The organism is Citrobacter sp. C1 (assembly GCF_014596895.2).
Taxonomy (GTDB): domain Bacteria; phylum Pseudomonadota; class Gammaproteobacteria; order Enterobacterales; family Enterobacteriaceae; genus Citrobacter; species Citrobacter gillenii.
In genome coordinates, this window is record NZ_CP115038.1 from 1 (window position 1) to 55,797 (window position 55,797).

Annotated in this window: 50 protein-coding genes and 7 pseudogenes; 22 read left to right on the plus strand and 35 right to left on the minus strand. The window is 51.9% G+C overall.

The features are described from left to right. The 3 genes from repA to IB214_RS25415 all read left to right on the plus strand — a co-directional run bounded on the left by repA (position 1) and on the right by IB214_RS25415 (position 2,010). Complete coding sequence (repA, locus tag IB214_RS25405) at positions 1-918, plus strand: plasmid replication initiator RepA (RefSeq protein ID WP_064645521.1); 918 nt, start codon at positions 1-3, stop codon at positions 916-918. Positions 919-1,490: 572 nt separating this feature from the next. Then, positions 1,491-1,733 (plus strand): type II toxin-antitoxin system ParD family antitoxin, encoded by a 243-nt coding sequence (locus IB214_RS25410; RefSeq protein ID WP_000124732.1) that lies wholly within the window; start codon positions 1,491-1,493, stop codon positions 1,731-1,733. Then, positions 1,726-2,010, plus strand: coding sequence for a type II toxin-antitoxin system RelE/ParE family toxin (locus IB214_RS25415; RefSeq protein ID WP_000277490.1), 285 nt, complete (start codon positions 1,726-1,728; stop codon positions 2,008-2,010). The genes IB214_RS25410 and IB214_RS25415 overlap by 8 nt, the downstream gene beginning before the upstream one ends. 137 nt (positions 2,011-2,147) lie before the next feature. Here IB214_RS25415 and IB214_RS25420 read toward each other — a convergent pair. Continuing rightward, positions 2,148-2,240 (minus strand): annotated as a pseudogene (locus tag IB214_RS25420) (plasmid partition protein ParG); the annotation flags it as partial. A gap of 464 nt (positions 2,241-2,704) precedes the next feature. On the opposite strand from IB214_RS25420, the pseudogene IB214_RS25425 reads away from it, so the two are divergent. Continuing rightward, positions 2,705-2,836 (plus strand): annotated as a pseudogene (locus tag IB214_RS25425) (IS6 family transposase); the annotation flags it as partial. A gap of 259 nt (positions 2,837-3,095) precedes the next feature. Beyond that, positions 3,096-3,341, plus strand: a pseudogene (locus tag IB214_RS25430) (IS1 family transposase); the annotation flags it as partial. Here the strand turns inward: IB214_RS25430 and IB214_RS25435 are convergent. From IB214_RS25435 to IB214_RS25445, 3 genes are all read right to left on the minus strand, one after another. Next, entirely contained in the window at positions 3,335-3,583 is a 249-nt protein-coding gene (locus IB214_RS25435) for a plasmid partition protein ParG (protein ID WP_117343829.1), read from the minus strand. The pseudogene IB214_RS25430 and the gene IB214_RS25435 sit on opposite strands and share 7 nt — an antisense overlap. A 38-nt stretch (positions 3,584-3,621) precedes the next feature. Next, positions 3,622-4,242 carry a ParA family partition ATPase gene (gene parA / locus IB214_RS25440; protein ID WP_044715110.1) on the minus strand — a complete coding sequence of 207 codons (621 nt, stop codon included), beginning with the start codon at positions 4,240-4,242 and terminating at the stop codon, positions 3,622-3,624. A 154-nt stretch (positions 4,243-4,396) separates the two neighbouring features. Beyond that, entirely contained in the window at positions 4,397-5,386 is a 990-nt protein-coding gene (locus IB214_RS25445; RefSeq protein WP_044715113.1) for a recombinase family protein, read from the minus strand. Between the two features lie 163 nt (positions 5,387-5,549). Between IB214_RS25445 and IB214_RS25450 the strand changes: the two genes are divergently transcribed. From IB214_RS25450 to IB214_RS25480, 7 genes and pseudogenes are all read left to right on the plus strand, one after another. After that, positions 5,550-7,226 carry a DDE-type integrase/transposase/recombinase gene (locus IB214_RS25450; RefSeq protein WP_117343830.1) on the plus strand — a complete coding sequence of 559 codons (1,677 nt, stop codon included), beginning with the start codon at positions 5,550-5,552 and terminating at the stop codon, positions 7,224-7,226. Between the two features lie 2 nt (positions 7,227-7,228). Further along, positions 7,229-8,137: a TniB family NTP-binding protein gene (locus IB214_RS25455; RefSeq protein WP_117343831.1), complete on the plus strand. Its 909-nt coding sequence runs from the start codon at positions 7,229-7,231 to the stop codon at positions 8,135-8,137. Further along, on the plus strand, positions 8,134-9,351 hold the full coding sequence (locus IB214_RS25460) for a TniQ family protein (protein WP_117343832.1): 1,218 nt from the start codon (positions 8,134-8,136) through the stop codon (positions 9,349-9,351). Before IB214_RS25455 ends, IB214_RS25460 begins: the two co-directional genes overlap by 4 nt. A 61-nt stretch (positions 9,352-9,412) precedes the next feature. Then, positions 9,413-10,036 (plus strand): recombinase family protein, encoded by a 624-nt coding sequence (locus IB214_RS25465; protein WP_117343833.1) that lies wholly within the window; start codon positions 9,413-9,415, stop codon positions 10,034-10,036. 424 nt (positions 10,037-10,460) lie between these two features. Further along, a complete protein-coding gene (locus IB214_RS25470; RefSeq protein WP_117343834.1) occupies positions 10,461-11,297 on the plus strand; it encodes an SDR family NAD(P)-dependent oxidoreductase in 837 nt (278 codons plus the stop codon). Between the two features lie 162 nt (positions 11,298-11,459). Continuing rightward, positions 11,460-12,362 (plus strand): alpha/beta hydrolase, encoded by a 903-nt coding sequence (locus tag IB214_RS25475; protein WP_117343858.1) that lies wholly within the window; start codon positions 11,460-11,462, stop codon positions 12,360-12,362. 200 nt (positions 12,363-12,562) lie between these two features. Then, positions 12,563-13,122, plus strand: a pseudogene (locus tag IB214_RS25480) (aldo/keto reductase); the annotation flags it as partial. Between the two features lie 99 nt (positions 13,123-13,221). Here IB214_RS25480 and IB214_RS25485 read toward each other — a convergent pair. Further along, on the minus strand, positions 13,222-14,133 hold the full coding sequence (locus IB214_RS25485) for an AraC family transcriptional regulator (RefSeq protein ID WP_117343835.1): 912 nt from the start codon (positions 14,131-14,133) through the stop codon (positions 13,222-13,224). A 202-nt stretch (positions 14,134-14,335) separates the two neighbouring features. On the opposite strand from IB214_RS25485, the gene IB214_RS25490 reads away from it, so the two are divergent. From IB214_RS25490 to IB214_RS25500, 3 genes are all read left to right on the plus strand, one after another. After that, positions 14,336-14,929 carry an NAD(P)H-dependent oxidoreductase gene (locus tag IB214_RS25490; protein WP_117343836.1) on the plus strand — a complete coding sequence of 198 codons (594 nt, stop codon included), beginning with the start codon at positions 14,336-14,338 and terminating at the stop codon, positions 14,927-14,929. Positions 14,930-15,242: 313 nt separating this feature from the next. Then, positions 15,243-16,106 (plus strand): alpha/beta hydrolase, encoded by an 864-nt coding sequence (locus IB214_RS25495; protein WP_208642070.1) that lies wholly within the window; start codon positions 15,243-15,245, stop codon positions 16,104-16,106. Positions 16,107-16,324: 218 nt separating this feature from the next. After that, a complete protein-coding gene (locus IB214_RS25500; RefSeq protein ID WP_117343837.1) occupies positions 16,325-17,500 on the plus strand; it encodes a Gfo/Idh/MocA family oxidoreductase in 1,176 nt (391 codons plus the stop codon). Between the two features lie 61 nt (positions 17,501-17,561). Here the strand turns inward: IB214_RS25500 and IB214_RS25505 are convergent. Further along, positions 17,562-18,233: pseudogene (locus IB214_RS25505) on the minus strand (IS5 family transposase); the annotation flags it as partial. 154 nt (positions 18,234-18,387) lie between these two features. Between IB214_RS25505 and IB214_RS25510 the strand changes: the two are divergent. After that, positions 18,388-19,344 (plus strand): IS5 family transposase, encoded by a 957-nt coding sequence (locus IB214_RS25510; protein WP_117343839.1) that lies wholly within the window; start codon positions 18,388-18,390, stop codon positions 19,342-19,344. Positions 19,345-19,612: 268 nt separating this feature from the next. Here IB214_RS25510 and IB214_RS25515 read toward each other — a convergent pair whose 3' ends face one another. Continuing rightward, positions 19,613-20,506, minus strand: a complete 894-nt coding sequence (locus tag IB214_RS25515) for a LysR family transcriptional regulator (protein WP_117343840.1) — start codon at positions 20,504-20,506, stop codon at positions 19,613-19,615. Between the two features lie 211 nt (positions 20,507-20,717). Here IB214_RS25515 and IB214_RS25520 point away from each other — a divergent pair, with 211 nt between their 5' ends. The 4 genes and pseudogenes from IB214_RS25520 (at position 20,718) to IB214_RS25535 (ending at position 24,706) form a co-directional block, all read left to right on the plus strand. Beyond that, complete coding sequence (locus IB214_RS25520; protein WP_348939740.1) at positions 20,718-21,812, plus strand: aldo/keto reductase; 1,095 nt, start codon at positions 20,718-20,720, stop codon at positions 21,810-21,812. A 51-nt stretch (positions 21,813-21,863) separates the two neighbouring features. Then, positions 21,864-22,244 (plus strand): annotated as a pseudogene (locus tag IB214_RS25525) (hypothetical protein); the annotation flags it as partial. Positions 22,245-22,357: 113 nt separating this feature from the next. Next, positions 22,358-23,320 (plus strand): zinc-binding dehydrogenase, encoded by a 963-nt coding sequence (locus tag IB214_RS25530; RefSeq protein WP_117343860.1) that lies wholly within the window; start codon positions 22,358-22,360, stop codon positions 23,318-23,320. Positions 23,321-23,560: 240 nt separating this feature from the next. After that, complete coding sequence (locus IB214_RS25535) at positions 23,561-24,706, plus strand: NADH-dependent flavin oxidoreductase (RefSeq protein WP_117343842.1); 1,146 nt, start codon at positions 23,561-23,563, stop codon at positions 24,704-24,706. 402 nt (positions 24,707-25,108) lie between these two features. Here IB214_RS25535 and IB214_RS25540 read toward each other — a convergent pair whose 3' ends face one another. From IB214_RS25540 to IB214_RS25560, 5 genes are all read right to left on the minus strand, one after another. After that, positions 25,109-28,228 carry a type I restriction endonuclease subunit R gene (locus IB214_RS25540; protein WP_117343843.1) on the minus strand — a complete coding sequence of 1,040 codons (3,120 nt, stop codon included), beginning with the start codon at positions 28,226-28,228 and terminating at the stop codon, positions 25,109-25,111. A 125-nt stretch (positions 28,229-28,353) separates the two neighbouring features. After that, positions 28,354-29,619: a restriction endonuclease subunit S gene (locus IB214_RS25545; protein ID WP_117343844.1), complete on the minus strand. Its 1,266-nt coding sequence runs from the start codon at positions 29,617-29,619 to the stop codon at positions 28,354-28,356. Beyond that, on the minus strand, positions 29,616-31,172 hold the full coding sequence (locus IB214_RS25550) for a type I restriction-modification system subunit M (RefSeq protein ID WP_050110596.1): 1,557 nt from the start codon (positions 31,170-31,172) through the stop codon (positions 29,616-29,618). Before IB214_RS25550 ends, IB214_RS25545 begins: the two co-directional genes overlap by 4 nt. A 211-nt stretch (positions 31,173-31,383) precedes the next feature. Further along, positions 31,384-31,695: an addiction module antidote protein gene (locus tag IB214_RS25555; protein WP_050110594.1), complete on the minus strand. Its 312-nt coding sequence runs from the start codon at positions 31,693-31,695 to the stop codon at positions 31,384-31,386. Between the two features lie 4 nt (positions 31,696-31,699). Then, a complete protein-coding gene (locus IB214_RS25560; protein ID WP_050110592.1) occupies positions 31,700-32,017 on the minus strand; it encodes a type II toxin-antitoxin system RelE/ParE family toxin in 318 nt (105 codons plus the stop codon). Between the two features lie 573 nt (positions 32,018-32,590). Here IB214_RS25560 and IB214_RS25565 point away from each other — a divergent pair. After that, on the plus strand, positions 32,591-33,553 hold the full coding sequence (locus IB214_RS25565; RefSeq protein WP_117343845.1) for a zincin-like metallopeptidase domain-containing protein: 963 nt from the start codon (positions 32,591-32,593) through the stop codon (positions 33,551-33,553). A gap of 283 nt (positions 33,554-33,836) precedes the next feature. On the opposite strand, the pseudogene IB214_RS25570 reads toward IB214_RS25565, so the two are convergent. From IB214_RS25570 to IB214_RS25680, 23 genes and pseudogenes are all read right to left on the minus strand, one after another. Next, a pseudogene (locus IB214_RS25570) lies at positions 33,837-34,004 on the minus strand (IS1595 family transposase); the annotation flags it as partial. A gap of 37 nt (positions 34,005-34,041) precedes the next feature. Continuing rightward, positions 34,042-35,271 carry a sensor domain-containing diguanylate cyclase gene (locus IB214_RS25575; protein WP_117343846.1) on the minus strand — a complete coding sequence of 410 codons (1,230 nt, stop codon included), beginning with the start codon at positions 35,269-35,271 and terminating at the stop codon, positions 34,042-34,044. 243 nt (positions 35,272-35,514) lie between these two features. Beyond that, a complete protein-coding gene (locus IB214_RS25580; protein WP_043851557.1) occupies positions 35,515-36,465 on the minus strand; it encodes an IS1595-like element ISKpn3 family transposase in 951 nt (316 codons plus the stop codon). Positions 36,466-36,525: 60 nt separating this feature from the next. Next, a complete protein-coding gene (locus IB214_RS25585; RefSeq protein WP_117343847.1) occupies positions 36,526-36,966 on the minus strand; it encodes a phospholipase D family protein in 441 nt (146 codons plus the stop codon). Then, positions 36,959-37,705, minus strand: a complete 747-nt coding sequence (mobC, locus tag IB214_RS25590; RefSeq protein WP_070134284.1) for a MobC family replication-relaxation protein — start codon at positions 37,703-37,705, stop codon at positions 36,959-36,961. The genes IB214_RS25585 and mobC overlap by 8 nt, the downstream gene beginning before the upstream one ends. Before the next feature lie 9 nt (positions 37,706-37,714). Beyond that, positions 37,715-39,550 (minus strand): TraM recognition domain-containing protein, encoded by a 1,836-nt coding sequence (locus tag IB214_RS25595; protein ID WP_117343848.1) that lies wholly within the window; start codon positions 39,548-39,550, stop codon positions 37,715-37,717. A gap of 727 nt (positions 39,551-40,277) precedes the next feature. Next, on the minus strand, positions 40,278-40,532 hold the full coding sequence (locus IB214_RS25600; protein WP_135953085.1) for a hypothetical protein: 255 nt from the start codon (positions 40,530-40,532) through the stop codon (positions 40,278-40,280). After that, entirely contained in the window at positions 40,501-40,944 is a 444-nt protein-coding gene (locus IB214_RS25605; RefSeq protein ID WP_117343850.1) for an H-NS family nucleoid-associated regulatory protein, read from the minus strand. The genes IB214_RS25600 and IB214_RS25605 overlap by 32 nt, the downstream gene beginning before the upstream one ends. 61 nt (positions 40,945-41,005) lie before the next feature. Further along, complete coding sequence (locus tag IB214_RS25610; RefSeq protein ID WP_117343851.1) at positions 41,006-43,228, minus strand: type IA DNA topoisomerase; 2,223 nt, start codon at positions 43,226-43,228, stop codon at positions 41,006-41,008. Positions 43,229-43,230: 2 nt separating this feature from the next. Further along, complete coding sequence (locus IB214_RS25615; RefSeq protein ID WP_117343852.1) at positions 43,231-43,536, minus strand: conjugal transfer protein; 306 nt, start codon at positions 43,534-43,536, stop codon at positions 43,231-43,233. 103 nt (positions 43,537-43,639) lie between these two features. After that, positions 43,640-44,044, minus strand: coding sequence for a cag pathogenicity island Cag12 family protein (locus tag IB214_RS25620; protein ID WP_117343853.1), 405 nt, complete (start codon positions 44,042-44,044; stop codon positions 43,640-43,642). Further along, positions 44,031-45,059 carry a P-type DNA transfer ATPase VirB11 gene (virB11, locus tag IB214_RS25625; RefSeq protein WP_117343854.1) on the minus strand — a complete coding sequence of 343 codons (1,029 nt, stop codon included), beginning with the start codon at positions 45,057-45,059 and terminating at the stop codon, positions 44,031-44,033. The genes IB214_RS25620 and virB11 overlap by 14 nt, the downstream gene beginning before the upstream one ends. A 10-nt stretch (positions 45,060-45,069) precedes the next feature. Next, positions 45,070-46,350, minus strand: coding sequence for a VirB10/TraB/TrbI family type IV secretion system protein (gene virB10, locus IB214_RS25630; protein WP_040118347.1), 1,281 nt, complete (start codon positions 46,348-46,350; stop codon positions 45,070-45,072). Beyond that, positions 46,347-47,243, minus strand: a complete 897-nt coding sequence (gene virB9, locus IB214_RS25635) for a P-type conjugative transfer protein VirB9 (RefSeq protein ID WP_117343855.1) — start codon at positions 47,241-47,243, stop codon at positions 46,347-46,349. The genes virB10 and virB9 overlap by 4 nt, the downstream gene beginning before the upstream one ends. Then, entirely contained in the window at positions 47,243-47,926 is a 684-nt protein-coding gene (locus IB214_RS25640) for a type IV secretion system protein (protein WP_117343856.1), read from the minus strand. The genes virB9 and IB214_RS25640 overlap by 1 nt, the downstream gene beginning before the upstream one ends. Before the next feature lie 199 nt (positions 47,927-48,125). Further along, positions 48,126-49,127 carry a type IV secretion system protein gene (locus tag IB214_RS25645; protein ID WP_040118344.1) on the minus strand — a complete coding sequence of 334 codons (1,002 nt, stop codon included), beginning with the start codon at positions 49,125-49,127 and terminating at the stop codon, positions 48,126-48,128. Continuing rightward, entirely contained in the window at positions 49,124-49,414 is a 291-nt protein-coding gene (locus IB214_RS25650; RefSeq protein ID WP_117343857.1) for an EexN family lipoprotein, read from the minus strand. Before IB214_RS25650 ends, IB214_RS25645 begins: the two co-directional genes overlap by 4 nt. A 14-nt stretch (positions 49,415-49,428) precedes the next feature. Next, entirely contained in the window at positions 49,429-50,151 is a 723-nt protein-coding gene (locus tag IB214_RS25655) for a type IV secretion system protein (protein WP_050296633.1), read from the minus strand. A gap of 11 nt (positions 50,152-50,162) precedes the next feature. Next, positions 50,163-52,910, minus strand: coding sequence for a VirB3 family type IV secretion system protein (locus tag IB214_RS25660; protein ID WP_032490875.1), 2,748 nt, complete (start codon positions 52,908-52,910; stop codon positions 50,163-50,165). Between the two features lie 9 nt (positions 52,911-52,919). Further along, positions 52,920-53,213 (minus strand): TrbC/VirB2 family protein, encoded by a 294-nt coding sequence (locus IB214_RS25665; RefSeq protein WP_032490874.1) that lies wholly within the window; start codon positions 53,211-53,213, stop codon positions 52,920-52,922. Between the two features lie 9 nt (positions 53,214-53,222). Further along, positions 53,223-53,891 carry a lytic transglycosylase domain-containing protein gene (locus IB214_RS25670; protein WP_032490873.1) on the minus strand — a complete coding sequence of 223 codons (669 nt, stop codon included), beginning with the start codon at positions 53,889-53,891 and terminating at the stop codon, positions 53,223-53,225. Between the two features lie 20 nt (positions 53,892-53,911). After that, complete coding sequence (locus tag IB214_RS25675; protein ID WP_008815931.1) at positions 53,912-54,136, minus strand: hypothetical protein; 225 nt, start codon at positions 54,134-54,136, stop codon at positions 53,912-53,914. Between the two features lie 78 nt (positions 54,137-54,214). After that, positions 54,215-54,670: a transcription termination/antitermination NusG family protein gene (locus IB214_RS25680; protein WP_016361119.1), complete on the minus strand. Its 456-nt coding sequence runs from the start codon at positions 54,668-54,670 to the stop codon at positions 54,215-54,217. Positions 54,671-54,928: 258 nt separating this feature from the next. Here IB214_RS25680 and IB214_RS25685 point away from each other — a divergent pair, with 258 nt between their 5' ends. After that, positions 54,929-55,291: a helix-turn-helix transcriptional regulator gene (locus tag IB214_RS25685; RefSeq protein WP_008815933.1), complete on the plus strand. Its 363-nt coding sequence runs from the start codon at positions 54,929-54,931 to the stop codon at positions 55,289-55,291. Positions 55,292-55,797: the final 506 nt, after the last annotated feature.

Genomic DNA, 55,797 nt, shown 5'->3' on the forward strand with positions numbered 1-55,797 from the left:
GTGAATAACCAGATAAATTCTACCCAACAAAACCCAGACAAGCGTCATCGTGGCGAACATTCTACAGCCTGTAAATGTCCGTTACCGCTCTACGTGCGTCCGGCGCATTATAAACCTCTCAGTAAACAGCATGGTCGAGCCTTACGTAACCTTATGAGCCAGGACAAAACCTCTGGTGCCTGGGTTATTCGTCGTCGTGTTTCTGCCGATCCAATCTTCACTTTTTTGCGACCTGTCGCGGACAGAAAAAGAGCTTTCCGTGAAGTACGCCGGCGTTTGCTCGATGCATTGTTTGTGCTTTTCGTCAACAAAGCCGATCTTGCTACCGGTATTGTCACTATCAACATCACTAAGCTGGCTGAAGAACTCAGTCCACGGAATGAAGATGGCCAGATCATCCCTGAAACTGCCGTGACGGTATCCAGGGTGTCGCGTCTGATAGACGAATTGGCGAGGTTTGGCATAGTCCTTGCGCCTGAAACTGAGTGGGATTATGTGAACGGGTGCCGTTTTCCTAAGCATATAATCATTACAGAAGAAGGCTGGCGTCTTACCGGTGTGGATATGGACAAGCTACGAGCCGAGCAAGAAGAACGCCTACGCGCTATTGAGGACGGCATTCTACAACCCGGTGAGGCTATGACAGTAAAAGAAGCCCGTAAGCGCTGGTATGAACGTTGCCGCCATCAGACGATACTCAGCCGCCGTACACGCGCTATTGAGGGCAAACAACGGCGTAAGCTGGCCGAATTACCGTTCGATGAGCGAAAGCGTCAGGTGGCCGAGCGTATTTTCCGTGATATGAAGGGTGATATACACCATCTAACCCCTCAGCAGTTTGAAAAAATGGTCTGGACTCAGCTTTACCAGCTTGAACTGGTAAATATGGAGCAGCCAGGCACAGCCCCGCCTCACTAACCCGCCCTCTTTTTACTAATCCGATTCCCTGCGGAGGATGTTCGTTGTCCATCTGCTAAAACAGCTCGTTTTTTAGTCACCATTATCACGATAACCTCACCGATATTTGGTCAAAACCCCAATCAACACCGGCGTTATATCTTTTATGCACACTTACCTGCAAATAGGTAAATGGGACTATCTGCAATCAACCAATAGTTAGCTGCAAAACAATCAGGTCTTCGACCTACTTAACTTCATTAAAGATCTACTTATTCGCTGGATAAGTTCTGTGGATAACGGGGAAAACCGATAATGACCGCCCTTGCAGCGGCCAGATGGCCGCGCCGGTTCGGCATGGTCGCTATGCTCCCCAAAAGACTTTAAGTAGCACCTCCGGCCTTAGCCGGAGGCATGGAGTCAACGAGACGCAATGCAGCGAAAAGGCGCTTTTCGCCCTTACCTACTTCATCGCTAAAAGTAAGCTAAAAAACCAGTCTGGCAGGAAGGGGGCGAAATCCGTTTGGGTGTATTCGTTGACACCAGGAGCAAGTATTCCTATCATTGTGTTGATAGTTAACACAGGGGGCGTTATGGCCAGAACAACAAGCGTTACGATTGGCGAACAACTCGATTCGTTTATTAGTCGATTAATAGACAGTGGCCGTTACGGCTCTGCGAGTGAAGTTATGCGTTCTGCGCTGCGATTGCTGGAGCAACAGGAAACAAACGATGAAGTTATTCGTCAGGCTGTTATTGCTGGGCTGGAAAGCGGTGAAAGCTCGCTATCACTGCGGGATATTGCAGCACAAAGAAAACTGAGACATCGTGTATAAACTCACTGAACGGGCAGCAGACGACTTCGCCGGGATTTATGACTATACGCTCTTGAAATTTGGTGAAGCTCAGGCAGACCATTATACAGACGCACTTGAGGCATTTTTCGAGACACTGGCCGGAATGCCAGATATGGGACGTGACTACCATACCGTTCCTGGTGTGATGCGCATTGAATTTCAGCGACATGCCATTTTTTATACGGTTCGTGATACGGATATTCTGATTGCGCGTATTTTGCACCAACAGATGAACCATAAACGCCATTTACTGTAAGTCTAAACACGCTGCCGCGCTTTGCTTGGCCAACACCGATCTGGCACATAAAAAGTTTATGCACCAGATCAGTGTTCTCGGTAAGGATAGGTGTGTTTTTGAGTTAATGTGTTTTTACTCATTTGAGTCTTTTGGCTGTCATTTTCTTTCAGCCAATTATCGACCAAGTCCTTTATCACATCAGTAATAGATGTGCCTTGTTTTGTACTCGCAGCTTTGAAGCGGATATGTATCCTAGGCCGCCTTTCGAGTATCATAGGGGTCAGTTTGGATATCGAAAATTATTGTACGTTAAGCTCATTTTTTAATCATTTCTGGTTTTTTTGGAAACGTAATATTCTGGATGTTAAGACGGTCATGCGGGGACATTGAACACAGATAATCATGTCCAGGTACGAACGTCCCATATAGAGTGTGAGCATTGATCGTGCTGTATTTTCGTTTATAGTAGATAGATTCTGTATCATACAGAGCACGTGGTCAGCACTAAAGTACATTACGCTGACTTATTCTGTTCACTGAGGGCTGAGTACCTGCTTTCAAGGATTTATCTGCTGATCATGCGCATTACGCCACCCTGAGTTTTCCCTTCCTCCGCCGTACTGAGCGAGCCTCAGAACGCACGTAATAAGGCACTGTTGCAAATAGTCGGTGGTGATAAACTTATCATCCCCTTTTGCTGATGGAGCTGCACATGAACCCATTCAAAGGCCGGCATTTTCAGCGTGACATCATTCTGTGGGCCGTACGCTGGTACTGCAAATACGGCATCAGTTACCGTGAGCTGCAGGAGATGCTGGCTGAACGCGGAGTGAATGTCGATCACTGGGGTCAGTTTGGAGATCGGAAATTTTTGTACGTTAAGCACATTATTTAACCAATTAGGATACGTAAGTGATTGATTTATCGTCAGTGGCTATCGCTTTTAGGTTGTCGCTCTTGCTGTATCGCATTTAGGTTATCCGATTAAGACAAAATCCCCTGAAAACGCTGTATAGCGCGGGAGTACACCCTATTGCTACAGGTAAGCCTGTTCAAAAAACAGGCTTACCGTACAATAATTCTCTATATCCAAACTGACCCCTATGAGCCTGCTGTCACCCTTTGACGTGGTGATATGGATGACGGATGGCTGGCCGCTGTATGAATCCCGCCTGAAGGGAAAGCTGCACGTAATCAGCAAGCGATATACGCAGCGAATTGAGCGGCATAACCTGAATCTGAGGCAGCACCTGGCACGGCTGGGACGGAAGTCGCTGTCGTTCTCAAAATCGGTGGAGCTGCATGACAAAGTCATCGGGCATTATCTGAACATAAAACACTATCAATAAGTTGGAGTCATTACCTTACTTTCATTTTCTTTCAGCCAATTATCGACCAAATCCTTTATCACATCAGTAATAGATGTACCTTGTTTTGCACACGCAGCTTTGAAGCGGGTATGTATCTCTTCATCAAAGTTAACGTTGACTCTCTTTTGCTTTCCCGTGGGTGTGCTATTGACGACTTTTTCAAGATCTCGATGCTCACCGAAACTCATTGTTTTTGATGTATGTTGCTTAGTTAGTGCCATACATAACCTCTAATATGCTGAAATGAGTATATGAGTTTTTACTCAAATGATTCGAGTATTTCTCGCGTCAGAATGGCTATCTCGCCCTTTGCTGCTCCATCGTTGGTATCGAAAACGCTCTCACCCTCCATGACGGATTTAACGTAACTTTGGCGTTGTGTGATCGCAGTTTTAAACGGCTTAATACCCGTCTGAGCAATGCTATCTTTCAGAACGTTAAGCATGGTGGCTTGTTCGATTTTCCGTGTGATGAGGAATCGAGCTTCTACCGGACGATTATAAGCCTGGGCTTCCAGTACCGTGACGACAGAACCGGCAGCGGAAAAATCCAAAGGGCTGGGTGTTACCGGGATGATAATCAGGTCGCTGACCATCACCGCTGCGGAAGTAATAACTGACAGAGAACCGGCTCCATCAATAATCACAAAGTCATATTCAGCCAGATCTTTTCTTACCTGGTAAACGTCTTTCTCTGATGCTGCGGTGTAAACATCGAATGCTGCTTTCTCTGCTTTATTCCAGTTAGTCAGGCTCATCTGTGGGTCTGTATCTACAACTGCAATTTTTTTACCCGAACTGGCAAGGCAGCTACTGACGTTGATTGTTGCAGTCGTTTTACCGGAGCCACCTTTAGGGTTGAGGAACGCGATAATTTTCATGTCTAAACCTCATTTGTGTGTTTACTCATTTGAGTTTAATTATACACAAAAACACAAATGAGTAAATGTGTTTTTTATGTGTAAATGAGTATATGAGTGTTTTTTTTGAGTGTTGGAACTGGCGGGAATTTTGGTTTAGGCTTCTCTCAATAGATTATTGCCAACCTCCATCGTATTCATTCCAGCCCTGATTAGTTGCATCATTGGTTAGCGTCATATCATCGACCACGCAGTTACGTATCTCAGCTGTGCGGTATATCTCGTCGAAAAGTTCGTCAATCTGCTCTTTCAAATCGGCCTCATCGCTATACGTAAAAATCAGGCTGTACTCATTGTTGTCCAACACCTTTCCGTCATAGTCGCACTCAACCAGCCAGGCAATATCTTCTCTGACCTTTTTCTTCCCACGGGTAAATTTGCTGCCGTTCTGCACCGGCACCCACAGTGTGGCTGTCACGGAAAATGCGGTAGCACTCTCAGACTGCCCGGAAAGAGAGGGGAGGGCTGTAACTGGGGGACACTGTTTAATCGCCCGGCTAATGGTGCCACGACTGCAATTGATGGTCTTCTGAACCTGGCTCCAGGAGCTGCCGCTGGCCAGCAGCCGGTTAATGGCATCATAGCGATGTTGGTTAACCTTTCTGCCCTGGTATTTGCCCTCAGCTTTTGCTTTGGCGATCCCCTGTTTCTGGCGTTCCCGCCGCTGCTCATAGTCGCGTCTGGCCACTGCGGCCAGCATATCGAGCAGCATGTCATTGATGGCCGAAAACATCCGGTTATCAAAATCGGTCAGCCCCGGAGATAAATGCAGCCAGGTAGTGGGAACATTAACGGCCACGACTCTTATATCTTTCCTGGCAATCATTTTCTTGAGCGTGATCCAGTCATTCCCGGCCAGTCGTGAAAGGCGGTCAACATCTTCAATAAGTAAGATGTCGCGCTGCCGACAGTCTTTCAGCAGCCGGAAAAGCTCAGGACGTTCCAGGCGTGAACCTGACTCATTTTCAATATAATAGTTACAGATGGCCAGCCCGTGCTCAGTGGCGAAAGTATCGATAGAGCTACGTGCTCGTGATGCATCCTGTTCGGACGTGGAGGCACGAAGATAAGCGCGAACAAAGCAGGTCGGTACTGTTTGGGTCATTTTTGAGAACCGGTTCTGTTTGTCGTTTTCAGAAGACGACTGCACCAATTAACTGGACGTAACGTCCGAAGTGCAGTCAGCTCCTGATAGCCAAATATCAGAAGTCATCTTCACCAATCTCGACTATGCTTAATACTCGTGTGCACCAAAGCGAGGTATGGGTATGGCGTCAGACGCACGAATCACCGAGCATGGGGTGGCTACCCTGTCCGACGAGGCATGGAAGCATGCCTGCCGCAAGGCCGAGATCATCGCCCCGCTGGCGACGCTTGAAGTAGTCGGTCATCAGGCTGCCGATGCCGCAGCGCAAGCGCTTGGCCTGTCCCGGCGGCAGGTGTATGTCCTGATCCGCCGCGCCAGGCAGGGCAGCGGCCTCGTGACAGACCTAGCGCCCGGTCAATCCGGTGGCGGCAAAGGCAAGGGGCGTTTGCCGGAGTATGTCGAGAGCATTATCCGCGAGCTGCTGCAAAAGCGCTTTCTGACCAAGCAGAAACGCAGCCTGGCGGCGTTTCACCGTGAAGTTGCGCAGGCTTGCAAAACGCAAAAGCTACGGGTGCCTGCGCGCAATACCTTGGCCTTACGGATCGCCAACCTCGACCCGCTCAAAACCACTCGCCGCCGGGAAGGGCAAGATGCCTCCCGCGACCTGCAAGGTGCCGGCGGTTTGCCTCCCGCCGTGACTGCACCGCTGGAGCAGATACAGATCGACCACACCGTCATCGACCTGATCGTGGTGGACGAGCGCGACCGGCAACCGATTGGCCGTCCGTATCTCACCATTGCCATCGACGTGTTCACTCGCTGCGTGCTTGGAATGGTCGTCACGCTGGAAGCACCATCCGCCGTTTCGGTCGGCCTGTGCCTCGCGCATATTGCTTGCGACAAGCGTCCCTGGCTGGAAGGGCTGAATGTAGAAATGAACTGGCCGATGAGCGGCAAGCCCAGGCTGCTCTACTTGGACAACGCGGCCGAGTTCAAAAGCGAGGCCCTGCGCCGTGGCTGTGAGCAGCATGGCATCCAGTTGGACTATCGTCCGCCCGGGCAGCCGCACTACGGTGGGATCGTGGAGCGGATCATCGGCACGGCAATGCAGATGATCCACGACGAATTGCCTGGGACGACCTTCTCCAACCCTGATCAGCGTGGGGACTACGACTCCGAAAACCAGGCCGCCCTGACGCTGCGTGAATTGGAGCGCTGGCTCACTTTGGCGGTAGGCACCTATCACGGCTCTGTGCACAACGGCCTGCTCCAGCCGCCGGCGGCGCGCTGGGCCGAGGCCGTGGCCCGTGTTGGTGTACCGGCCGTCGTCACCCGCGCCACTGCTTTCCTAGTCGATTTCCTGCCTATCATCCGTCGTGCCCTGACCCGCACCGGCTTTGTCATCGACCACATCCACTACTACACCGACGCGCTCAAGCCGTGGATTGCGCGGCGCGATCGCTGGCCGGCCTTCCTGATCCGGCGCGACCCGCGCGACATCAGCCGTATCTGGGTGTTGGAACCGGAGGGGCAGCATTACCTAGAAATACCCTATCGTACCTTGTCGTACCCGGCGGTCACCCTGTGGGAGCAACGGCAGGCACTGGCGAAATTGCGGCAGCAAGGGCGCGAACAGGTGGATGAATCGGAACTGTTTCGCATGATCGGGCAGATGCGCGAGATCGTGACCACCGCACAGAAGGCCACGCGCAAGGCGAGACGCGACGCGGATCGACGCCAGCACCTCAAGGCATCGGTTCCGTCGGACAAGCCAATTCCACCGAAAACGGACGTTGCCGACCCGCAGGCAGACAACCTGCCGCCGGCCAAACCGTTCGACCAGATCGAGGAGTGGTAGCCGTGGACGAATATCCCATCATCGATCTGTCTCACCTGCTGCCAGCGGCGCAGGGCCTGGCCCGGTTGCCGGCGGACGAGCGTGTGCAGCGCATCCGTGCCGACCGCTGGATTGGCTATCCACGCGCGGTCGAAGCGTTAAACCGGCTGGAAACCCTGTATGCGTGGCCGAATAAGCAACGCATGCCCAACCTGCTGCTGGTCGGCCCCACCAACAACGGCAAGTCGATGATCATCGAGAAATTCCGGCGGTCGTATCCGGCCAGCTCTGATGCTGACCAAGAGTACATCCCGGTGCTGGTGGTGCAGATGCCGTCTGAGCCGTCGGTAATCCGCTTCTACGTCGCGCTGCTCGCCGCGATGGGCGCGCCATTGCGCCCGCGCCCTCGGCTGCCGGAAATTGAGCAACTGGCGCTCGCGTCGCTGCGCAAGGTCGGCGTACGCATTTTGGTGATCGACGAGCTGCACAACGTCCTGGCCGGCAACAGTGTCAACCGCAGGGAATTCCTCAACCTGCTGCGCTTCCTCGGCAACGAGCTACGCATCCCGCTGGTCGGGGTAGGCACGCGCGATGCCTACCTGGCAATTCGCTCGGACGACCAACTGGAAAACCGATTCGAGCCGATGATGCTGCCGGTGTGGGAGGCCAACGACGATTGCTGCTCATTGCTTGCCAGCTTCGCCGCTTCGCTCCCGCTGCGACTCCCCTCCCTGATTGCCACTCCGGACATGGCCCGCTACCTGCTCACGCGCAGCGAAGGCACCATCGGCGAACTAGCTCGCTTGCTGATGGCGGCGGCCATCGCTGCCGTGGAGAGCGGCGAGGAAGCGATCAACCACCGCACGCTCAGCATGGCCGACTACACCGGCCCTAGTGAGCGGCGACGCCAATTCGAGCGGGAACTGATGTGAGGCTGGCACCGCGTTGGCCGCTGCACCCGGCCCCCAAAGAAGGCGAAGCTTTGTCGTCTTGGCTCAATCGTGTCGCCATCTGCTACCAGATGGATGTGCCCGATCTGTTGGAACACGATCTCGGGCACGGCCAGGTCGATGATCTGGACATTGCGCCACCACCGTCGTTGCTGACGGCGCTGTCCCAGCGGAGCGGCATTGATCTGGACAGGCTGCGCTGCATGAGCCTCGCCGGCTGGATGCCGTGGCTACTGGATAGTCTCGACGACCGGGTTCCGGCCGCACTGGAAACCTATGCGTTCCAGTTCTCGGTACTGCTGCCGAAGCGCAACCGCAAGACGAGATCAATCACGAAATGGCGCGCGTGGCTGCCCAGCCAAACGATCCACCGTGCGTGCCCGCTCTGCCTGAACGATCCGGCAAACCAAGCCCTTCTGCTCGCGTGGAAACTGCCCCTGATGCTGAGCTGCCCGCTGCATGGCTGCTGGCTGGAATCCTATTGGGGCGTGCCAGGGCGGCTTCTTGGCTGGCAGAACGTCGACGCTGTACCGCGCACTGTTAGCGATGCGATTGTGGCAATGGACCGGCGCACCTGGCAGGCGCTGACGCTGGGGTATATGGAGCTGCCGCGCCGACGCATCCATGCCGGCCTGTGGTTTCGGCTGCTGCGTACACTACTGGATGAACTGAACACCCCGCTTTCGCATTGCGGGGTTTCTGCCGGCAGCATCCGCTATGTCTGGGAACGCTGCGGATACCCACTACGCGCAGGGCAAAGCCTATGGCATCCTTACGAGATTCTGAACCCGACAGTTCAGTTGCAGATGCTGGAGGCAACAGCTATTGCGATTGACCTGATCGAATCGAATATTTTGAGTCCAGGCGGAGAGCAGGCGGAACTGTTCCTGCCAGAGCCGCAGACAGAATTCACCAACGGCCTGTCGGCAAATAAGAAAGAGAACGAGCCAATCAACTACTGGCAAGAGGCAATGGATGCGATCCACGAAGCCGTCATCGAAGCACGACACAATCGGGAAACGGCCCGTTCGCTGTTCGCATTAGTCTCTTATGGGAGGCACGACCCCGAGTCCCTTGAGCGCTTGCGCGTTACGTTTGCCAACGAAGGCATCCCGCCGGAGTTCCTGTCACATTATGTGCCAGAAGAACCCTTTGCGGGCTTTAGACAAAATGACGGGTTAAGTGACAAATTTTGACCCCCCAGGCTTTCTGGGTCACACTGTCACATAATCGAACGTATACGTGACAGGGGGCGCAATGTTGATTGGCTACATGCGAGTATCGAAAGCGGATGGATCCCAATCCACCGATCTGCAGCGCGATGCGCTCATCGTCGCCGGCGTGAGTCCTGCACATCTCTACGAGGATATGGCTTCAGGCCGACGCGATGATCGACCGGGGTTGGCTGCTTGCCTGAAGGCGCTTCGTGAAGGTGACACGCTGATCGTGTGGAAGCTTGATCGGCTCGGCCGCGATCTGCGCCACCTGATCAATACCGTTCACGACCTGACAGCGCGTAGCGTGGGTTTGAAGGTCCTGACCGGTCATGGTGCGGCGGTCGATACGACGACTGCCGCCGGCAAGCTGGTGTTCGGTATTTTTGCTGCGCTGGCCGAATTCGAGCGGGAGTTGATTTCCGAGCGAACAGTCGCCGGGCTCGTCTCGGCGCGCGCTCGCGGCAGGAAAGGAGGGCGCCCCTTCAAGATGACCGCCACCAAGCTACGCCTGGCGATGGCCAGCATGGGGCAACCGGAAACCAAGGTGGGCAATCTCTGCGAAGAACTAGGGATTACCCGGCAGACGCTCTACCGGCATGTGTCGCCCAAGGGCGAACTGCGGCCGGACGGCGTAAAGCTGCTCTCCCGCGGATCAGCCGCATAAATGGTGGCGACTTGGAACGGGGCGCTGTTCAGTGCGGCAACGATCCGACAGCCGGTGTCGACCCATTGCTGCCCTTCGAGCTGCCGCCCATTAAACGGCAGGTAACCAAATAACAGCAGCCGTTCATAATGACAGCTCAGGCGTAGCCTCAATTGCATCTACCTGAGTGGAGCCGACACTCAGAAACGATTCATGTCATGCAGTTCTCCGACTGGGTCGCGCTCGCAATGTTGGTAACAACGTCCGTACGGCGCAGCCTACGGACGCGGCATCGGTCTCGCCTCCGTCATCCAACCATCACTAAATGGCCTAAGCCGGAATCTCGCCAGATTGGGCAAGAAATCGGTCGAATCACGCTATCTCCTTTTCGACCACAACCAAGACAATGACTGCACGGTTAAATCATCAAGCGAAGAGGAAGAGCATGAGCAAGGTTTGGTTTATTACGGGTGCCGGCAGCGGCATCGGCGCAGGAATCGCCAAGGCCGCATTGCTGGCAGGCGACCGCGTAGTGGCAAGTGCGAGAAACCTCGACAAGCTGCGCAATGCGTTGCGTGACGTTGCTGGCGACGACTTGGCTCTCGTGCAACTGGATGTGACCGACGAGATGCAGGCGAAAGAGGCTATCGACGAGGCTGTGAAACGCTTCGGTCGCATCGATGTCTTGGTCAACAACGCCGGGTACAGCCTGCTGGGCAATTTTGAGGAACTGACTATGCCGGATATCGAACGGCAGGTTGCCACAAACCTCTTCGGTGTCATGCATGTGCTGCGTGCGGCGTTGCCAGTAATGCGCAGGCAGCGCTCGGGCCACGTCATCAACATCAGCTCCAGTGCCGGAGCCATGGGGTTCAAGCACTGCGGTGCCTACAGCGCAACCAAGTTCGCCCTCGAGGGACTGTCCTTGTCGCTGGCCCTGGAGGTTGAGCAGTTCGGCATCAAGGTCACTGTCGTCGAGCCTGGTTTCTTCCGCACCGATTTTCTGGATGAGCGCAACGTCCGCTACACCGAAAGCAGCATCGCTGATTACGCCCACGAGGGTAGTTCGCAACAGATGTGGTCCGGCTACAACGGCGCCCAGCCAGGCGACCCGGACAAGCTCGGCGAGGTGCTGGTCAAGCTCGCCAAGTTGCCGACACCGCCGCAGATCTTTGTCGCAGGGAGTGACGCACTCGCCATGGTCGCTTCTGCCGTCGAAGCCCGCCTGAGTGCCGTACGCGCTAACGAAGATCTGTCCCGCTCGACGGACGGTTCGTTTTAGTCAGCCTACCCAGCGACTCAAGGAGAATTGAGTATGAACAAGTCAATTATTCGCACAATCGTTGCCGCCACCATCGCTCTATGCGCAACCGTTGGGCATGCTCAGGATACGAAACCAACGCCTGCTGCGCCTGAAAGCCAGGCACACGGCTACAAGACCAGCATGAACAAACAAGAAATCGATAGCTTCATCAACGCGACGGTCGATCTCATGGCCTACTCCAATCGCACCCCCATTTTGAGGACGCCAGACGAATATGGCATGGCGTACGAGGACATCTATTTCCCGGCGCAGGACGGAATTACGCTGGAAGGCTGGTTTATTCCGGGCAAATCGGATCGGTTGATCATCATGAACCATCCGATGCCTATGAATCGATACGGCTATCCTGGACATCTCGACCCGTGGAAGAATTTTGGTGGTTTCGAGGTCAACTTCCTCCCGGAATACAAGGCATTGCACGACGCCGGTTACAACATCCTGACCTACGACATGCGCAATCACGGTCGTAGCGGAATGGGCAATGGCGGACTCGTTGGGCACGGTCTGTTCGAGTACCGGGATGTAATCGGTTCATTGCGCTATGCGAAATCGCGCCCGGATACGAAGAACATGAAGGTCGCGCTGTACAGCCGCTGCCTGGGGGCAAATTCAACCATCGTGGCAATGGCAAAGCACCCCAAAGAATTCAAGGACATCAAGGCCATGATTGCATTACAACCCGTGACGCCGAAGGTCTTTGTCGAACGTGCCATGGAAATGAACGGAATCGAAAACGGGATCGAGGTATTCGCCAAGGCTTTTTACAACCGCTCCGGCCTGCACCTGGATCAGGTCTGGCCGATGGAATATGCCAAAGCCGTCACCGTTCCGACGCTCGTGGCACAGGTCCGTAACGACTTCCTGACCAAGCCTTCCAATGTGCAGGAAATCTATGACACCATTTCTGCCAAAGACAAGAAGCTCTTCTGGATCGAAGGTACCGACCGGCGTTTTGATGGTTACAACTACTTCGGGGAAAATCCGAAGCTGGTACTGGACTGGTTCGACTCACACATGAAGTAACCCCGAAACGATCAGCAGGATCGCCCTTGTATTCGGCATCTTGCGGATAGTTTTTTGGGTTGCAGGAAGCGTTGATCAAACATTCGGGAATCTTCAACGGTAACAAGTAAGCAGTCACCTCGCTGGCATCGTTTCCGCCCGCGAGGTGATTCGCGAATCCTGCGGCTTAGACCGCATTTCGCCAGGCAAGCATAACGATCAAGGTCTTGCACTTCGGCCTCTCCGAAGCGAGCGCTCGAACAATCCGGCGAGCGCATGCGGTTCAAGCGGTTTCCGCAGTCCAAACGGAATACTCATTCATGGAACGAGACCCGGAAAAAACAACATCCACAAAACGTGCGAAGAACTAGGCATTGGCTTTGTTCCGTGGGGCCCGCTCGGAATGGGCTATCTGCCTGGCACGATGGATGCGAGCACAATGCGGGATGCAAAAACAGACCTCCGCGCTGGATTCGACCGTTTCTCTCCTGAAAGCCTGGCGGTAAACAGGGCAATTATTGATTTGCTGAGGCAATTTGCAGCACAGAAAAATGCAACGCCGTCTCAGGTTGCGCTAGCATGGCTTCTGGCTCAGAAACCATGGATTGTTCCGATTCCGGGGACTCGTAACATGGATCACCTGAACGAGAATCTCGGTGCGATCAATGTTCGGCTGACGCATGCTGATCTCCATGAAATGGAAACGGCATTCACAAAAGTGAAAGTGCACGGTGGTCGAATGAACGCAATGCAAATGGGGTTTGTTGATCAGTCTGTGTAGGCCATCCTAATTGTATTAATAATGCCATGCGATTTTTGCAGGGCTTATTTTGAGATTACATGCGCCGTTTTGACTGAGCTGCGCACATAGAGCCCGCCTTCAATCAGGCAATGCACGCATCCGCTTGATATCCCTGAGTGGCGGTGCGCCAAACAAGCGGGTGTATTCGCGGCTGAACTGGGATGCGCTCTCGTACCCCACACGCATCGCCGCGCTGCTCGCATCCATATCTTCGTTAAGCATCCATTGCCGGGCGTCCTGCAAGCGTAATGTCTTTACATACTGCAGGGGGCTCATGCCGGTGACCACATGAAAGTGCTGTCGGAAGGTCGATGGACTCATGTGGGCTTTGGCGGCCAACTCATCCATCGGAACATTTTCCGTATAGTGCAGCTTCAGCCATGCGATGACCTTGGCAATCTGTTGGCTCGGCGAGCCAACCATTACGAGATGCCGCAACATCGGCCCATGTTCTCCATTCAGCAGGCGGACAACGACTTCCTGCTGGAGCAGTGGCGCAATGAGCGGGATCAGCTGCGGTTCGTCCAAAAGCCGAAACAGCCGAATCAGTACATCCAGCAGACCATCGTCCAAGGTCACGACGGACATCGCTCGTGAGGTTGTTGCCTTGAGCGGTGCCGAGAAATTCATCTCGGCAGCAACCTGGGCGATCGTGCGTGCATCCAGATCCAGACGCACGCCCAGATAGGGCTCGACGGGACTGGCTCGTGTCACGTAGGACACCACGGGCAGGTCAACCGACGACACCATCGATTGCCCCGGCCCATAGTTGAAGATTTCATCGCTGAGCGTGACACACTTGGCACCTTGCACCGCTACACCTAGCCCCAGACCAAAAATACACGGCATCGGTTCGGTGGCGGCACTGCGGCGATAAAACGTTAACGCCGGGATTGGCGTGGTGTAGTCACCATCAATTTTGGCAGCTTTTTCGACCAATGCAGCGAGCGCGCTGCCGTTCGTCGATTGAATGGAAGCTTCGGGCTTCATATTGTTCTCGCAGAAATAGTCATCAAAACCAAGGCTAGCATCTTCAGCGCACCTTATCTCCTGTTCCGCCACGGATTCATCAGATCAGGCAATGACACGATCAAATCCGGCAACCGTGATCCGGCACGTCGAGCGCACACTTGCGGCTATCACATCAGGGTTCAACACCCTATTCGCAAATTGCAATCACAGAGGAACCACGATGCAAAACGTACTGATCATCAACACGCACCAGCGCTATGAAGGCATCTCGACGGGCAAGCTCAATCGCGCCGTTGTCGAATTGCTCAAGCAGGAAATGGAACAGCGCGGCAGCGAAGTCCAGCTTACCGAAATCGAGCAAGGCTACGACATTAACGAAGAGGTGCAAAAACACCTGTGGGCCGATGTCATCATCACCCAATCGCCGGTGTTCTGGTTCGGTGCGCCTTGGATTTACAAGAAGTACATCGATGAAGTTTTCACAGCCGGCATGCTGCAGGGCAGTTTCCTGACCGGCGACGGCCGGACCCGGGAAGATCCGAGCAAACAATATGGCACGGGTGGCAAACTGCAGGGCAAAAAACACATGTTGTCACTGACGTGGAATGCACCCAAAGCAGCGTTTGACGATAGCAATCAAATCTTTCTGGCCGGCAAATCCGTCGATGATGCGTTGCTCTGCTACACGGCCAGTTACAAGTTCTGCGGTGTCGAAGTCTTGCCTACCTTCTCGTGCTTTGATGTTTTTAAGAACCCCGAAATCGGGAACGATTTCTCGCGCCTGAAACAACAGTTAGCCACCGCTTTTGACTGAATTCAAGCCCCACTACTACAGGAGTAGTTACATCATGAGCAATATGCTGATCATCAATGACGATAAACAATTCGGTGCTTCGGACGGCACATCGAATATCCGTCGGACCAAGGCTGCAGAAGGTACGGGGCCGTTCAACTGGCGCAAAGCCCTGAAGACCCGGGCCGCGCAGACAATAACGTTGCTGGGAGGCTTGGTATTCAGCGTTCAGGTCGCAACGGCAGCTGGTACTGTTAGCTCCGCCGGTGCTCTGGGCACACAGCAGGTTGAACGCCACGTTCAAAGTGTGTATTTCAAAAACGGCGCAATCAGAATGGCCGGTAATCTCTACCTCCCAGAGGACTTCGACAAAAACAAAAAATATGCCGCAATCATCGTTGCTCATCCTGGCGGCGGCGTAAAGGAACAAACCGCCGGCCTGTATGCCCAGAAACTCGCCAAGCAAGGATTCATCACGCTGGCTTTTGATGCGTCCCATCAGGGGGAAAGTGGCGGAGAACCCCGCTTTCTCGAAAATCCCACTGAGCGGGTGGAAGACATTCGCAGTGGGGTGGATTATCTGACGACGCTTCCTTTTGTCGCTCAAGATCGCATTGGTGCCTTGGGAATTTGCGCTGGCGGTGGATACACAATCAACGCAGCAATGACAGAACACCGGATCAAAGCGGTTGGCACCGTCAGTGCGGTGGATGTTGGCTTAACCACCCGAAAAGGATGGAATGGCGATGCTCCGGTATCCGAACAGCTGAAGCTTCTGGTCGCTGTTGCCAAGCAACGCAGCGCCGAGGCTAACGGCGCTGCGCCGCTTTATGTCAATTACGTTCCACTACCGGATGCACAAACCCCTCGTGACTTGCGCGAGGCCTATGAATACTACCGGACACCTCGTGGCCAGCATCCAAACTCGACCAATCAGCTGCTATTTACCAGTATCGATAAAAACATTGCCTTCTCAGCCTTTAACCAGATGGGGGACTTGTTGACTCAACCTTTGCTATTGATCGCCGGGAGCGATGCAGGCTCACTGTGGCAAAGCAGACAAGCCTATGAATTGGCAAACGGGCAGAAGGAACTGTTTGTGGTCAACGGTGCGACTCATATGACCCTGTACGACCAGCCAGAACATGTTGAGCAGGCGGTACAGAAATTGTCGCCATTCTTTAAAAGCAATCTCTGAAGATTTAACTATCACTTTGGCGGGTGTGAACTACTCCAACGGTATCGGCACGAAGCGGGCTCAATGGCCGCTTCGTGCCGCCAAGTTGTAGATTTGAGGTCAAGCCCACAGCCGTCTAACAATCGCCCTCATCCATAACGATGGTTGAATAACATCAGAAAGGAACCAAGGGTGATCGGAATCAGTACGCCCACCACATTCTAATTGGATCATCGACGATGTCTTTAAATCAGGTTATCTCATTACTTGGCCGAAAGCTTGGCCTTGCAGTCATCGGCGGCGGGCCAGGCTCGTTTATTGGCCCGATGCATCGGCTAGCGGCGCTACTCGACAACCGCTACGAGTTGGTCGCCGCCGCGTTGTCCTCCGATCCCGAAAAATGCCGGGTGGGCGGACAGGATCTGGGTCTTGCGCCCGAGCGCAGTTATGCCAGCTGGCAAGCGTTGCTCGACGGCGAAAAAGCGCATCCGGCCGGGGCGGATGTCGTGGCGATCATGACGCCGAACGACAGCCATTTCGCCATCGCCAGCGCCGCACTCGCGCACGGCTTCGACGTGATCTGCGACAAGCCGATGACCAACACGCTGGACGAAGCCGAACGCCTGCATGCTGCGGTGGCAGCGAGCGGACGGGTCTTCTGCCTGACCCACAACTACACCGGCTATCCGTTGGTGCGCCAGGCACGGGCGATGGTCGTAGCGGGTGATCTGGGCATTGTCCGGCTGGTGCAGGTGGAATACGTGCAAGGCGGCAACGCGCGCGAAAACGATGCGCAACGCGCGCGCAGCTGGCGCCACAATCCGGCGAAAAGCGGCCCGTCGCTGGTGATGGGCGATATCGGCACGCATGCGCACAACCTGCTGCGTTTCATCACCGGACTGGAGGTGGCCGAGGTCGCCGCCGAAGTCGGCAGCGTTGTCCCGGGCCGCGTGGTGCACGATTTTGCCGGCGCAATGCTGCGGCTGAGTAATGGGGCACGCGGCAGTTTCTGGGTGACACAGGCTGCGGCGGGCGTCGAGAACGGCCTGCGCATCCGCGTCAGCGGCTCGCTGGGCAGCCTGGAATGGGAACAGGAAATCCCGCAAGTGCTGCGTTTCAAGCCGCTCGATGCCCCGATGCAGACCTACACGCCCAACGGCCCCGGCACGTTGCCGCTGGCTGCACGCGCATCGCGCATCAAGAAAGGCCACCCGGAAGGTTTTCCGGAAGCGTTTGCCAACCTGTATTCGGATGCGGCCGAAGCCATCGCCGCCCGCCGTGCCGGCATCGCACCTGATCCGCTGGCCCTGCACTTCCCGAATTCTCTTGATGGCCTGCTCGGTGTTCGTTTCGTGGCTGGCGTGTGTCAATCGAGCGCCGCGAACGGCACGTGGGTACATCTGGACACGCCTTGATTTGCTATGTCACTTAATAGTTAAGCATGCCTTCTTCCTCTGTCGTCAGGATTGGGGTTGGATAACCGGCGTCGCCCAGCATCCACTTCTCTTTGCCGTGCAGAAGATGGCCGGCTTGCGTGACATCATGGGCATTGGCCGGTGTGGTGACGACGGTGTGGATGATTCCGGAACTCGCATCGACGCCGATGTGGGCTTTCATGCCGAAATGCCACTGGTTGCCTTTTTTCGTCTGATGCATTTCCGGGGCGCGCTGCCTGTCCTTGTTCTTGGTCGAGGAGGGGGCGGCAATCAGTGTGGCATCGACGATCGTGCCTTCCCGGAGGATCAGGCCTTTCTCGGCCAGATGGGCATTGATCGCGGCGAAGAGGCCTTCGGTGAGATTGTGCTTCTCCAGCAGGTGACGAAAGTGCAGCAGCGTGGTGGTGTCGGGGGCCTTTTCGCGCGCAAAATCCAGACCAACAAAATCACGAATCGACTGGCTGTCGTACAGGGCGTCTTCGGTGCCCTCGTCGGACAGGGCAAAGCAATGCTGTACGAGGCACATGCGCAGCAGACGCTCAAGAGGAATTGCCGGACGCCCCGTCTTGCCGTCTTTGATGTAGTACGGGGCAATCACGTCGAGCAGCTTTTGCCACGGCAAAACCCGTTCGATTTCACTCAAAAACCGTTCCCGACGCGTTACCCGCTTTTTCCCCGAAAACTCCGCTTCCGAAAAACTGATCTGCTTCATCTCTCAATACCTGAAAAACACTTCCACAATCTTCTCAGATTGGCTCTTTCGTTGATGCAAAATGACAGGAGTTTTTAAGTCCCCCCCTAGGGAAGCGCTGAACAAATCCCCTGATTTGAGATAATGGAGTCTTCACGAATTCAGTTTAGAGCCGATGTCCCGCCAAGCGAGTTTTGCCGATCTTGAATACGCAAGCAAGAAGCGCCAGACACGGCGCGAGCTATTTCTCAACGAGATGGAATCGGTTGTTCCCTGGTCAGCGCTTCTGGCCCGAATTGAACCGTATTACCCGAAGAGCGGGCGTCGGGGCCGTCAGCCGATGGCACTGGAGAGCATGCTTCGCATCTACTGCGCCCAGAACTGGTTCAACTACTCTGATCGGCAGATGGAAGATGCCCTGTACGAGATCGAAAGCCTCCGCCGCTTTGCCGGCTTCAACAGCGTGACAGCGGCCTTGCCGGACGAGACCACGATCCTGAACTTTCGCCATTTTCTCGAGAAGCACGACTTGACGGCAGCGTTGCTGAGCGCAATCAACGCCCATCTCAAAGCCCAAGGGTTGCTGGTCTCCAAAGGATCGATGGTCGACGCCACGATCATCCACGCCCCGAGTTCGACCAAGAACCAGGACAAAGCACGGGATCCCGAGATGCACCAGACCAAGAAAGGCAATCAGTGGTATTTCGGCATGAAGATTCATATCGGTGCTGATGTCGATTCGGGCGCCGTACACAGCGTTGAAGTCACCCCCGCCAACGAAGCCGACATCACCCTCTTGCCCAAATTACTGAGACAGGAAGATCAAGTCCTCTTTGCCGATGCCGGATACACCAGTGACGAATACAAACGCGGCTCAAGGGCGCTGGGGTTCCGCTGGTGCGTGCAGGACAAACGTAAGCCCGGTCATAACCTCTCGTCGAGTCAGCGCAAACGTAACCGCAAGCAATCCTCGATCCGGGCGCGAGTGGAGCATGTGTTTCGGGTGATCAAGCGCCAGTTTGGTTTCACCAAGACCCGTTACCGGGGTCTGGCGAAGAACAAGGCCCAGGTCAACATGTTGGTGGGCTTGGCGAATTTGTATCTGCTACGCGGGCGGCTGATGGCTGCCTGAGGGGCAGAATCCGCCCACCGCGCCCCGGCGGTGGACGGAAACGCAGGAATTCGGGGAGAAAGCGTCGAAATGATGCGTCCCGGGTTCGAGCGCCGCTCAAAAAATGAGCAACCGATGCTTGCGATTGAAAACTCGCTATTTGTTCAGCGCTTCCCTAGACAAAACAAGTCCGCAATCGACCGGTCTGCAGGCATAGACAGGAAAATTGCTTCGAATGGCGTCTTGATATTTCATCCTGGTGCCAGATTTGACCCGTTGTCTTATTACGTTAGCCCCGATAACGCAGCGCATCGACGAGCAGCGAAAATGCGGGAGTGTTCTGGCGGCGACTCGGGTAATACAAGTGATAACCCGACATTCGCGCAGACCAATCGGCAAGCACACGTACCAGCCGACCTTCCGCCAGATGGTCTTTCACCAGATCCTCGGGCAGATAGGCCAGCCCCAGCCCCGCCAATGCGGTATCGAGGTGAAGCGCAATCGTGTTGAATGCCAACTGCCCTTCGGGGCGCACCTTCAGCTCGTGCCCATTCTTCACAAACGGCCACGACCAAAAGCCGCCAGATGTCGGTAGGCGAAGCGCTATGCAGTGGTGCTCGGTCAGGTCATGCGGTGTTTTTGGCTTGTTGCGCCTCTTAAAGTACGAGGGCGCTCCCACGACAATTTGCTCGAAGTCCGGCCCGATGCGCACGGCGATCATGTCCTGTGCAACCTGCTCGCCAAGGCGAATGCCCGCATCAAAGCGATCTGCCGCAATGTCGGTGAGGCCATAGTCGTTGATGATTTCGACATGGATGTCGGGATAGTCGGGCAGAAGCTTCGCCAGAGCGGGCGCAAGGATTGTCTGCGAGGCGTGTTCGACCGAGGTGATGCGTAGTCTGCCTGCTGGCGTATCCCTGAGTTCGCTCAACGCCGCCAATCCGTCGTGGATGCCGTCAAAATGCGGCCCGATGGTGTTGAGCAACCGTTCGCCTGCTTCGGTGGTCGAGACGCTGCGTGTCGTGCGGGTGAGCAGCCGCACGCCCAGCCGTTGTTCAAGAGTCCTGATCGTCTGGCTCAGTGCAGGTTGAGAGACGCCAAGCTTCGCGGCCGCCCGCGTGAAGCTCTGCTCCCGTGCCACCTCCAGGAAGAAGATCAAATCATCCACACTCGCCCGCGCCATTGATAACCCCTACTTATAAGCGTAAGTCGATTATAAGCTCTAATCATATGGGTTGCAGAGTGCTACTTTGACGACGTGCTCTGCAATACCTGTTGCAGACGAACCTTACTGACAGGAGGCAAAGGCGATGGCAGCAAATGACGAAACTGGTCGACCAACGGGTCAAGCGCCTGATCGACGCGGATCTGAAGATAACGCGCGTCGTCAGTTCTTGAAGAATTCGGCTTTCCTTGGGGCAGCCGTGGCGATGGGCCCAATGCTCGCAAGCGGATCAGTTCAGGCGCAGGACAGAAACACTAAACCCAATGGAGCCACGACGATGAAACAGCGAAAACTAGGAACGATGCAGGTGTCCGAGATCGGTGCCGGGTGCATGAGCATCAGCTCGAACTATGGACCGCCCGCCCCGAAAGAACAGGGCCTGAAAACAATCCGCACGGCTTTTGAACACGGCGTGACCTTCTTCGACACGGCCGAGGTCTACGGCCCCTACACGAATGAAGAACTGGTTGGAGAAGCCCTCCAGTCCGTCCGCGATCAGGTAAAGATCGCCACGAAATTCGGTTTCGCGATCGACGGCACGATCGCGCTGAACAGCCGACCCGAGCACATCAGGAAAGTCGTCGAGGAATCGCTCAAGCGTCTGCGGACTGATCGCATCGACCTCTACTACCAGCACCGCGTCGATCCGAGTGTGCCGATCGAGGATGTCGCCGGCGCGGTGAAAGAGCTCATCCGGCAGGGCAAGGTTCTGCACTTCGGCCTCTCCGAGCCGAGCGTAAAAACCATCCGCCGCGCGCATGCCGTGCAGCCCGTTGCCGCAGTTCAAACCGAATACTCGCTGTGGACCCGCAATGTCGAATTGAACGGTGTTCTGGCCACCTGCAAAGAGCTGGACATCGGCTTCGTGCCGTGGGCGCCGCTCGGGGAAGGATTCCTGACAGGCAAGATCGACACGAATACCCGATTCGATCCGAAGACGGATTTCCGCTCTGGCTTCCCGCGCTTGTCGGCCGAATTCCTGCCCAGGAATATGCCGATCGTTGAGTGGCTGAAAGCGTATGCGGCCAAGAAAGGCGCGACCCCTTCACAAATTGCGCTGGCATGGTTGCTGGCAAAAGGCCCGAACATCGTCCCGATCCCGGGCACGCGCAACGAGGCACACCTGCTCGAAAATCTCGGCGCGCAGCGCGTCCACCTGACGGCGGAAGATATACAGGAGATCGAAACCTCGCTGTCCAGGTTTGTCGTGTACGGCGACCGCATGGGCGAGGAGCACATGAGCCAGATCGACTACACGATCTGATTTCCCTTCGGCGGGCATCGCAATCGGCAGCTCCATCAACCGGTCGATCGCATGCAGCCGCCGGACGACGCTAACGAAAGGCGCTACCAAGTGAAACACAGCAAGTTATTTGAGCAGATCGCACTCGCGCCCAACCTTCTCCTGCGCAATCGCATTGCGATGGCGCCGATGACCACTTGGGCCAGCAACGACGATGGCACGGTTTCTGATGACGAAGAGGCCTATTACCGGCGGCGAGCCAAAGACGTTGGTCTGGTCATTACCGGTTGCACCCATGTGCAGGAAAATGGCATCGGCTTCACCGGTGAATTTTCCGCCCATGACGATCGTTTCATTCCGAGCCTGAAGAAATTGGCAGCAGCCAAGAGAGGCGGCGCGCGCGCTTTCCTTCAAATCTTCCATGCGGGCGTGAAGACGCAGCCAGTATTGGTCTCCGACGTTGATCGTGAGCTGATTACCGGGCAGAACCCGTTTCCGGATCATGCACTGGCTCGGGCCATGCTGGAAAAACTGCAGGCAAGGCAAGGAGGGTTGATATGTCAGTGATGCAGGATTCGTATCAGGCCTGGACTTGGCAGGGCGGTCATGCGCCGCTTGATCTGCGGCTGCAAACCATTAAGGCAGCACCGCTTGCTGCGGGTGAAGTCTGGGTACGCAATGCAGCTATCGGACTCAATCCGGTTGACTGGAAAGTGCTTGGCCGGCTAGATGATGTCCATCCAGGCCACGTTCCCGGTGTGGATGGCGCAGGTACGGTGGTGGCGGTAGGCAAGGGCGTATCACAGGGATGGATCGGCCGACGCGTGGCTTATCACCAGAATCTGCATCGCCATGGCAGTTTTGCCGAATACACCCCAGTGGCTGCGGGCGTCCTGTTGCGCCTGCCTGATGCGCTCGATTTTGCCACGGCTGCCAGCTTTCCATGTCCCGGGCTGACGGCTTGGTTGGCGATCGAGAAAATCCCGGCGCGTACTCCTGCCAGATTGCTGGTCAGTGGTGCAGGTGGCGCGGTCGGCCTTTATCTGGTGCAACTGGCGCTGGTACGCGGGTTCGAGGTGCATGCGCTGTGCCATCAAAGGCACTGGCCGCGTCTGCGTAAACTCGGTGTCGCGCAATGTTATGACAGCGAAGCCATGCTGGCTGATAAAGACTTTTATGCCGTAATCGACAGCACGGGGCCTGAACTCGCCATGCGGCTGGCCAAGGCACTGGAGGCCAACGGGCATCTGGTCTGCATTCAGGGACGGGTGCCGCAATGGCCTTTCCCTGGATTCGAACAGGCCATTTCTCTGCATGAAGTTGCGCTCGGTGCGCTGCACTGGCACGGCAGCGATGCAGTCTGGACACAGCTTACAACGGCGGGCGAGGTGATGCTCGCTAGTCTGGCCGATCAGACACTACAGCCGGAAATCCAGATTCGCCGTGAATTTGCGGCGCTCCCGCAACTGCTTGATGAATTGTACCAGCGCAATTTCTCGGGCAAGCCCCTTGTACTGTTTTCAGTATGACGAGGAATCCCTCAAGCGTCTGCGGACTGATCGCATCCACCTGACGGTGGAAGATATGCAGGAGATCGAAACCTCGCTGTCCAGGTTCGTTGTGTACGGCGACCGCATGGCGTCGAGCACATGAATCAGATCGACTACACGATCTGATTCCATTTCTGCGGGCATCGCGATCGGTAGCCCCATCAACCCTGTTGATCGCATGTAGCCGCGAGACGACGCTAACGGAAGGCAAGTTACCAAGTGAAACACAGCAAATTATTCGAGCCAATTACACTCGCGCCCAACCTTGTCCTGCGCAATCGCATTGCGATGGCGCCGATGACCACATGGGCCAGCAACGACGATGGCACGGTGTCTGACGATGAAGAGGCCTATTACCGCCGGCGAGCCAAAGACGTTGGTCTGGTCATTACCGGGTGCACCCATGTGCAGGAAAATGGCATCGGCTTCACGGGCGAATTTGCCGCCCATGACGATCGCTTCATTCCGAGCCTGACGAGGTTGGCAGCCGCCGCTAAAAGCGGCGGCGCTCCCGCCTTCCTTCAAATCTTCCATGCGGGCGTGAAAACACAACCAGTTTTGGTCTCCGACGTTGTGGCTGCGAGCGCAGTGGAGGGCGAAGCCGGTCCGTTTGCCCCCGCCCTTACGCCGCGTCCGCTTCGCGAGGAAGAAATACTCGAAATCGTTCAAGCCTTCGCCGATGCAACTCAACGCGCCATCATTGCGGGGTTTGACGGCGTCGAGCTGCATGGTGCGCACAGCTTTCTGATCCAGAATTTTTTCTCCCCGCAGACCAATCGTCGTGATGACCGTTGGGGTGGTTCGCTCGAAAACCGGATGCGTTTTCCGCTCGCCGTCGTCGCTGCCGTAAAGAGCGCGATAGAGGCACATGCCGATCGGCCCTTCGCGCTTGGCTATCGTATCTCGGTAGAGGAAGGAAACGAGGGCGGTCTGCGGATCGCGGACTCACTCCAGCTTATTGATCGCCTCATCGATGGCGGCGTGAGCTACGTTCACGCATCGCTCGGCAGCGCGCTTGACCAGACGCCGATCGATGGCACTTGCGGACGTACCATCGTGCGCATTCTGCATGACCACATCGGCGGGCGAGTTCCGCTGATCGCAGCGGGGCAGATCCGAACGGCTGAACAGGCCGAACGGGGCATCGATGAAGGGCTTGCGCTTGTCGCGGTTGGTCAGGGACTAGTGATGAACCCGGACTGGGTTGCGTACGCAAGAGATGGGCTCGGCAACGATATCAAACTCTCGGTTTCGTTGCAGGATGTCGCCAGCCTTACCATTCCGCAGAAGCTGTGGGCCACCATCGAAGACACGACTGGATGGTTCAACATCGTTCGCGATCAAGCGGAACGCCAAGCAATTTGAGCCGTAAGCACATATTCGCGGACTTGAAGACCTGCCATTGGGTCGATGTGGGATTCAAAGACCGGTAGCTACTTGCCGAATAGGAGCTTTGCCAGATGACCACTCAGCGAATGGCAAGCAGACTTTGCATGCCCAATTGACCAAGGTCAGCTCATGGCCGGCTGCTGCCCGTCATTGCATGATGGCCCCCCATCCGCTGCCGTAGTGCAGTCGGCTTCTGGCGTTCAGTGCAGCCGCCTTCTGAAAACGACACTGTTTAAGTGTGTCGTGTGTGTTTAAACAGTACCAGCTTGCAGTGGTACGAGGAAGGTATACTTATACAGTACCGATAAATCGAACTATTAGAGCTTTACCGAATAGACGGAGTGGAGTAGGGCAAAACGCCCCCTCCACTGACGGGAGTCAGATCTGCCCACCCACGCCTTTGAACTTCTCAATAAATGCCCCTATCTTCTGGAAAACGGTCTGCTTTTTGGTTTTGTACTGCGGATTGAGTGGACTGAGTTTTGGCAGCGTCTCGTTAAGCTCCGTACCGTTTTCCGTCGCATATTCGCGCTTCAGTGAGGCCTTGATATACCGGCGTGCCGCCGCCTCATTCAGGTTCTCCTCTTTTATCAGGGCGTCGACTTCACGCTGTTGCGCCTGCTGAGCAAAGGTAAAGAACGCATCAATAATCCCGGCTTTATCGGGCATCTCATCGAGGTTTGTTTGCTCTATGAAGTCGACAATCAGGCGTTCTTTGGCACGGTTACCCAGACTGCCGCGGATTAAACGCCGCACTTCTTCTATCAGTGTTGTTTTACTCGTGTTCTTTTTTTTATGTTCGAAAATCAGCCCAAGAATATAGTCGAGGTTAATCTCCTGAGACTTCAGTAAATCCACCTCAAACACCACGTCTTCCCAGTCAACGGTGGACGCGTCTTTATCATTGGCGGATTTCTCCCGGCGCAGCCAGTCCCGGATATCATTGTAGGCTGAACGGTAGTCCTGGATTTTTCGCTCAGCCGGTAGGCGTAGAATCTGAAGTTCAGCAAGCTTTTCGTCATCCAGATAATGCGCTGCTTTGAAGGCTTCCGCCGCGTCCGGGTCGCTGATGTCGACTTTTTGTAAGGCTTTGAGTGTGGTAAATTCATCGTAGTTCTGAAGGATGTTTTCAGCGCGCAGGTACTCGCCAAACAGTTTTACAAAGGCCTTTTTTTCTTTATCTGATTCAATCGCTGCCGGGTCGGAGAATCGCTGTTCCAGCTCCGTAACCACGTCCATAAAGCCGCGCTTTGCCTCACCGGTGACGATATCGGTAAAGCCGTCCATATACTCCTTATAGCTTTTTTCCAGCACGACATTTTTGGTGTTATTGTCCCCGAACAGGGTAATGGCATCCACCGTAGCCAGCTCTAAATCCCGGAACGTGACAATATTGCCGAACGTCTTGGTAGCATCATAAATCCGGTTGGTGCGTGAAAACGCCTGCATCAGTCCGTGATAGCGCAGGTTTTTATCCACAAACAGGGTATTCAGCGTCGGGGCATCAAAGCCGGTTAAAAACATTCCGACGACAATCAGCAAATCAATGTCCTGGTTTTTTACCCGTAGCGCGAGGTCCCGGTAGTAGTTCTGAAAGCCGTTGCTGTCGGTGCTGAAGTTAGTTTTAAACTGGGTGTTGTAATCGCCTATTGCCGCATCCAGAAACTCTTTCGCGCTGCTGTTCATGGCGGTGACATCAAAGCTTTCATCCGTGATGTCGCCCACGGCGTCCTGCGTTTCATTGGCGGCAAAGGAGAAAATGGTCGCCACCCTCAGCGGCTTGTACGAGCCGTCAGCATCGGCGGCATTCTGCTGCTGTTTTTTGAAGGCTTCGTAATAGGCCTTAGCCGCATCAACACTGCTCACGGCAAACAGGGCATTAAAGCCCCTGCCACCCGGGAAGGTGCGGTGTGTTTTTTGTCGGAAATTTTTCAGGATGTACTGCGTTATTTCCTGAATACGCATCGGGTGAAGAAAGGCGTGCTTGTTTTCGGCGGCACTGAGTTTTTTCTCGTCCGTTTCGGTTTCCATTTGTTTAAACTGCGGGCGGACATCGTTGTAATCGACTTTAAACTTCAGCACCTTATCATCACGAATGGCATCGGTGATGACATAGGAGTGGAGTTCGCGACCGAACACATCCGCCGTGGTTTCTGCACCCAGCGCATTTTGCGGAAAGATAGGTGTACCGGTAAAGCCGAACTGATAAAACCGTTTGAATTTCTTCTTCAGGTTTTTCTGCGCTTCGCCGAACTGGCTGCGGTGACACTCATCGAAAATGAAAACCACCTGCTGACGGTAGACCGGTAAGTCTGCTTCACCTTTCATTAGGTTGTTCAGCTTCTGAATGGTGGTGACAATGATTTTGTTGTCGTCTTTTTCCAGGTTTCCTTTCAGTCCTGCCGTGCTGTCAGAGCCATTGACGCTGTCGGGGGAAAAACGCTGATATTCCTTCATGGTCTGGAAATCGAGGTCTTTTCGGTCGACCACAAAGAAGACTTTATCAATGAAGTCCAGTTCGGTTGCCAGGCGTGCGGCTTTGAAGCTGGTCAGGGTTTTTCCGGAGCCTGTGGTGTGCCAGATAAAGCCCCCGCTTTCCGTGGTGCTCCAGTTTTTTGCCTGATAAGCGCTGTTCATCTTCCACAGGATCCGCTCGGTCGCCGCTATCTGATAAGGGCGCATGACCAGCAGGTTATTGCTGATATCAAAGACGGTGTAATGAAACAGGATGTTCAGCAGGGTGTTTTTCTGGAAAAAAGTGGCGGTGAAATCTTTCAGGTCTTTAATCAGCGTGTTATCGGATTTGGCCCAGTTCATCGTGAAGTCAAAACTGTTTTTGTCCCGCTTGGTGGTGTTGGCAAAGTAACGGGTGTCGGTGCCATTGGAAATCACAAACAGTTGCAGGTACTTAAACAGCGAGTTATCGGTGTTGAAGCTTTCTTTGCTGTAACGGTGTATCTGGTTAAAGGCTTCACGAATGGCCACACCGCGTTTTTTCAGCTCCACCTGTACCAGCGGCAGGCCGTTGACCAGGAGCGTGACGTCATAGCGATTGGCGTGTGACCCCGCCTGCTCAAACTGCTGGATAGCCTGGACTTTGTTACGGGTGAGGTTTTTCTTGTCAATGAGATAGATGTTGTCCAGATGCCCGTCATCAAAGGTAAAATCGCAGATATAGTCCGTATGCAGCTTGCGGGTCTTGTCGAGACTGCTGTCGCTCGGGCTGTCCAGATACTGCTCAGTAAAGCGTCGCCATTCGCTTTCGTTAAAGGCGACGTTGTTCAGTGCCTGGAGTTGCGTTCTGACATTCGCCAGCATAGATGCCTGCGATTTTACGCCCGACAGAAACTCATAGCCCTGATTGCTCAGGTCCTGAAGTAGTTCACGCTCTAAGTCGGATTCACTCTGATAACTGTCACCGGCTTCCCATTCTTTGCTGTATTTATCCAGCACGATGAAGTTATTTGATTCTGCGATGGTCTTTGTTTGATGAGTCATAACGCTCCCTTTTGCTGTGTGGCAAAGGTAACCAGTGCCTGAATCCTGCCCGGCACCGGTGAGTGAATAAAAGCGGGCTGTTATCTTGCCGGGGATGATGCGCCTCACCGGCAAGATTAGGGATGTCAGCCGGTGACGGTTTCAGGTTTTGGGAAGCTGAACAGTAAATCCCGATAGTATTCATACTGCTTCTGGCGCAGCTCAATCTCGCGGGGTAGTCCTTCGGTGATGGAGTTAGTTAGGGCGTCAAATTTGTCAAGAATGGATACAATTCGAGCCTGGTCTTCATACGAAGGAAGTGAAACAACAATCTTTGAAAAGTCGCTTTTATTGATGAGAGGCATCGTCCCTCCGCCCAGCTCACCCTGTCGACGTAATGAGTCACGCATAGCGGTGAGTACATGGAACAGGTAGCCGACGTGAACGCTATCATCGGTCAAAGTAATTGAGTTAATTTGTTGATTGGGGATGCAGTCGTTAGCATTAATGACTGTCTTACCCATATCTGCGCCGATACATGTGACTAGTAATGAACCACTAGGGATCCGAGCTTTGGGCATCGATGCTGCTCCTTCAGCAGACAAGCGACGACTCGGACATGTTATGTTACGCATCCCGTTCTTGATATCGCTGGGGGTTACAAAATCAACATCTTCGCCCCATGCAGACTTGTCTGACGACTTTGGAGTGCGGCCAGTCACAATGTGACCAATATCCCCCAGCGTCTTCCACTCAACCTCCCCCTCTTCAAAGCTCAGCAACTGGTCACGATAGTAGTTGTACTGTTTTTTACGTGCGGTAAGCTCAGCGGTAAGCTCAGCGGTAAGGGCGGTAAATTTATCCAGAATTTGGACGATTTCAGACTGGATAGCCAGAGACTTTTCAGGGTTTTCCGGGCAAGGGATGGGGATTGTGATTTTGGCCATGTCAGTAGCTGAGACATCAATTACTTTTGTCCCTTTTGAATACTTTCTTTTATCGCTTGAAAAAACATCGGTTTGTGTAAAGTAAGCGAAATATTTCCCGATAACACCATTACTTGGTTTGAATATTGTAGCGTGCCCACCCGTAACGGCTTGCTCTTTACCTAGATAAACTAACGCTTTACCAACATCAGCAATGTTTTCGCTGGTGTTAGTAATTACAACGTCTCCAGCATTTACTTTTTTGAGCTTTTTCGCAGTTTCATACGAAACAAACGACTTTGTCGATGCGGTTGAAAGACCATAGAAAGTATAAATCTGTCCGTAGTGAATAGCGGGAACACCTGATTCCGTAAAATCAGTTTTTGGCAATCCATTTCCGCGAACTAGTTCACCCAACTCTCCCAGTGGCGTCCACTCCACCTCAACGCCATCCAGCAGCTTTTCCAGATAACTCATCTCGTTCATAGCTGCGCCTCGCTGCCTTCAATCTCTGCCACAATCGCATCAATGTCTGTGCGTAACTGGTCGATACGGGCGACTGTGGTTTTCAGTTCGGCATTCAGCTCAGTGATATTGACGATTTCACGGGTGTCTTTGGCTTCCACATAGCTGCTGACAGACAGGTTGTAGTCATTTGCGGCAACGCCCTCGAGCGTCACAGATTTCGCCAGATGGTCGATACCCGCCTTGCTGTCGAACACCTGCATAATCTGTTCAATATGGGCATCTGTGAGGATGTTGTTATTGGTTTCTTTTTTGAACAGGCCACTGGCGTCGATAAACTGCACGTTGGTATCAGTCTTATGTTTGGACAGCACCAGAATATTCACGGCAATGGTCGTGCCGAAGAACAGGTTCGGCGCTAATGAAATGACCGTTTCAACATAGTTGTTATCGATGAGGTACTGACGGATTTTTTGCTCTGCACCGCCACGGTAAAAAATCCCCGGGAAGCAGACAATCGCTGCACGGCCTTTGGCTGACAGGTAATTCAATGAGTGCAGAACAAAGGCAAAGTCCGCTTTAGATTTCGGGGCAAGGACCCCGGCAGGCGCAAAGCGTTCATCGTTAATCAGTGTCGGGTCATCACTGCCAATCCATGACAAAGAGTAAGGCGGGTTAGATACAATCGCATCAAACGGTCTGTCGTCACCAAAATGTGGCTCTCTGAGCGTGTCACCCAGCATGATGTTAAATTTGTCGTAGTTGATGTTGTGCAGAAACATGTTCATACGGGCCAGGTTAAAGGTCGTATGGTTGATTTCCTGCCCGAAGAAGCCGTCTTCAATGATGTGGTTGTCAAAATGCTTTTTGGCCTGCAACAGCAGTGAGCCAGAGCCTGCGGCAGGGTCGTAGATTTTATTGACGTGGGTCTGACCGTGCATCGCCAGTTGAGCAATCAACTTAGAGACATGCTGAGGCGTGAAAAACTCACCGCCTGATTTACCGGCATTGGCGGCATAGTTAGAAATCAGGAACTCATACGCATCACCAAACAGGTCAATCTGATTGTCTTCAAAATTACCCAGCTTCAGTCCTTCAACCCCCTTCAGTACGGCGGCCAGGCGGGTATTTTTATCTTTAACGGTATTGCCTAAGCGGTTACTAGTGGTATCAAAATCGGCAAACAGGCCTTTAATATCCGCTTCAGAAGGATATCCGTAGGCAGACGTTTCAATCGCGACAAACGCGCTGTTTAAATCGATATTCAGTCTGGTGTTGATATTGGCCTTTGCAGCGACATTACAGAAAAGCTGGCTCGGATAAATAAAATAGCCTTTGGTTTTAATCGCGTCGTCTTTGATATCATCAGTGATGATACTGTCATCCATTTCTGCATAACTGACACTGTCATCGCCTGCTTCAATGTAGAGAGAAAAGTTTTCGCTGATAAAACGGTAGAAAAGTGCCCCCAGGACATACTGCTTGAAATCCCATCCATCGACCGACCCTCTGACATCATTGGCAATTTGCCAGATTTGACGATGTAACTCTGCGCGCTGCTGAATGCTGGTCATTGATTATGTCTCTTCTGAATACGTTATTTTTTGTGATTTTACGGTTTACCCGGGTGTACGGATATCTTTATCAATTAAGGGCGTGGGGCTGATGTGTGCCTGATTTTTCAGTGCTGGGGCGTATTTAGCGCAATGGGACTTGTGCGCTCAACGTGTTACATAACGAAAAGCCCGCATATAGCGGACTTCAGGGGGTAAGGTAACCAGAAAATCAGGGTGCTGTTGCCAGATGAGAGAACGGGAAACCGGTAGCAGACACAACACGGCGGAGCGTTTTCAACGTGGGATTACCTTTAGGTGAAAGCGTTCGATAAAGTGTTTCCCGGGAAACACCCGCTCGCTCTGCCACCAGACTCATTCCACCTCTGGCCTCAACCACATGACGCAACGCCGCCAGGAAGGCCTGCTGCCCTCCCTCGTCATCGATATCAGCAAAGGCCTGATGCAGATAGTGTTGCGCAAATTCCGGGTCTTCACGGAGAAGCTGCACCATCGCATCGTCATGTAAACGGGATTTAGTCATCAGGTCACCTCATCAAATAGTCGTTCAGGCACACAATCGCCTGGTCTATATCTGCATTTTGGGTTTTTTTATCCCCGCCCAATAGCAGCAGTACAATCTCATGTCCAACCAGGCTGTAATACACCCTGTATCCCGGCCCCTGATCAATACGCAGTTCCCAGACGCCCTCCCGGCAGGGCTTATGGTCGCCAAAGTTACCGGATGCCATCCTGTTCACGCGTGACGCGATTTTTGCCTTGGCTATCGGGTCACGAATGTCTTTTAAAAACTCCATGAATACATCACGTTCATCTGCCGTGAGGTAATGCCTGATCGTAGTCATCGCTATTTTGTATTTTATAGGCTACAGAGCTATATTGTACTGTAAAAGCTACAGGAGTAAATCATGATCATAAATATTCCTGTTTTTAGCATCAGCGTCATTTAGCGTTTCGCGGCCTAGTCAGTCTTTTCATGAGGCGTTGCATTTTTAACGGTTCTTACGGTCGAGGGTTCCCGCTCAATCGAACGAAATCACCCGTTAAGCTTAAATCGCTTAACGTAGGACCATTTCCGCATTTCACGCTAACCCCCTATATAACGTAAGCCGTCCGGGCGCTATGTCGTGTTTCCGCATTGAGCCAGGCGAGCTGTTTCATCCCTCCGGGTTTCCATCGCTGGCATAACAGCATTTCACCACTACGGCATAAGGGGCGCTAAGTCCGGGTATGCTCGCCGTCATTTTCTCCTGTGAGCCTTTCTTCTTCATATCAGCTTCCGGTAATCGTTCCCCGTCACATCCTGGTCAGCAAGGTAATGCATAGCCGCTTCGCGCCCTTGCTGACCAGAACGATTCCAGGGAGGCCGAACCGTCAGGCGATACGAAGACGAAATTCACACTGACGGAGAAACAACCATGACTATGAACCTGCATACCCAGACAAGCGCCCCTAATCCCGCACCGGCGACCAGCGTATCCCCGCTGGAGCAGTCAGGCTCCTCAAAAACGAAATTTTCTAAGGGCAAGGCCAAACCAGATGTTTACCAGGTGGTGACTGACAGCATCATCGAAGCGTTAGAAATGGGTGTTAAACCGTGGGTGTGTCCGTGGAAGCGTGACGGAGCTGTGTCAGGTATTCCGTCAAACTTCACCACCGGCACAGCCTACAGCGGGATGAATATCATGCTGTTATGGTGCAGTGCTGCAAAGCAGGGATTTAATGATTCTCGCTGGTTAACCTACAAACAGGCTCAGGAGCAGGGCGCACAGGTTCGTAAAGGTGAGCACGGTACTACGGCCATCTTTTACAAGACGCTGGAAAAAGAAGCTGAGGATGGCGAAATCGAAAAAATCCCCATGCTGAAAACTTTTACCGTGTTTAATGTTGAGCAAATCGACGGGCTGGACATGAGTGCTGAAAATGGCGCCGAGATTGAACCACAGGCGGTAGGTGAGTTTGATCCGCTGCCGCAGGTTGAAGCATTGTTTCAGCGCACCGGCGCAAACATTACCGAACGTGGCCAACAGGCATTCTTTAAACCGATCACGGATGAAATCTGGTTGCCTGAACGTCATTTGTTTGCCGATGCCGCGAATTTTTACGCTACCGGCTTGCATGAACTGACCCACTGGAGCGGGGCGAATAGCCGTTTAAATCGTGAAATGAAAGGGAGATTCGGATCGGAAGGGTACGCCTTTGAAGAGTTGATCGCCGAACTTGGAAGCGCGTTCCTGATGGCTGATTTAGGCGTTGCGGGAGAGGTTCAGCACGAAAGCTATATTGCATCATGGCTAAAATCACTGAAAGACGATAAACGCTACATTTTTAAAGCGGCCAGTGCCGCATCTAAAGCGCATCGGTATTTGATGGACTGCTGAGGGAAACGGGAGAGAGCATTGCCCACATATCCACATGAGAGAAGCCAGTGAAGCGGGGAGGCCAACAAGCCGCCCCCGCGAACGGGAGCGCCTCTACCGGCGGGGCAAGCCGGTAGGGGGCGATTGTGGGTATGTGGACAATGCCGAGGGTAGGGCGTATGTGCTGGCTAAAATCCCCGACATTTAATAGGCCGGTGCTAAAACTTCGCTTTCTGCCCACAGGCGGTTAAATTCTTTCTCATACTGTGCCGCAATCTGCGGAACGCCTCTTAACACTACCTGATTACCCATGACCCTCAGCCAGCTTCAAGAGTCGATATGGCATCGGAGGGCTTGCCACGACTGCATGCCCCAATTCTACCAACATGCTATTGAGGTCAAAACGATGATTAAACCGGAAGCAGTATTCCGCAAGATGCCTTGGTAAATGCTTCGCTCCGAGCGTATGGCAACCGCGATTCTCACTATTCAAGCCAAATTAAATCTTTTTATGCGATACATACACGATTTCTACCTTCGTTTTTTGCATGATATAAAGCACTATCCGCTTCTAGTAGTAATGTTTCTTCAGTCTTTATATGTGAGGTATTATCTGAACAGGCAATACCAAAGCTCATGGTGACAGAAAAATTGCCTTCATTCCTTTCAAACTTTAGATCAGAAATTGCTTGACGGATACGCTCTATAATTAACAGAGCATCTGTGGCATTGGTTTCACCCAGTATAATTAAAAACTCCTCACCACCATAACGCCCAACACAATCATGACTCCTTAAGTGGTTAGTTAAACTTTTACTGACCTCCTTCAGCGCTGTATCACCAGCAACATGACCATATGTGTCGTTGACATGTTTGAAATGATCTATATCAGCAAGTATTACAGTAGTAGGCTGTTTTTTTCTTGTGTCTTTTTCGATGGTGTTTTTTAGGAATTCCATTATAGCGCCCCGATGAAAAACACCAGTAAGTGCATCCCGAGAAGACTGCTCTTTGAGTTGCGCCAATGCATTTACCAACTGATTGTTTATGTCATAGATGCGTTGATAAAGACGGCTTTTTTCGACTAAAAATGATATTTGCCTTGCAAGGTTAATAAATATTTTTTGGTGGGCATCAATGTATGTGTTTTTTTCTTTGCTAGAGAAGAAAATGAAACCGATAGGCTTACCATCTGCAATGAGCGGGCAGGTTAAACTTGATTGAATGCCTTCAGCAACTATTAATTTAGTTGATAATGAGTTAGGGTTTTCAGCTAAATATAGTTGCAGGTCGTTAAGAATGCGGGGTTGTTGCGAGGTTAGTATCCCCTCTAAACTACTACCACTTAAAAAAGCAGTATATCCATTTTTGATCATTACTTTTTCTGGGTAATTGCTTTTTGTCCAATGAGCGAAAACCCGCTCATAATCATCAGATATTAATGCGCAGCCGATCCTATCGTAAGGTATTATTTCATGAAATGTGTCATATATGCGATTTAAAACCTCATCAAGAACACTGCCTTTACTGATTTCAGTGGATATTTCTTGAATTTTATTAAACCCATCAAGTCGGGCATCAAGCCAGGCAGCCAACTGAACAAGATCAGATTCAAAATCGAGAATGGATTCTATGTTGGTATCCTTCGGGAAAGATAAGGAACATTTGCCTTGTTTAATTTTTTTTATGGCTTTTCTGTATGAAGCTAACCGTTGAACTGATAGTGTTACATCGTTCATATCTTGTCCTTATCGGTACTGCGTTGACTTTTTGTAGCATAACGTCTGTTTAATCGATGATGCGAATAATACCTTGAGATCGTGATCTCCATCTAGATCTCTATCGCAGCGTGACATAATGGGTCATCAAATCATCTTCGCCGACAGTAAATTCAGCAGCAAGCGCCATCAGACCCGTAAAGCGATTTTTGCCCCTTCATGATCCCAGAAAAAGATCGTGAATTTAATCAATTAGCTACCTGATTACCCATGACCCTCAGCCAGCTTCAAGAGCCGATATGGCATCGGAGGGCTTGCCACGACTGCATGCCCCAATTCTACCAACATGCTATTGAGGTCAAAACGATGATTAAACCGGAAGCAGTATTCCGCAAGATGCCTTGGTAAATGCTTCGCTCCGAGCGTATGGCAACTGCCCCGCAGCGAGTTTTTCACATTTCCTATCATCGTGTTTACCCAGTTGAATGCCGGATGATCCAGCCAGTCCAGGTTGCCCCCGGTGACAACTCCCAGGTGCTCACAATTGGCCTCCTTGACCGCTTTGAAACAGGCCAATCCATCGGATATCACCGCGCTACCACTGGCAATATGCCGTTTTGCCCAATCAGCAACGGACTTGGTTTTGAAACCATCGACCACCGTCATCCGCATCTTGATTGGATGTCCTTCCTTGTTCAGGGCCACTGCTGCCACAAACGGCGTCTTGCCTGCCGCGCCCCGACCCCGTTTGCCACCACGGCGCTCGCCACCCCAGTAGACATCATCGAGCTGAATGATGCCGCTGATGGGCTGCTTGTCATCGGACTCTTTCATGGCTTGCAGCAGCTTGTGCTTGAGCATCCAGGCGGTGTCATATTTGACGCCCAACTGGCGCTTTAGCTCCATCGCTGACAAGCCTGTTTTGGTTTGTGACAACAGGTGCATTGCCAGAAACCACTTGGTCAGTGGGAGCTTGGTGTTTGCGAAAATCGTGTTTCCAGTCAATGACATCTGGTGACGGCAGTGATTGCATTGCCACACACGTGGCCGCCTTCTCAGGCGACAACAGGTCTTGTTGGCACATTCAGGGCAGACAAAGCCGTTAGGAAAACGCCAAGTGAACAGCGCGTTTTCGCACTGAGCCTCAGTGCCATAGTCCTTGAGAAACTCAAACAGGCTGTAGCCTTTCTGGAATTGGATTTTGCTTTTGGCCATGATCTCGCACCTCGATAACTGTACGTAAGATCAGTATAGTTCGTGGTAACTGACTGCTAATCATGGGTAATCAGGTAACACTATGCTGTTTTCTGCGTTGCGGCTGTCTGCGCTGGCCGTGTAATTAAATGACCCTGTTTGTACTGTGCTGCCATCTGCGATCATCACTTTGTTGTGCATGATGGCGTAACGACTGTTAAGACGTACCGGAACATGATTATTTGTCAGGTAAGTGACCGCTGAATAACGGTCACCGTTCGCTTTCTTATCGGCGACAACCCGGACATTAACCCCTCTTTTTTTCGCGGCAATAATGGCCGTCGCGATGGGCTTACTGGTGAAGCTATACGCCTCAACATCAAGTGACGTTGAGGCGTCATTGACCACCGACAGAACATTTTGCAGTGCGGTATGTGACGGAGAAAAACCGACGCTGACGGTTGGGGCGGCAAAGGCCGGGAAAACAACCAGGAGAAGGGCAGGCAGAGTAATTTTAAGCATAAGTTGTTAACTCCAGGGCTTTGAGTTCATCCATTGTATAAAAGCGGAATACGTTACGGTGCTTCGCTTCCAGCGTGACATGTTGGCTGTTTTCGATAACCTGCTTTATCGTGTCGAACAGCAGCATTAATGCCCGTTTCTTTTGCTCATCCGGCACAATGTAGAACACGAAAAACCAGAGGTTTTCCGTTCGCGCTCTCAGGTGACTGGCGATAATTTGCTGATAGCGTGCTTTCGTTTTTAAGCTACGTTCCGTTTCAATGGCGATCCGTTTACCATTTGGCAGCGTGATTAATCCGTCAGGCCGGTGCTTCACCTTAAACTGATTTAAAAAGGTGTTACGGTCGCCGTTAATCCAGTCCGTCGCGCCTTTTTGTGCCAGCGTCAGGTGTACCAGTTGGTTATCCAGATGGTGATCGAGGCTCCAGCCTTTTAACTTTGCCGGTTCAAATCGGGCGGGGAAAATCTTGTCTTCGGGGCTGAGTACGACGGCGATCCCATCCTGGGTTATTCCCCACAGCGTGAGACTGCCAAGGCGAGAGACGAAAACATATTTTTGAATAAGTCCCATCCCTTCCAGTTTATCGAGCAGAAGGTAAAGCGGTTGATGTGCCTTATACCTAAAAAGTTGTTTTAGCGTGTCAAAATCGCTGTAGGTTTCCTCTTTCAAAAAATTAAGAAGCTGTGCCATTTTCTCACTGTTACGGCCTTTGCGTTCTTTATCACTACTTATCAACATGGCATTCCCTTATTCATCGAAATCAAAAGAGGACGTTTCAGCAACCGGTTCAAGAGGAACTATTTCGGCAGGTTTATTTTTCTCTGCCTCCACTAAAACGGGTGTTGTTTGCGCTGCGGGTGCGTCAGTAAAGTCGAGCGGCTTTTTAATCGAGATGGGTGTGATCGGCGTGACGTCATAAACCTGTAACGGCTGTTTTTTCACTTTCAAGGGTGAGATAAGGGAGGCTCGGGGTAATTCTGTGGCCGTGAAAATATAGCTAACGAACGGAGGCAGGTTTAACAGCATGTTGCTGTCGATATAAAAACGTTCCGCCTGCCGGATCGTGCGCTCGTCGTCTATAACTTCGGTCAGTACCCGATTGGTTTTTGCTTTGCGACTCTCATCGTCAACTAAAATCGTACCGGACATTTTCGCCACCCATAACGCGGTGTCAGGGTCTTGCAGTTTATACACCAGTTTAAATTTTGCGTTTTCCACTACGGCACCCACCACGGCGTCGCCGTTTAAATCGGCGGGGCAGTCGCGTAAATCGGCAACGGACTGGTGATCCATAATGATATGCACGCCTTTATCTCGGGCAGCGCCTAAACCCTCAAGTGCAGGCCGTGATAAATGGTATTTTAGTTCGGCCAGGTGAATAGCAATCGGGCGTGGCGTGGTATTGATTCGGTCGCGTAACTCAGCAAGCTGCATTAACCGAACTAAAATCATGCGTTGAGTTGCTATCACTTTACTGTTGCGCATTGAACCGATGATGTAACAGCAACCGCCGTCGTCAAAAATCTTTTTTAATGCTAACCCATCTGGGGCATTAATGGAGTTTAATAAAGCCAGCTCCTCTATTTTACCGAAGAATCCTTTAATCGTTTCGGCAATGCTCTGCACGAAATCGCTGTTGAATAAATCGCGGATCGTAGCAGTTGGGTTTTCGTTGATTAATTGTGCAGTAGCGCGTGCAGCTCTGCGGTCGTCGATACGATAGAAGTCGGCGGCTTCGCCTTTTTCTGCCAGGCTAAATCCAGCTATAAAAAGTTCTTCCAGGTGTTCAGCAGTAATTCCGTCGATAAGGTTTAGCTGATATTTCGGATTATTTAAATCAATAAGGTAGAAAGGCTTTCCTGCATCTTCACATGCTTTCCTTATTAAGTGAGGTGCCCATTCGTCATTTTTTGGATCCATTTCAAAAACGCCCTCACCGGCCAAAATACTTTGGTAAATAAGTAACCCTGTTGCTACGCCTTTACCTGCACCCGTCGTACCAATGACATCCGCATGTTGTTTTTGCCAGTCACTGAGCGGAATGTATTGCGGGTCTCTGTTTTCATTGAGGCCAATAAAAACGCCTTTTTTTAAATCAATAAATTGCTCGGGGTCATATTTTTCAGTTGTGGGAAGTAATGCTTTTATTTCCCGAACGTCAGTGCGCGTATTTCGCTCCAGGCTGGTTTTTTTAACCATTTTCCTTTTGAGTTTATCAATCTCTGGTGAGAGAATGCGGCGTGCAACGTAATGAAATATCACGCCGACCACAGTAAATGAAATCAATATCGCCCACAAAATTACTGGCGTACTTACTTCCAGTCTTGACGGGTATAGAAAGCGAAGTACGTAAGAGGTAGCTGGTGATATTGTGCCAAAAATAAAGCATAAGAATGAAAAGCAGATAATAACACGCTGCCATATTGGTGCTTTTTCGTGTTCATCCCGCTTTAGCGGGACAATAAAGGGTAGTGTCAGTCCTGATAACAAAGCTAACAATAGCTGATGCTGTTGCATATAGCCGAAGAACGCCGTGGCGTTATCGACTATGGGCATTATCTTCTCTGTGATTTTATTAAGCATGTATTAACCTTTGAATGGTTTCTTTCGGTGAGCTATCTCGGTGAATCCACTCGGTGACACGCTGTCACCGAGTGGATTCACCGAGTTGCATGGGGATCTGAGAGCGTTAAAACTGTGCCCGCAGGCGGGCATGCTGAGGGGGCTAGAGTCCCCTCAACAAAGGCATGTCCCATTACATGCGGGCTGGACGCCCTTATTTCATGAGACAAGGGGGTAATGTCGCGGCTGGACGCCACGCCAAAACCCCCAAAGGTCAAGTGCGGCAAACCGTCCACGCTACGCGTGACCACCCCCCTTACGAAGTGATTTTGACCTCTATTTTTTCGCCTTCGTCTCAAAATATCGGAAATCACTACTCGTAACGGGGGTGGTCACGCGCAAAGTCGTATTATTCTCGTTCCTCGAATAATGCTCCTAAGCTTGGACGGTTTGCGGGGCGATGCCCCCCAAATAAAGCGCTATCGTGGGCGATAGCTTTTTGCTCGCTGGGGCGGCAAAATTTATTCGGCTCCCCCCAACTAACTCGGTTCACTGGGGGTGAACGCTCGTTAGTGGTTTCGGCGACGCCAAATTAACAATTTTTTCAAAATTGAATTTAGCTGCCTCAATCCACTTCCCGTTAACAATTCATTCTGAATTGAACGATAAGTTAAAACCATCGTTAGCAATTTTTCAAAATTGAACGATTAAAACAAATAACGTCACATTTCCTCTTTGCGGATTTTGTTTAATATAGTATTTGTTTATATGAGTCGTATTCTTTTATGTGTGGATGTAGTGTGGAGGCGATTTCTATAAACTTATCCCGTTCATCATTATTCAGGCTATCAGCGAATTTATGTATTTCCTCGGAAAGAAACTGGTCGTATAAAGTATCGTGTAAACCACAGCGTCGCCCTGCGCTATATTCCATTCTTGAAATAACAGACTCTGCTATATATACAGCATCTTTAATTGTGGGGTGTTTTATCCTGGTTTTCATTTTTGATTTCCTCTGCAATTAAAAAATCATCCAACGTTGCACCTGAGTTTAACCGTTCCTGAATTGATCGTGGCACCCGGCCAACACCAGACCATTTTTTAATGGCGTCACCGTCTCTGTACTGATATTTCATCCGGCGGCGTGATCTTGTTTTTATCGCCGCTACGGTTATTAATTCCTCGGGTGAAAAACCCTCGCTGACAATCAGTGCTAACAATTCGCTGCGCTTTTCGTTGCGTAATTGAATAGCTTCTTGTTCTTTTTCCTGCTGCGCTGCCCACTCACTGATATGTATATCCAGCTTGTTTTGCAGGTCGATTAATAGTCCGTAGTCACAACGTTTAATAAACTGCTTCATGTTGCGGCCAGAGGATAGATAGGTGTAAACATCCTGATATTTAATGTCTGACATAATGAAAGTTACCTAAGTTAATGGAGTGTGGCGGCATTACGCTGCCATATAGGTGAAAGGCTTATTTACGTGGGGGAAACTCAAACGCCGTTTGTCCGGTGGCTTTGTCTTTTAGCACCACGAACGCCGAGAACGGTTTACCCGCTTTGCTGGTAAAGCCTTTTATCTCTGCGCTTTTGCCCTTGCTGATGATCGTTTCAACCTGATTTTTGGTCAGGTTTTTACCCGCCATTGTTGGCCAGATTTTAAAGTCGCACTGAGTACAGCGGAATATTTTAGGGGTCACAATGATGCTGCTGCCGCAGGATGGGCAGGGCGCGTTTAATCGCTCAAACTGGCTCTTTTCACTTTTTTCTTTATCGCTGGCCGTCACGTTGACTGCGCTGACATCGACGTGTTGAAGCTGCTCTGCAATAAATATTTCCAGCTCGTCTAAAAACGCATCGCAGGTCATTTTCCCCTTTTCGATCTGCTGTTGCTGCTCGTGCCAGAGTGCGGTCATATCGGGTTCGGTAGCGATGGAGGGCAGGGCATGAATAAAGCTGATGCCTAATTCCGTGGGGATAAGCTTCTTTTTTTCCACGGTATAAAAGTTGCGGTTCAGTAAGGTTTTTAACATTTCGGCGCGGGTTGCCGGTGTGCCGATCCCGCCATTTTCCCCCTCAGTGTCTTTGTCCCGGCTGACTAATAAAGCTTTAATACGCGGGTCTTTCACATATTTTGCCACGCGCTGTAAATCACGTAACAGCGTGGCTTCTGTATAAAGTGGCAGTGGTTTGGTTTTCTCCGCTTTGACGGTGACGGTTTTACAGGTTCCGGCATCGTTCACGCTTAGCGCCGTTAATACGGAAAATAAGCCATCGCCATTATCTTTCCCTGGCTCACTCTCGCCGTCGCCGCTTTCAGCGTCGCTGTCGCTCTCTTGTAAAAGCGCCGTCCAGCCCATCCCGGTTGTTTTCCTGGCACTGGCCGTGAAGGTGTTGCCCGCTGCGCAAAAAATGACGCTGGCCGCCAGATACGTTTTTTCCGGTAAGAATTGAGCCAGGTACTGCGTGGCAATCGCGGTGTATACCGCGCGTTCGTCCTGGCTCATTTTTGCTGTGTCGGGCGCGGTGCCGGTCGGGATAATCGCGGTATGCGCTCCGACTTTACCTTCATTAAAGGCACGGCTTTTTCTGTTGCTGTCGAGGTCGGCCAGAACTTGCGCGGGAAATGTGCCGCTTAATGCTGCACTCACCGCCGCGATAGTCTGAGGCGCATCATTAAACTGTTCGTTATTCAGGTATCGACAATCTGAGCGGTTATAGGTGATCGCCTTAAAGTTATCGCGCAGCGATTGCGTCACGGCCAGCGTTTTTTCAGCGGGCAGACCGTGCTCACGGCTCATGTGAACCTGCAAATCTAACAGCGAGAAGGGCAGCGGTGCCGGTGATGTTTTCGGTTCGGTCTGTGCCTGTGTCACCGTGGCGGGTTGGTGCTGTGTAGTACTGGCAATATTATCAGCGTAGTGCTTATCGATAATGCGTTTTTTATCGTCCGTAGGGGCCTCGTCTGGTACGGAAAATCTCGCCGGTATCTCTCCTCCGTCGCAACGGGTCAGGTCCACGCCGTTAATCATAAAACCGGCGCTGACAGCGTAATAAAACGCTGCCGCATGGTTTTTGAAGGCTTCATAACGGTGAACGATCAGACCCAGTATAGGCGTTTGTACCCGACCAACCGATAACACATCTTTGCCGCCTTTTTTACGGGCGGCGAGGGTGTAACCACGGGTCATATTGAAGCCAAAGAGTTGATCGCCAACGCTTCTCGCTAATGCGCTTTGGGATAATCCGTAAAACTCGTTGTTGTCGCGTAATTGCGTCAGCGCCTGTCGCGCTTTCTCCGTGTTCAGGTCATTGATGAGGACGCGCTTCACCGGTTTTTTCGTGCCGGTGTACGTCAAAATTTCATCAATTAAAAGCTGGCCTTCGGCGTCGGGATCGCCAGCGTGAACAATCTCACTCGCCTTTTCAATCAACGCCGCCACCGTTTTAAACTGACCTGCGGTGCGCTCAATCGGCTGGTAGCGGTGCGGGCGTAGTTTCAGCGGTAAATCAGCCTCGTTCCATTTTTCATAAGCGGGATTATGACTTTCAGGCTTGACCAGCTCGAGCAGGTGGCCTGATCCCCACGTCACCACGTCGGTGCCACATTCGATATAACCGCCACGGTTTACACCGTTGCCCAGGGCAAGGGCGATCACTTCACCCAATCCTTTCTTTTCTGCGATAAAAAGTCTCATGATTACCCCCTGATCCGCCCGAATTGGCTGATGATCTTGGCTATAGCTGCCGGGTCTGCGGCTTTGCATTCCCCCAAAAGCGCTTTACGCATGTTTGATGTTTTCGATGGGTCAAATCGGCCTTTCTTTTTAAACGCGTTAATACTGAAAAAGGATTTTTCGGCACTGCTGCATTCACTGCCGCCGCTATTACCGGTTACTTTGCCGAACATACACAGGACGACCTCGCACGGGTCAGCAGCAAATGAAGGCGCAGAAAAGCCAGCGGTCAGGCACAGCAGTGCCGCCGCGATTGCGGTTTTTTTCATAACGTTTTATTCCTTGAGGTGGTTTTGAGACAAACAAAAGACGGCTAACGCCCTCTGGTTGTTCAACGCCGGAAAAACAGATTGAAAATCTGTCTCACCGCCGTTATCGGGAAAAATAAATGTCGGTGGTGTTGCAGGTCAGGCAGTGAGTTTTTGGAAGATAAGAGATAAGCCCTTGTGTACCGTGTTGTCTCAACCAGGCTTTAGCAGCAAAGAACGCGGTCGCATCCGGCGCAGAGACGGCAACGTGTGGGGAATGAGCAACGGCATACCAGACATCAGGCGTCCAAATCTGCCCTTCATCCTGAAAATCGGTGATCACTCTCGACCACTGCCCGGACACGACCGGCGACGGTGTAACAACCGTGTTTTCCTGCCATAAAGGCAATGTGCCGTTGGTCGGCGAAAGAGGCTTATCCCACTCGACGGCTGCCGGTTCGGGCGGGGATGAACAGCCCGCGAGTACCAGCAATGCACTGAGTACAACCAGGGGTTTAAAATGTTTCATTCCTGAAATTCTCCATCACACCGGCGCGATGCACCGGCTTAAAGTAAATATCACCCATGCGGCGAATATCGCCGCTCACGTCAATGCTGGCGATGACATCAATGCTGTTCAATACCTTACGCAGCAGTACCGAATAGGGGATGTTCTGGCATTCCATGTTTTGATAACAGCGTTCCGCCAGCCCGTTAATGGCCTCTTCCGGGCTACCGGCGTGCAGAGAAGTGATCAGCCCTTCATGCCCCGAGCCGATGATTTTCAAACAGTCCCAGGCTTCACCTCCACGCACCTCGGCCAGTAAAATACGGTCAGGGTTCATGCGGTAGTTAGCCCTGACCAGGCTGGCCGGGGTCACAATGGCTTTTCCCCCCGCATCGGCGGGGTAAAAAAGATGTACATAATTTTCATGGCCATAAAAGCGCGTCTCCGGGTTGTCTTCGATAGTCACCAGTCGCAGGTTGACGGGGATATACCCGATCATCGTTTTCAGGTAGGTTGTTTTCCCCGACCCCGTACCGCCCACGATGATGATGGTCTTGCCATATTCGACACACTTCTCCATAAAAGCGGGAATAGCTCCGGCATTGTATAAACGTAAAAGTTCGTCATCATGGCTTGCTGTTTTCTCCTTACCCGTGACCCGGTCGTAAAAGCCGCCGTCGATATAGGACTGGTGGGGAATTTGTATCAGGGAAGGCTTGCGGATAGTGATCGACACCGTATCTCGCTCACAAGCCGGAGGCATCACCACCTGGCAACGTTCGCCAGATTCGAGCGTGGCGGACAGCACCGGCGACGTATCATCAATATGGTCGCCCTGATAGTTGGCAAGCGCGGTGGCAAACGTCTGACACTGTGCCAGCGTGAGCGGAACGGGGTGTTTTTGCCACACCCCGCGAATTTTGGTAAACAGCTCTCCGGGACGGTTTACCGCGATTTCGGTCAGGCCATCGAGGTGAAGAAAATCCCCGAACATGCGTTGTTTATGCTGGTCGAGTGAAATGTTACTGACGCCCATAATGCCCTCCTTATTTGAGTTTCAGGCTGTAGACGCCTGAAAAATCGATGTCTGAACCGGTCATGATGCCGATGATATCGCCCTGATTTTTGTAGATGGTTGGCGGGATATTGATGCTGTTATCCAGCGCCGTTTTTGCCATTTCAGCGGCGGCAGCGCGTGAATTTTCCGTGTAATCGGTATTGCGGTCTTTCGACGGGGCGGAACTTGCCGCCGCTGCGGCTACGTCCTGCACGGTACTTAGCATCATTGCGTTGCCGAAACGCTCCCAGAAATGCGTGTCGATCCAGCCATCAATACCGGCCTCGCCGAGCTGGCCCACGACCTGAGAATCAACCATCGGGATTTTTAGCCTGTCCGGGGTTCTGAGTTCCGTCCACATCACGAACATCCTCGCCTGGCCGTGATTGAGTGTGCCGGTCTTGTAGACGCCACGGGCGCGGGTGCCTGCTGGTATCAGCCGTACATGGGTGCTTTCACTGTAAACGTCCTCAGATATCAGGCAGGAAATACGCCCGGCAACGTCGGACACAAAGCGGGTTTGAAGCGTACAGGGAATATAGGTATCGACCGGAATATACAAATCCGGGTCAAGCCGCATACGTTGTACGCCGGTTACGGTGGAAACTGCCGGTGCCACACCAGGTGATGCCTCCGCCCCGACAGGACAGGCCAGCTTTCCGCTGGCATCCATGACCAGCGGCACCGTGCAAGGTGTATAAGGTTGCGCGGTCGCGGGAGATACGCTGTGCTCTGTGGTACTGCGTTCAGCCGTGCGCGAAACTGTGGCGGTTTGGCCGCTGCTTTGCGTGCTGGCCATCGCCGCCAGTGCCATAGACTTGTTAAATGAGACGGGCGGAGCGGCGGCACGAGGAAGGTTTGTTGTGGTATCGGTCGAAGCTGTGTCCTGCAACCCCAGCGGGTTTTCAGCCATTCCCATGCCCTGACGTTTCCGTCCGTAACTGACATCATCCGGTGCCGTTTTTGCCTGTTCAGCCTTGGGGGCTGGGGCGCTCATGAAATGGTTATAAGCCCAGTCACCCATCCAGGCTAATACGATAAGCGCCGCTAAAAGCAGTATTCCCAGCGTCATAAGACGATTTTTACCGCGCTTTTTGAGGCTGTTTACCTCGGGTTGGTCGGGTTTAACGTCCTCCACCGGCGCAGACTCTTTACGCTGTGCCTGCGCCCGTTCGCGTGCTTCAACTTCCAGCTCGGCCACCGTTTTTTCTCTCTCGGATGAAGGGTTTTCGCTCCCATCGAGAGGCGTTGGGTTTTGCGTATCCGTCATGGTTTTTCCTCCAGTTTAACCGCCGGTGAAACGGTGCTGCCGTTGCTGACCGTTGCCAGACCAAATCCCTGATTAACAATGCCCACCACGGCGTCGCCGTAGCGTAAGACCAGCTTTGGAGCCAGCGAGTGAACGACCATCACGCGATAGTTTCCCTGTTGCGAGAACGACGGGATGGTCGTTTGTTCTTTGCCGTTGACGAGCAGGAAGGGACTCGGGATCTTTTTCAGCGGTGAAAAGCCCAGGTAAGTGAAGCGGCCATCGTCATAGGCAAAGTCCGGCATAGCCATTTCACTGCCCTGCTTCACACGCTGCGCATAGTTCCAGTTTCGCGGTGTAGTGGCGGCATTAAACGCTTTGGCGATGCGGCTTTTTTCCTGCGCCTCCGTCAGCTCCTTTTGCCGCGCCTTCACGGCTTCCATGCTGGCCTTACGGCTGGCCTCGGGATAATTCCAGGTCACAACAAACGCCAGACTGCTTGCCGGTGCGCCTTCATCGAGTACGTTAAGTTCCAGGCTGTAGAAGTGTGCCGACGTGGTGACAAACAGGTTGGTTTTCCAGTCTTTCGACTCGGGTAAAAATGCCTGCTGGGCGGTTGAGCCGTCCGCATCCGTCACCGGCTGCGTGATGGGGGCGGGGCGAATATAGACGCGGTTCGCCTCCTTTGTTACCGCCCATCCTTTAATGAAGCCGACTTCGGTACTGATCACCGCTTCATCATCGGCAAAAACTAACGTGGTGACGTAACCGGCGCGGGTGTTGATCACCGTGCTGTTTTGCACGTTGTACGCCACCTGCTGCATACGGCTGTCGTACCGGCTACCCTGTGGGGTTGCGGCTCCCCACGCCGATGAGCAGAGCATCAAAGTGAGAATGACGAATAGATTACGCATTATTCTTTCCTCAGTTCTTTGTCACGCTGGTAACTGGTGACGATGAAGCCCAGCGGATTACTCTCACGCTGTGCGTCGGTCAGCGCCTTGTGTGGCACATAGTGGTATGTCAGACGAACGTTCCAGAATTCGACGCGCGTCGCGCCGTCTACAACGTGTCGGATGGTTTTTTTCAGTCGGAGGGTTGCCAGCATATCGGGCGCGGTAGCCTGGCTGATGATGTTGGAAATGACCTCAGTTTCCACCACGTTAGCCGCGTTCTGATAAACCTTGTCGGGGGCATCCTGTCCGGCGAACCAGGCAAGATAGTCCGCGTTGACCTGTCCGCTGTTAAAGAGCTGCACCGTGTCGTAATTGCTTTGCAGGGCGAAATAGTTGTATCCCTCCCGGAGCGTGGCGTAATTGGCGGCGAAGGCTTTAGCCATTGCCTCCTCGGTAGAAATGTCTGTTTCTTTCACTCGGGTGACGTATTCCGCCCGCCCGCTGTGGCTGTCTACGGTGTAAAGCTCGACTTCCGTGTGTTTTAGCGGAAGCATGACAATGACGGCCACAACGGAAAGTAAGGCAAATACCGTGGCGACGGCGGCGATAACAAAGGCGAGTTTTTTAGCCCGCGCATCGCGTGTCAGCATCACTTTTTCAAACGACTGCGAGGTATTCAGCGTTTTTTGTAATTCAGACATTATTCACCTCCTGCATAACGGAAGCGGAATTAACGGGTTGAAGGTCGCCGGAAACATCCGGCGGGAAATGGCTTTGCTGTGCGCAGCCCGCAAGGGTGCACAACATCATAAATATGATGAAGCGTTTCATGGTTTAGGTTCCTGAAAGGATTAAAAAGTAATGAGTCTTGCGATGGGAACAGGTGTGGCGGGATATCTGCTAATTTTGGGCTTTCATTTTCTCCACTGCGGCTTTTGCCGATGCTTTGGCATTACTGGCCGATGAGCCTTTGAGGTTATTCGCTGCCTTATCGCCAATACTGCCTAAAGCATTCCCCACGGGCTTTCCTACGGTACTTGCGGCTTTTTTCGCTGCGCCGCCGCCTGCCATTAGCCCCATTTTAGCCGCGCCCTGTACCACACCCTGTACGCTAGCCCCTGCCAGTGAACCGGCAATTTTTGCCGATAACCAGACCACGAACCCGGCACCGATACCTGCGAGACAGCTTTGTGCCGCCAGCGTCACGATGTTGTTTACATCAGCTCCGCTACTTGCTTTATCCAGTACACTACTTAAATACTGAATCGCAATCCGTAGAGATAAAGCCGAGAACATGAGCGTTAGGATCGCGGTAAAAATTACCTGGAGCCAGTTATTGAACATCGGGCGGAGAAAACCGTATATCAGGCAAAAAATAAATATGGGTGCCGTCGTTGTCATTAACAACAACATTATTTCAGCTCCCATATTCACAATAGTGGCAATAACCAAAGTCACTATTGTCCCCCCCCAGACCAATAGCTCTGCAATGCCGCCATTGAGTTGCACGTAAGTGGAATCATCGAGGTTAAAAAGTTTCTCCCCTAATATTTGTGCTTTACCCCAAAGGGTATCCAATAAAACCCAAACATTTTCACTTCCGCTTAGTCCGTCTTTTAAACCATTAATGGCGGCAACAGACGCGTCCAGATAACCATCAGCATTAGTGACAAATGCCAGGATGATCCCCATCCGCGCCAAATCCCACGCTACGTCCTCTACCGGGGTATGCAGCTTACCCGCCAGTGTCTGATAACCACGCCAAAGAATGTACAGAGTGGCAGAGCCGGTAACTAGCCCTGCCATCATTGTTGAATACAGGGACATTTGCCCCTGTATAACACTATTCAAACCATTCATTACCGCGGCATCCATTCCTGTGAAAATGCCTTCGCTACTCATGATTTGTTATTCTCCGGGGTTATTTTACTTTGCATGTACTCCATTTGGATTTTTTTTATTCCTGCTGCAATGTCAGGTTCATTGATAGATCTCTTTTTTGCATTCACTACAGGAATGCATCGCTCACTGCTGAATGTTTTGGTTTTCAAACAATCGGCATAGTCTTTTAGTAATTCGTCATGATGAGCCATATACCACTCCTCAGTTTTCTTTTCTTCACAACCACCTAAAGCAAAAAGGCTTAAAACAAGCAGGGAAGATAAAATAGTGCGGGTATTAATCGTCATATGAAAAATCCTTGTCATAAGTTGTTTAAATCAGCTACCGGCGCACTCAGTTGTTGCTGTCGGTGGGCTTTTTGTCGCTGCGATGTCAGCATTTGATCACGCAGTTCCGACTGTTTCACGCTCATTTCCCACTGCGTGGTCAGCGCGTTTAACTGTACACTTTTTGACGTTATGGTGTTCGCCAAATCCTGTGACTCTTTAGCGTCTTGCGACATTTCTATACGACTTACAAGGGTGGAAATATCACTCACTGTACTGTTGATCTTCTCCTGTACCGCAGTGGTATCTTCGACGGCCACCGCCCGGTTAATGACGATTTGTTTACAGGTATCAGCATAGCTTTGGGTCTGCGTAGCATCACAGGTGTCAAACATCTTGTACTTGCTGTACAGGCCGTTTAGCGCACTGCTGTATGACCCGCCGGAGTTCGTCAGCAGGTCGTTGAGTGAAATGCCGTTTTTTTGCAGGTTTTTAAGGTCATTAGACAGCCCCTTAGCCTGACTCAAAAAGTCCTGTACGTTGCGTACGCCGGTCGCGGTCGCCAGTTGCGATTTGTAGGCATTAAGCTGGGATTTATACTGTTCCACCGTTTTAAGCCAGTTTTGGGCGTCGGTCGCGTATTGAATCTGACGTAACGGATCAGCATCAACCATGACAGGAATACCGGCATAGGCTGTCAGTGATGGACACAGCAAAGCCCCCGCAAGACAGGCGGCAGACAGAGTTTTCAGTTTCATGTTATTTCCTTTCAGAGTGCGAGTTGCAGGTAGCGTTCCAGCCAGTCGTCCGGCTTCATGCCGTCCTGAAACACAGAGTCAAAAATTTCGAGGTTGTCAGCGCTGCTACTTAACACTTTTGTATAAGTACCAAGCCCGGACAGGTCAAGGGTGACGAGTGCCGCAAAGTTGCGTAAGTCACCTTTTTTCAGAGGACTTTTCACTATCACGAACTGGCGTGACAGCGGATCGAGGTTCTTGATGATATCGAAGATTTCCGGGGCGACTTTCAGGCCGTCAACATAGTCTTTGCGGTCAGCCTTCGGGTTTGCCGTAAAGATTTGCGTGCCGCACTGCTCCACCACGGCAGGAGATATCGGGTTAATCAGTATTTCAGCCGGTGATTGTGTGCCAGGAATAAACACGCCATTCAGTTTGCGGATGACTTTCAGCACGTTAAAGGCGAAATCAGAAAAGACCGGGTCGTTGAGCCATTTCCAGAATTCATCCATGAAGATCACCAGGCGTCGCCCGTCGAGCAAGCTGGTGACGCGATACAGCAGGTAAAACGAAATCGGCGCACACACGTCGGCATCGTCCAAAAATTCCGTGCCATCGATGCCGAAATTGTCGCATTCGCCAATATCAAAGGTGTCCAGGTCATTATCGAAAACCCAGCCGTATTCGCCACCCTGCGCCCACTGTGACAACCTGACGCGTAACCCGTTTTCCTGCGCTTCCTTCGTTGGCGGCTCGGTAAGGTTCTCCAACAGCCGGGTAATACCAAACCCACGGTGTTCAGCCGGTAGCTCCTTCATGACCGCATCCACTGCCTGACTAAGACGCAGCTCGTCGCGCGGGAACAAGGTTTGTCCGTTGCGGGTGCAGAGTATGCGCATCAGCTTCTTGATGAAGTTCAGATTGCGTTTGGTCGGTGGAAGCCGGAAGGGATTCCAGCCGGTAGGCTCACCGCTTTTCACCTTATAATACTGGCCACCCAACGCCCTTACGTTGAGTTCTGCCCCCCTGTCCTTATCAAAATAAACGGTAGTAAGACGCTGCGTTTTAGCCTGCGGCGAAAAACTCCGGGGTTGCCGATATTTCTGCATCATGACCTGAATGAATGCCATCAGCATTGTTTTGCCCGAACCGGCGGTGCCGATAACGCTGGTATTGCCTAGATTTTTCTCGTTGAAATCATCCTTATTGAGCATTGAGTTGTGCAGGTTCATGTAATACGCCCCGCCCGATGGGGTTTTGAGAACGCAAAGCGCTTCACCCCAGGGGTTCTTATCCCGTTTCCCCGTATAGAAGTTATGGAATGACGCCAGTTCTGCAAAATTCTGGCTGCTGATGGGGACAAGTCGCGGCCTTAGCGTGTACACCCCCGGCATTTGTGCCAGGTAGGCAGCGGGCAGCGACAACGTGGAGAGCGTCGGGGTGATACCCAGATCGGTGAAGGCGTTGATCAGGCTGTTTGTATCTTTAATCAGCCGTTCTGTACCGGGTGCCGATACCATCAGGGAAAAATGATATTTACCAAAGGCAATGTGTCCGGCCTGCAACATGTCCAGGGCAACAAATAAGTCTTCCTGCTGCGAAATGGCATCATCTTCCGTGCTGCGTAAACGCTTGGCCGTCTGCTTGATGTGCTTTTGCGCTTCATCTTTCGCCATACAGGTAAAAGACTGGGTGATCACATAGTCACACGGGGCATACAGCAACACGTTCATTATCCCGGTGAAGGATTCCGGCGCGTAGTCTTTCACTTCCAGCCCACGGAAGAAGGTCTTTCCGTTTACGTTATTGCTTTGCCCGGCATCGCCGGTGAAAAACAGGTCGGTTGTGCCGAGCGTTTCATAAAATGGCGTGCGCGTAACGGCTGTTTTCTGCCAGACGCCGCTTAACAGCCGCCGATAGAAAGACAGTTGCGACGAAAACACGCGGCCATTTTCTTCATACGCCCCGAGTTGGTTCGCGGTGAAACGCGACAGGGACGTGCCGACCGTCTGGCAGATCTCCAACATCTCTTTTAATGCACTGTCTAACGCATGTTGCTTCTGTCCGTCGGACATCCGTTTGCGCTCGACCTTATCCAGTCCGACAAAGGGCATATAACAGGCGGTGAAGAACAGGCGATTATGGCGGAAAGGATGGTTTTCAATCGTCGAGTAGTACCGTTCGCTGACCGTATCGGCAAAATCGTTACCCGAATGCCCGTCAAAGTGATCGTGGTACGTTTCACGGATATTGTGAACGTAAAACGTCACCGGTCGCCCTTCAAAGGACTTAATCAGGTTATTAAACTGACCAGACAGTATGTCGAGATTTTCTTCCGTATCACATTCAAACGCCGTTCCGCCAATTTCCCACGTTGCGATCAGGTCGCTACCTCGGGTTTTAATGACGTTTTCATGAATGTGCGACGAATACGGAATGTGCTTGGTGAGCGTGACCCGTTCGTTAAGTCGCATAGTGTTGATGAACTCCGTGATGTCTACGGCGTCGTAGTCGTTCGCCAGGAACGCCGTTGCGCCGTAGTGGGTGTTGCACGTCTTATTGCCCCGCGTTTTCAGTTTTAAAAAGGCTAATCCGAAAATGTGGGCATCCTTTCGAGCCATCTGGTTCATGACAAACCAGCTTACCGGCAGGAACAGCAACAAAAGTTTAGTGAGGTATATCGCCAGCAGGATAATTGCCCCACTGACGATAACTAACGGCACCATCGGAATGCCAAACAGCATAGCGGGGCGCGTCAGGGCTTTATTCAGCGTGACCATTTCCGCCCCTTAGCTCATCAACAGAGCGCCGATTTCTGCACCGCTGGCAATAAGAATGCCGCCAATGATGATCCCTTTACAGTCGTGAAGGCTTTTGCCGTCCCATAACACTTTGTAACCCACCCAGATAACAGCGATGGTAATGGTGACGATGGCCAGACCGGTGAGGCCAGACGAGATTTTTTCCAGCAACGTTTCGGCTTTGGCGAACCCGTCCGCGAATGCCGGTGAGGACATAGCAGCAGAGGCCGCGACAGCAGCAAGGTGAGCAGGAGCGTTTTTGATAGAGCGTAAAATTTTCATGATATTTCCTTATTTAGATGTAGTGACTACAAACTCCCCCCGCACAACCTGTGACGGGAAAGAAACGGGTGTAGCCTGGTTAGGTGACGCTTGCGCGCCGGAGGTGATGAGATCGCCGCGTACAATACCTTTGGGGTAACGTATCTGCGGCGTGGGTGCTGCATTGCCTGGTGTGGCGTTTTGCTTTTCTTGATCGGCCTTGCTGGAAGGCACGACATATTTTTGCGCGGGTTTGTAACCCATCCGCTGTACATAGCTGGTTTTGGAAAATGCGGCTTCGGGCTTCTGGCCGGTATCAAAGTTGCCGGAGTAATAGCAACTCAGCGCCCTTTTCAGGGTGCCGCCCCGGAGGTAGCAGTCAGTGATGATTTTTTCGAAGACGGTCAGGTTGGTGCAGGGATTAAACAGTTGTTTTGCAGTGACACCGTAACGGGAAAAATTAGCCTGGTTGATTTGCATCAGACCAACTGAGTAATTTTTACCTTTCGCCTTGAGCTGGTCGATATGATCAAGAGCGTCATTTATGTTGCTGGGGAAAAGCCCTTTTTTCTGGCCGACAACCCCGATAGCAAAGGGATTCAAGCCAGATTCGACCCTAGCTACATCATGCGATGTATCCGGGTGAATGGTTGGGGCGCATTGCATGGCCAGAGTCAGAAGCACGGCGGATGAAATCATTTCTCCTCCTATTAGATGGTTTATTCCTCTTCAGCGGGGGGAGCCTTCTGCAACTGGTTAAGCAGTGAGGCATGGCCTTTTTTGGTGAATTCATCAATCAGGTAGTGAAGGAATGTTGTTGTCTTGATATTGGTGTTGGATAAATAACTGATTTCACGAGCATGTTTTGCTAACAGTTGGTAACGCTGTTGTCCGATATAAATCACCGACGTACTCGTTGGCTCGCCCAACTTCTTTTTCGGCATGGGGATGGTTACTCCTATTAAAAAGACACCGCAGGGTATCGCCCGCAGTGCTGGTATGTATAAAAAATGAGGTCGGGTTTAAGGGTTAGACGATTGCAGCAGGTGTGAAAAAGCAACCTGCCGTTGTTCTATCGACTTGATAAGCGAGATTTCCTGAATTTTTAGCAGCAAAGTGGACGAGATATTACGGCACTCAATAGCTTGATCGTCATTGTTCAACGCAATCAGCCGAGCGCATTCAATCGCTGATATCACTTTCTGGGGAACGGTGCAGGCATCGGAACCGAAGCGAATGAAGCCGACAGCCCCAGGGATAGACGAAATTGTTGAGGTGTGGATTTTATTGATATCAAAAGAGAGGAACAAATAATTAGGGAACAACACTTTTTCCTCGATCCGAACCGAATTGCAGTCGGTTCGGTGAGAGACTCTTACATAGCGAGGGCAAAAAACACTAACCCCTAATCCATTGACTCTTTTAGTGATTTTACCAACATCCTGAGCCTTGCAGTACAGCACATACCATAAGTTCATGTTCCCATCCTTGTGGGCACAAGCCCCCATTTTCCGCCGTGCTAGCTTGGCGGAAACTAGAACGAGCGTACTCATAAACATGATAAAACAACTGTATATAAATACAGTAATGTTATTATATTCAGTTGTTTTGGTGTGTCAATCTAAAGAGTCTTAGAGATTACATTACTTTATGATACAAAATCAACCATGATTCGTATTGTGGACATTGATATCGAATGCGCCTTGTAAGATTAGACTCCCAAAAAGGGGGTGAACATGGTGCCGAAAAGATTGCGAGAAGCGCGAGAGGCTGCGGGGATATCGCAAGAAAAATTATCTCAACTTATTGATATAGATGGTAAAAACTCAAGATCGAGGTTGTCGAGTTACGAAGTCGGAAGGACGGAACCCCCTTTTAGCTTGGTAGTTAAAATCGCAAGACTGCTGGATTATCCTGAGTATTATTTTTATACAGTGGATGACGATATGGCTAAGAATATGCTTGAGGTGCATCGTAATAGGGTTAACCCAGAAGAAAACCTTCAATACTATACTTTGGAGGAAAATAAAAAATTACGTAAACAGAATGAAGAAGCCAGAAAATTATTAAAACAACTAAACGAGTGCTTGAAAGACTAGCCAGCACAGCTCGCCGCAGCCTTTGATTGAGGCGGAGCGCAGCCATAGGCGAGCACTGAACACTCAAAGCGAGGAAGCGGAATTTTCACTGAATTAACAAAGAAATGCGTTCACTCTGAATCTACATAGACAAGAGAAAACACCTGTTGATATTCACAATATTAATAATGTTTAGACTCAATATCTCTATGAATTGATTAGGTAAATTAGATATGTTCTTTGCGGGATCTTTTGGTGGGGGAATTGATCGTTGCTTCACTACGTGGTAATTTACCTGCGTTTACAAGTATTCATACGGGTGGGACGTTCCCGGTAATAGCGTCTAGGGAAAGGGTGATAGGGGCAAAAGCCACACCCTGAATGCAAAAACCCCCTGAAATCCCAACTCGAACTTGGCGGAACGAAGGATATTCAGGGGGTCGAAAGCAGGCGCGGCGCCTGAAAAGGATTATAGCAAATGCGTAACCTAACACAACCCCCCCACACCGCCATAAGTGCTGGCGGGT

Excerpts from the sequence above, each read along its gene's own strand:
- IB214_RS25620 (WP_117343853.1), bottom strand. The coding sequence starts at position 44,044 with ATGAAACATTTTAAACCCCTGGTTGTACTCAGTGCATTGCTGGTACTC.
- IB214_RS25540 (WP_117343843.1), bottom strand. The coding sequence starts at position 28,228 with ATGACTCATCAAACAAAGACCATCGCAGAATCAAATAACTTCATCGTG.
- IB214_RS25685 (WP_008815933.1), top strand. The coding sequence starts at position 54,929 with ATGGTGCCGAAAAGATTGCGAGAAGCGCGAGAGGCTGCGGGGATATCG.
- IB214_RS25465 (WP_117343833.1), top strand. The coding sequence starts at position 9,413 with ATGTTGATTGGCTACATGCGAGTATCGAAAGCGGATGGATCCCAATCC.
- IB214_RS25550 (WP_050110596.1), bottom strand. The coding sequence starts at position 31,172 with ATGACCAGCATTCAGCAGCGCGCAGAGTTACATCGTCAAATCTGGCAA.
- IB214_RS25565 (WP_117343845.1), top strand. The coding sequence starts at position 32,591 with ATGACTATGAACCTGCATACCCAGACAAGCGCCCCTAATCCCGCACCG.
- IB214_RS25665 (WP_032490874.1), bottom strand. The coding sequence starts at position 53,213 with ATGAAAATTTTACGCTCTATCAAAAACGCTCCTGCTCACCTTGCTGCT.
- virB11 (WP_117343854.1), bottom strand. The coding sequence starts at position 45,059 with ATGGGCGTCAGTAACATTTCACTCGACCAGCATAAACAACGCATGTTC.
- IB214_RS25580 (WP_043851557.1), bottom strand. The coding sequence starts at position 36,465 with ATGGCCAAAAGCAAAATCCAATTCCAGAAAGGCTACAGCCTGTTTGAG.
- IB214_RS25600 (WP_135953085.1), bottom strand. The coding sequence starts at position 40,532 with ATGAAAACCAGGATAAAACACCCCACAATTAAAGATGCTGTATATATA.
- IB214_RS25605 (WP_117343850.1), bottom strand. The coding sequence starts at position 40,944 with ATGTCAGACATTAAATATCAGGATGTTTACACCTATCTATCCTCTGGC.
- IB214_RS25485 (WP_117343835.1), bottom strand. The coding sequence starts at position 14,133 with ATGAAGCCCGAAGCTTCCATTCAATCGACGAACGGCAGCGCGCTCGCT.
- IB214_RS25610 (WP_117343851.1), bottom strand. The coding sequence starts at position 43,228 with ATGAGACTTTTTATCGCAGAAAAGAAAGGATTGGGTGAAGTGATCGCC.
- IB214_RS25650 (WP_117343857.1), bottom strand. The coding sequence starts at position 49,414 with ATGACGATTAATACCCGCACTATTTTATCTTCCCTGCTTGTTTTAAGC.
- IB214_RS25515 (WP_117343840.1), bottom strand. The coding sequence starts at position 20,506 with ATGGCGCGGGCGAGTGTGGATGATTTGATCTTCTTCCTGGAGGTGGCA.
- IB214_RS25530 (WP_117343860.1), top strand. The coding sequence starts at position 22,358 with ATGCAGGATTCGTATCAGGCCTGGACTTGGCAGGGCGGTCATGCGCCG.
- parA (WP_044715110.1), bottom strand. The coding sequence starts at position 4,242 with ATGAAAATTATCGCGTTCCTCAACCCTAAAGGTGGCTCCGGTAAAACG.
- IB214_RS25660 (WP_032490875.1), bottom strand. The coding sequence starts at position 52,910 with ATGGTCACGCTGAATAAAGCCCTGACGCGCCCCGCTATGCTGTTTGGC.
- IB214_RS25450 (WP_117343830.1), top strand. The coding sequence starts at position 5,550 with ATGGCGTCAGACGCACGAATCACCGAGCATGGGGTGGCTACCCTGTCC.
- IB214_RS25410 (WP_000124732.1), top strand. The coding sequence starts at position 1,491 with ATGGCCAGAACAACAAGCGTTACGATTGGCGAACAACTCGATTCGTTT.
- IB214_RS25585 (WP_117343847.1), bottom strand. The coding sequence starts at position 36,966 with ATGCTTAAAATTACTCTGCCTGCCCTTCTCCTGGTTGTTTTCCCGGCC.
- IB214_RS25595 (WP_117343848.1), bottom strand. The coding sequence starts at position 39,550 with ATGCTTAATAAAATCACAGAGAAGATAATGCCCATAGTCGATAACGCC.
- IB214_RS25475 (WP_117343858.1), top strand. The coding sequence starts at position 11,460 with ATGAACAAACAAGAAATCGATAGCTTCATCAACGCGACGGTCGATCTC.
- IB214_RS25445 (WP_044715113.1), bottom strand. The coding sequence starts at position 5,386 with ATGACCCAAACAGTACCGACCTGCTTTGTTCGCGCTTATCTTCGTGCC.
- IB214_RS25640 (WP_117343856.1), bottom strand. The coding sequence starts at position 47,926 with ATGTCTGAATTACAAAAAACGCTGAATACCTCGCAGTCGTTTGAAAAA.
- IB214_RS25495 (WP_208642070.1), top strand. The coding sequence starts at position 15,243 with ATGGCCGGTAATCTCTACCTCCCAGAGGACTTCGACAAAAACAAAAAA.
- IB214_RS25655 (WP_050296633.1), bottom strand. The coding sequence starts at position 50,151 with ATGAAACTGAAAACTCTGTCTGCCGCCTGTCTTGCGGGGGCTTTGCTG.
- IB214_RS25470 (WP_117343834.1), top strand. The coding sequence starts at position 10,461 with ATGAGCAAGGTTTGGTTTATTACGGGTGCCGGCAGCGGCATCGGCGCA.
- IB214_RS25615 (WP_117343852.1), bottom strand. The coding sequence starts at position 43,536 with ATGAAAAAAACCGCAATCGCGGCGGCACTGCTGTGCCTGACCGCTGGC.
- IB214_RS25500 (WP_117343837.1), top strand. The coding sequence starts at position 16,325 with ATGTCTTTAAATCAGGTTATCTCATTACTTGGCCGAAAGCTTGGCCTT.
- IB214_RS25670 (WP_032490873.1), bottom strand. The coding sequence starts at position 53,891 with ATGATTTCATCCGCCGTGCTTCTGACTCTGGCCATGCAATGCGCCCCA.
- IB214_RS25435 (WP_117343829.1), bottom strand. The coding sequence starts at position 3,583 with ATGGCACTAACTAAGCAACATACATCAAAAACAATGAGTTTCGGTGAG.
- virB10 (WP_040118347.1), bottom strand. The coding sequence starts at position 46,350 with ATGACGGATACGCAAAACCCAACGCCTCTCGATGGGAGCGAAAACCCT.
- IB214_RS25545 (WP_117343844.1), bottom strand. The coding sequence starts at position 29,619 with ATGAACGAGATGAGTTATCTGGAAAAGCTGCTGGATGGCGTTGAGGTG.
- mobC (WP_070134284.1), bottom strand. The coding sequence starts at position 37,705 with ATGTTGATAAGTAGTGATAAAGAACGCAAAGGCCGTAACAGTGAGAAA.
- IB214_RS25675 (WP_008815931.1), bottom strand. The coding sequence starts at position 54,136 with ATGCCGAAAAAGAAGTTGGGCGAGCCAACGAGTACGTCGGTGATTTAT.
- IB214_RS25555 (WP_050110594.1), bottom strand. The coding sequence starts at position 31,695 with ATGACTAAATCCCGTTTACATGACGATGCGATGGTGCAGCTTCTCCGT.
- IB214_RS25560 (WP_050110592.1), bottom strand. The coding sequence starts at position 32,017 with ATGACTACGATCAGGCATTACCTCACGGCAGATGAACGTGATGTATTC.
- virB9 (WP_117343855.1), bottom strand. The coding sequence starts at position 47,243 with ATGCGTAATCTATTCGTCATTCTCACTTTGATGCTCTGCTCATCGGCG.
- IB214_RS25680 (WP_016361119.1), bottom strand. The coding sequence starts at position 54,670 with ATGAACTTATGGTATGTGCTGTACTGCAAGGCTCAGGATGTTGGTAAA.
- IB214_RS25645 (WP_040118344.1), bottom strand. The coding sequence starts at position 49,127 with ATGAGTAGCGAAGGCATTTTCACAGGAATGGATGCCGCGGTAATGAAT.
- IB214_RS25490 (WP_117343836.1), top strand. The coding sequence starts at position 14,336 with ATGCAAAACGTACTGATCATCAACACGCACCAGCGCTATGAAGGCATC.
- IB214_RS25510 (WP_117343839.1), top strand. The coding sequence starts at position 18,388 with ATGTCCCGCCAAGCGAGTTTTGCCGATCTTGAATACGCAAGCAAGAAG.
- IB214_RS25575 (WP_117343846.1), bottom strand. The coding sequence starts at position 35,271 with ATGAACGATGTAACACTATCAGTTCAACGGTTAGCTTCATACAGAAAA.